The 48491-nt window shown below is 65.0% G+C and carries 38 protein-coding genes and 2 tRNA genes; 13 read left to right on the top strand and 27 right to left on the bottom strand.

The window, feature by feature from the left end; translation table 11 throughout:
- From NZN28_RS02995 to bfr, 7 genes are all read right to left on the bottom strand, one after another.
- Positions 1 to 933: alpha-ketoacid dehydrogenase subunit beta (locus NZN28_RS02995; RefSeq protein ID WP_295395290.1), on the bottom strand; the 933-nt coding region annotated here is incomplete at its 3' end.
- Entirely contained in the window at positions 930 to 1964 is a 1035-nt protein-coding gene (pdhA, locus tag NZN28_RS03000; protein WP_295395291.1) for a pyruvate dehydrogenase (acetyl-transferring) E1 component subunit alpha, read from the bottom strand. The genes NZN28_RS02995 and pdhA, both read right to left, overlap by 4 nt.
- A gap of 128 nt (positions 1965 to 2092) precedes the next feature.
- Positions 2093 to 3217: an aminotransferase class I/II-fold pyridoxal phosphate-dependent enzyme gene (locus NZN28_RS03005; RefSeq protein ID WP_295395292.1), complete on the bottom strand. Its 1125-nt coding sequence runs from the start codon at positions 3215 to 3217 to the stop codon at positions 2093 to 2095.
- A gap of 236 nt (positions 3218 to 3453) precedes the next feature.
- Positions 3454 to 3774, bottom strand: a complete 321-nt coding sequence (locus tag NZN28_RS03010) for an MliC family protein (protein ID WP_295395293.1) — start codon at positions 3772 to 3774, stop codon at positions 3454 to 3456.
- 11 nt (positions 3775 to 3785) lie between these two features.
- Positions 3786 to 4532: a triose-phosphate isomerase gene (tpiA, locus tag NZN28_RS03015; protein ID WP_295395325.1), complete on the bottom strand. Its 747-nt coding sequence runs from the start codon at positions 4530 to 4532 to the stop codon at positions 3786 to 3788.
- A gap of 105 nt (positions 4533 to 4637) precedes the next feature.
- Positions 4638 to 5096: a heme-binding domain-containing protein gene (locus NZN28_RS03020; protein WP_295395294.1), complete on the bottom strand. Its 459-nt coding sequence runs from the start codon at positions 5094 to 5096 to the stop codon at positions 4638 to 4640.
- 51 nt (positions 5097 to 5147) lie between these two features.
- On the bottom strand, positions 5148 to 5612 hold the full coding sequence (gene bfr / locus NZN28_RS03025) for a bacterioferritin (RefSeq protein WP_295395295.1): 465 nt from the start codon (positions 5610 to 5612) through the stop codon (positions 5148 to 5150).
- A 143-nt stretch (positions 5613 to 5755) separates the two neighbouring features.
- Between bfr and NZN28_RS03030 the strand changes: the two genes are divergently transcribed.
- Positions 5756 to 7417 carry an acyl-CoA carboxylase subunit beta gene (locus NZN28_RS03030; RefSeq protein WP_295395296.1) on the top strand — a complete coding sequence of 554 codons (1662 nt, stop codon included), beginning with the start codon at positions 5756 to 5758 and terminating at the stop codon, positions 7415 to 7417.
- 29 nt (positions 7418 to 7446) lie between these two features.
- Here NZN28_RS03030 and NZN28_RS03035 read toward each other — a convergent pair whose 3' ends face one another.
- The 5 genes from NZN28_RS03035 to NZN28_RS03055 form a co-directional block, all read right to left on the bottom strand.
- Positions 7447 to 8631, bottom strand: coding sequence for a VWA domain-containing protein (locus NZN28_RS03035; RefSeq protein ID WP_295395297.1), 1185 nt, complete (start codon positions 8629 to 8631; stop codon positions 7447 to 7449).
- Entirely contained in the window at positions 8628 to 9527 is a 900-nt protein-coding gene (locus NZN28_RS03040) for a MoxR family ATPase (RefSeq protein WP_295395298.1), read from the bottom strand. The genes NZN28_RS03035 and NZN28_RS03040 overlap by 4 nt, the downstream gene beginning before the upstream one ends.
- A gap of 72 nt (positions 9528 to 9599) precedes the next feature.
- A complete protein-coding gene (locus NZN28_RS03045; RefSeq protein WP_295395299.1) occupies positions 9600 to 10436 on the bottom strand; it encodes a xanthine dehydrogenase family protein subunit M in 837 nt (278 codons plus the stop codon).
- A gap of 21 nt (positions 10437 to 10457) precedes the next feature.
- Positions 10458 to 12827 carry a molybdopterin cofactor-binding domain-containing protein gene (locus NZN28_RS03050; RefSeq protein ID WP_295395300.1) on the bottom strand — a complete coding sequence of 790 codons (2370 nt, stop codon included), beginning with the start codon at positions 12825 to 12827 and terminating at the stop codon, positions 10458 to 10460.
- Positions 12828 to 12839: 12 nt separating this feature from the next.
- On the bottom strand, positions 12840 to 13340 hold the full coding sequence (locus tag NZN28_RS03055) for a (2Fe-2S)-binding protein (RefSeq protein ID WP_295395301.1): 501 nt from the start codon (positions 13338 to 13340) through the stop codon (positions 12840 to 12842).
- A 407-nt stretch (positions 13341 to 13747) separates the two neighbouring features.
- Between NZN28_RS03055 and NZN28_RS03060 the strand changes: the two genes are divergently transcribed.
- The 6 genes from NZN28_RS03060 (at position 13748) to NZN28_RS03085 (ending at position 17401) form a co-directional block, all read left to right on the top strand.
- The gene (locus NZN28_RS03060; RefSeq protein ID WP_295395302.1) at positions 13748 to 14836 is read left to right on the top strand and encodes an XdhC family protein; all 1089 of its coding nucleotides are present in this window, start codon (positions 13748 to 13750) and stop codon (positions 14834 to 14836) included.
- A gap of 80 nt (positions 14837 to 14916) precedes the next feature.
- Positions 14917 to 14993 (top strand) — tRNA-Met (locus tag NZN28_RS03065).
- Between the two features lies 1 nt (position 14994).
- Positions 14995 to 15071 (top strand) — tRNA-Met (locus NZN28_RS03070).
- A 285-nt stretch (positions 15072 to 15356) separates the two neighbouring features.
- Positions 15357 to 16178: a purine-nucleoside phosphorylase gene (locus NZN28_RS03075; protein ID WP_295395303.1), complete on the top strand. Its 822-nt coding sequence runs from the start codon at positions 15357 to 15359 to the stop codon at positions 16176 to 16178.
- Positions 16179 to 16193: 15 nt separating this feature from the next.
- Entirely contained in the window at positions 16194 to 16838 is a 645-nt protein-coding gene (locus tag NZN28_RS03080) for a YggS family pyridoxal phosphate-dependent enzyme (RefSeq protein WP_295395304.1), read from the top strand.
- A gap of 101 nt (positions 16839 to 16939) precedes the next feature.
- Entirely contained in the window at positions 16940 to 17401 is a 462-nt protein-coding gene (locus NZN28_RS03085; RefSeq protein WP_295395326.1) for a DivIVA domain-containing protein, read from the top strand.
- 507 nt (positions 17402 to 17908) lie between these two features.
- Here NZN28_RS03085 and NZN28_RS03090 read toward each other — a convergent pair.
- Together NZN28_RS03090 and NZN28_RS03095 are read right to left on the bottom strand one after the other, a co-directional pair.
- Positions 17909 to 18439: a YdcF family protein gene (locus tag NZN28_RS03090; RefSeq protein ID WP_295395305.1), complete on the bottom strand. Its 531-nt coding sequence runs from the start codon at positions 18437 to 18439 to the stop codon at positions 17909 to 17911.
- Between the two features lie 9 nt (positions 18440 to 18448).
- Positions 18449 to 19030 (bottom strand): HAD family hydrolase, encoded by a 582-nt coding sequence (locus tag NZN28_RS03095; protein WP_295395306.1) that lies wholly within the window; start codon positions 19028 to 19030, stop codon positions 18449 to 18451.
- A gap of 182 nt (positions 19031 to 19212) precedes the next feature.
- Between NZN28_RS03095 and hflX the strand changes: the two genes are divergently transcribed.
- Complete coding sequence (gene hflX, locus NZN28_RS03100) at positions 19213 to 20898, top strand: GTPase HflX (protein ID WP_295395307.1); 1686 nt, start codon at positions 19213 to 19215, stop codon at positions 20896 to 20898.
- Between the two features lie 56 nt (positions 20899 to 20954).
- Here the strand turns inward: hflX and NZN28_RS03105 are convergent, their stop codons facing one another.
- Positions 20955 to 21221, bottom strand: a complete 267-nt coding sequence (locus NZN28_RS03105; protein WP_295395308.1) for an acylphosphatase — start codon at positions 21219 to 21221, stop codon at positions 20955 to 20957.
- Between the two features lie 217 nt (positions 21222 to 21438).
- On the opposite strand from NZN28_RS03105, the gene NZN28_RS03110 reads away from it, so the two are divergent.
- On the top strand, positions 21439 to 29793 hold the full coding sequence (locus NZN28_RS03110; RefSeq protein WP_295395309.1) for a translocation/assembly module TamB domain-containing protein: 8355 nt from the start codon (positions 21439 to 21441) through the stop codon (positions 29791 to 29793).
- Between the two features lie 497 nt (positions 29794 to 30290).
- Here the strand turns inward: NZN28_RS03110 and NZN28_RS03115 are convergent, their stop codons facing one another.
- Both NZN28_RS03115 and NZN28_RS03120 read right to left on the bottom strand, forming a co-directional pair.
- On the bottom strand, positions 30291 to 31460 hold the full coding sequence (locus NZN28_RS03115; protein WP_295395310.1) for a polysaccharide deacetylase family protein: 1170 nt from the start codon (positions 31458 to 31460) through the stop codon (positions 30291 to 30293).
- On the bottom strand, positions 31442 to 32623 hold the full coding sequence (locus tag NZN28_RS03120; RefSeq protein ID WP_295395311.1) for an MFS transporter: 1182 nt from the start codon (positions 32621 to 32623) through the stop codon (positions 31442 to 31444). Before NZN28_RS03120 ends, NZN28_RS03115 begins: the two co-directional genes overlap by 19 nt.
- A 16-nt stretch (positions 32624 to 32639) precedes the next feature.
- Here NZN28_RS03120 and NZN28_RS03125 point away from each other — a divergent pair, with 16 nt between their 5' ends.
- Positions 32640 to 33323 (top strand): glycosyltransferase family 2 protein, encoded by a 684-nt coding sequence (locus NZN28_RS03125; RefSeq protein ID WP_295395312.1) that lies wholly within the window; start codon positions 32640 to 32642, stop codon positions 33321 to 33323.
- On the opposite strand, the gene NZN28_RS03130 is transcribed toward NZN28_RS03125, so the two are convergent.
- From NZN28_RS03130 to NZN28_RS03145, 4 genes are all read right to left on the bottom strand, one after another.
- Positions 33271 to 34470 (bottom strand): glycosyltransferase, encoded by a 1200-nt coding sequence (locus tag NZN28_RS03130; protein WP_295395313.1) that lies wholly within the window; start codon positions 34468 to 34470, stop codon positions 33271 to 33273. The genes NZN28_RS03125 and NZN28_RS03130 overlap by 53 nt on opposite strands.
- 79 nt (positions 34471 to 34549) lie before the next feature.
- Entirely contained in the window at positions 34550 to 35428 is an 879-nt protein-coding gene (locus NZN28_RS03135; RefSeq protein ID WP_295395314.1) for a glycosyltransferase, read from the bottom strand.
- Complete coding sequence (locus tag NZN28_RS03140) at positions 35418 to 36617, bottom strand: lipid-A-disaccharide synthase-related protein (protein ID WP_295395315.1); 1200 nt, start codon at positions 36615 to 36617, stop codon at positions 35418 to 35420. The genes NZN28_RS03135 and NZN28_RS03140 overlap by 11 nt, the downstream gene beginning before the upstream one ends.
- Complete coding sequence (locus NZN28_RS03145; protein WP_295395316.1) at positions 36614 to 37231, bottom strand: pyroglutamyl-peptidase I; 618 nt, start codon at positions 37229 to 37231, stop codon at positions 36614 to 36616. The genes NZN28_RS03140 and NZN28_RS03145 overlap by 4 nt, the downstream gene beginning before the upstream one ends.
- A 111-nt stretch (positions 37232 to 37342) precedes the next feature.
- On the opposite strand from NZN28_RS03145, the gene mfd reads away from it, so the two are divergent.
- Positions 37343 to 40333, top strand: coding sequence for a transcription-repair coupling factor (gene mfd, locus NZN28_RS03150; protein ID WP_295395317.1), 2991 nt, complete (start codon positions 37343 to 37345; stop codon positions 40331 to 40333).
- A 175-nt stretch (positions 40334 to 40508) separates the two neighbouring features.
- On the opposite strand, the gene NZN28_RS03155 is transcribed toward mfd, so the two are convergent.
- The 3 genes from NZN28_RS03155 to NZN28_RS03165 all read right to left on the bottom strand — a co-directional run bounded on the left by NZN28_RS03155 (position 40509) and on the right by NZN28_RS03165 (position 42800).
- A complete protein-coding gene (locus tag NZN28_RS03155) occupies positions 40509 to 40976 on the bottom strand; it encodes an NUDIX hydrolase (protein WP_295395327.1) in 468 nt (155 codons plus the stop codon).
- 28 nt (positions 40977 to 41004) lie between these two features.
- The gene (gene prfA, locus NZN28_RS03160; protein WP_295395318.1) at positions 41005 to 42081 is read right to left on the bottom strand and encodes a peptide chain release factor 1; all 1077 of its coding nucleotides are present in this window, start codon (positions 42079 to 42081) and stop codon (positions 41005 to 41007) included.
- Between the two features lie 107 nt (positions 42082 to 42188).
- Positions 42189 to 42800, bottom strand: coding sequence for a lysophospholipid acyltransferase family protein (locus NZN28_RS03165; protein WP_295395319.1), 612 nt, complete (start codon positions 42798 to 42800; stop codon positions 42189 to 42191).
- A gap of 40 nt (positions 42801 to 42840) precedes the next feature.
- Between NZN28_RS03165 and NZN28_RS03170 the strand changes: the two genes are divergently transcribed.
- The gene (locus tag NZN28_RS03170; RefSeq protein ID WP_295395320.1) at positions 42841 to 43338 is read left to right on the top strand and encodes a DinB family protein; all 498 of its coding nucleotides are present in this window, start codon (positions 42841 to 42843) and stop codon (positions 43336 to 43338) included.
- Here NZN28_RS03170 and NZN28_RS03175 read toward each other — a convergent pair.
- Positions 43322 to 44194, bottom strand: a complete 873-nt coding sequence (locus NZN28_RS03175) for an ion transporter (RefSeq protein WP_295395321.1) — start codon at positions 44192 to 44194, stop codon at positions 43322 to 43324. The genes NZN28_RS03170 and NZN28_RS03175 overlap by 17 nt on opposite strands.
- 470 nt (positions 44195 to 44664) lie before the next feature.
- Entirely contained in the window at positions 44665 to 45333 is a 669-nt protein-coding gene (locus NZN28_RS03180; RefSeq protein WP_295395322.1) for an SDR family NAD(P)-dependent oxidoreductase, read from the bottom strand.
- Between the two features lie 250 nt (positions 45334 to 45583).
- On the opposite strand from NZN28_RS03180, the gene der reads away from it, so the two are divergent.
- Positions 45584 to 46924: a ribosome biogenesis GTPase Der gene (gene der / locus NZN28_RS03185; protein WP_295395323.1), complete on the top strand. Its 1341-nt coding sequence runs from the start codon at positions 45584 to 45586 to the stop codon at positions 46922 to 46924.
- Between the two features lie 262 nt (positions 46925 to 47186).
- Here the strand turns inward: der and NZN28_RS03190 are convergent, their stop codons facing one another.
- Positions 47187 to 48230: a protease complex subunit PrcB family protein gene (locus tag NZN28_RS03190; RefSeq protein WP_295395324.1), complete on the bottom strand. Its 1044-nt coding sequence runs from the start codon at positions 48228 to 48230 to the stop codon at positions 47187 to 47189.
- Between the last annotated feature and the right edge of the window lie 261 nt (positions 48231 to 48491).

Consider the following 48491-nt stretch of genomic DNA (forward strand, 5'->3'; position numbering starts at 1 on the left):
CACCGCGCTGAAAGGGGGGTAAGGGGCGTCCCATCCCGCCACCCGCACGATGGGGGCCTGCAGGTAGTCCAGGGCCTCCTCGGCGATGCGGGCCGCCACCTCGGCCCCAAAGCCGCCGGTGCGCATGGCCTCGTAGACCACCACCGCCCGGCCTGTTTTCTGCACCGAAGCAAAAATGGTTTCGGTGTCGAGGGGAACCAGGGTCTCGAGGTCCACCACCTCCAGCTCCACCCCTTCCCGTGCCGCGACCTCGGCGGCCTTCAGGCAGACCTCCACCATCCCCCCGTAGCAGAAGAGGCTGGCCGCATCGCCTTCCCGCACCACTCGAGCCTTGCCCAAAGGCAGGGTGTAGTAGCCCTCGGGCACCTGGCCCTTCACGCCCCGGTAGAGCTTGATGGCCTCCAAATAGAACACCGGGTCGGGGTCTTCGATGGCCGCGAGCAACAGCCCCTTGGCCCGCTCCGGCGAGGAGGGAATCACCACCTTCACCCCCGGCACATGCGAGAGGATGGCCTCCGGGCTATCGGCATGCTGTTCGGGGGTTTTCACCCCGCCGCCGTAGGGGGCTCGGATGACCATGGGCACCGTAAAGCGCCCCCTCGTGCGGTGGCGCATCCGGCCCAGGTGCGAGAGAATCTGGTCGAGCGCGGGGTAGAGGAACCCGGCGAACTGAATCTCGGCCACCGGGCGCAGCCCGGCCATGGCCAGGCCAATTCCGAAGCCCACGATGCCCGATTCGGCCAGGGGGGTATCGAACACCCGTTGCTCGCCGTACTTCTGCTGCAAGCCATCGGAAGCCCGGAAGACCCCGCCCATGCGGCCCACATCCTCCCCGAAGAGCACCACCCGAGGGTCTTGGGCCAGGGCCAGGTCGAGGGCTTCGTTGATGGCCTGGACGTTGTTCAGCACCCGGGTCTCGCGCTCGGCAATCATGCTTCCCCCCTTAGGTAATTCCAGGCGGCTTGCTGGTCGGGCTGCATCTCCTGGTACACCTGCTCGACAATTTCCCAGGGCCTGGGCTCCCTGGCCTGGTCGGCCTCTTCCACCGCGGCCAAAAACTCGCCCTCGAGGGTCTCGGTCAGCTCGGCTTCCTGCGCCTCGCTCCAGAGCCCCAGGTGCAGCAGGCAGTTTTTCATGCGCAGGAGGGGGTCGCGCTGCTGCCAGCGCAGGGTCTCCTCTTCGGTGCGGTAGCGGCTGGGGTCATCGGAGGAGGTGTGGGGGGCCACCCGGTAGGTAAGGGCCTCAATCAGGGTCGGGCCTTCGCCCCTGCGGGCCCGGGCCACCGCCTCCTTGGCCACGCTCCAGACCGCCACCAGGTCGTTGCCGTCCACCACCACCCCCGGAATCCCGTAGCCCTGGGCCTTCAGAGCGATGCGCGGCACCTTCATCTGCTTCTGGGTGGGCACGCTGATGGCCCAGCCGTTGTTCTGCACCACCACCAGAAGGGGGGCATTGAAAACCGCGGCGAAGTTGAGCCCTTCGTGGAAGTCCCCTTCGGAGGTGCCCCCGTCGCCGATGAAGACCGCGGCCACCGCGTCCTTGCCCAAAAGCCGCTGGGCATGGGCCACGCCCGCCGCCTGCGGAATCTGGGTGGCGATGGGGATGTAAAACTGCACCATGTTCACATCGGGCGGAGCACCCCAGCCCGCCGGGTCGGCCCGCCAGCTCAGAATCAGTTTGCTGATGGGCATGCCGAAGGTGAGGGCCGCCGCGCTCTCGCGGTAGCTGGGCAAAAGCCAGTCGTGGTCGGCCTTGAGGCAGAGGGCCACCCCCACCTGGGCGGCCTCCTGGCCCCGGAAGGGGGGGTAGACCCCCAGCCGCCCCTGCCGCTGCAAAACCAAAGCCCGCTCGTCGAAATGCCGGGCCCGCCTAAGGGCCCGGTAGCCCTTGAGTAACTCTTCGTTGCTCAGGGGTATGTCCCGCAACGGTTGACCGTGGTCATTTAGGTACTGAACTGTGTCCACGCTGCACAGTTTAGCCCAACCGCGGTTAGCTGGATGGGTTCAATCTGCGTCAGGTACAGAAATGCGTCTCAAACGATTTATCCTGAAGACGGGCACATGTGAACGCACTCGAGCCTTGCCCGCCCGGCTCAGGAGTGGACTTTTTTCAAATACCGCTCGAGCCGCTCCAAAGCCTGTTCAATCTCCGCTTCGGTCTTGCAGAAAGCAAAGCGGAAAAGGCCCTTGGGGGCGGGGTTCTGGATGTAAAACGCCGAGCCGGGGATGATGGCAACGCCGGCCTCGCGCACCAGGGTTTCGGCGTCTAGCTCGGGCAGCAAAGCGGTCAGAAAGTAGGTGCCGGCGGGGGCGAAGGTTTGCAGGCCCAGCGCGCGCAGGCCCTGCTCGAGCAAATCCTTGCGCCGGCCATAGCTTTCGCGGAGCTGGGCGTAAAGCCCCTCTTTGCGGGCCATGGGCAGCGCTTCGGCCACCGCGGCCTGCAAGGGGGCCGCCGAGCAGAAGCTGCTCCACTGGCGCATGCCCGCCACCTGCGGGGCCAGGCCCGGCGGGGTGACAATCCAGCCAATGCGCCAGCCGGTGGCCTCGAGGCGCTTCCCTGCCGAACCCACGGTAAAAACCCGTTCGGGTGCGAGTTCGCGCAGGCGAATGGGGGGCGGCCCGAAGTAAAGCTCGTCGTACACTTCATCGCTCACAATCCAGAGGTCGTGCTGGCGGGCCAGGGCCACAATCTGCTCGGCTTCGGCGCGGGAAAAAACCGAGCCGGTGGGGTTGTAGGGGTTGGTGAGCAGTAGGGCCTGGGTGCGTACCGTGATGGCCCGCTCCAGCGCCGGTAAATCCACCTCCCAGCGGTCGGTCAGGCGCATGGGCACCATCACCGGCTCCGCTCCGGCAATGCGGGCCTGGGGGATGTAGACGTCGAAGTAGGGCTCCATCATCACCACTTCGTCCCCCGGGCCATAAAGCGACAGGGCCAGCGCGTGCAGGGCTTCGGTGCCCCCCGCCGTGATGACCACATCCTCGGGGGCGGCCCCCAGGTCTTCGGCCACCGCCTCGCGCAGGCGCGGCAGGCCAATGGGCGGGGTGTACTGGTCTACCGTGCCAATGGCCCGGCGGGCCGCCTCCTGCAAGAAGGCCGGTGGGGGATTGGAAGGGAACCCCTGCCCCAGGTTGATGGCCCCATGCTGGACGGCCAGGCGGCTCATATGCGAGAAGATGCTCTCCCTGGAAAGCTGGGTTCGGGGGTGGAGGTTGGGCATGCCAGAAGAGTTTACCGTAAGGAACGGGGCATAGATAAGGGGCCGTGGCGTGTACTCGAGGCCACCCGAGCAACCAGAGGATTCCGGCCTCTTCGTCCTCCAGCGCCCCCCCAGGCGAAGCCTGGCCTCGGGGAATCCGGCATCTGGGGCAGGGGGCGCAGGTGTACCGGATGCCTGCTCCAGTTCGGAATGCAGCCGGGGTTTGCTGACCAGACCGCCGGGATTCTTGCAGAGCTTCAGCGCACGAGCTTGCAGCCCTGGGCCAGAATCCTGCCGGTGCGCTCGCTCATCAGGAAGGCCTCTTCGGAAGCCCCACTGCCTCTGGTCCACCACGAAGCCCGGCCATCGGAATACTTGACCCCCGAGGCTGCCGCGACCTGGAACAAGGGCCCGTAGGTCTGGTTGTTGAAGACCACCCCTACCCGGTCGAACTGGTTTTGGTAGGTGGCCCGGATCTGCACACCCCCGGCACAGCGGTAGGTTCGTTGCACCGAATCGGCGGCCTGGGCCAGGGCCACAGGGGAAGCAAGCAGCATGAGCACCATCCAAACACGCATAGTCTCTCCTGTCAGGCGGTCAGCAGTTTGAGGTAATCGTCGAGCTTCAGGCTGGCCCCCCCGACCAGGCCGCCGTCTATGTTGGGCTGGGCGAAGAGGGCGGCGGCGTTGTCGGGCTTAACCGAGCCCCCATAAAGGATTCGCATGGCCTCCGCAAAGCCTGCGCCATAGCGTTCGACCAGCCAGCCGCGAATGGCGCGGTGCATGGCCTCGGCATCCTCGGGGGTGGCGGTTTTGCCGGTGCCGATGGCCCAGACCGGCTCGTAGGCAATCACCAGATGTGCGGCTGAGGGGGGGTTGACCCCCTCGAGGCTGCCTTCCAACTGCCGCAGGGTGTATTCAACATGGTTTCCGGCCTCCCGCACTGCTAAGGGCTCCCCTACACAAAGGATGGGGGCAATGCCTTGCTCCAGCAGGCGCCTGGCTTTTGCCGCTACCAAAGCATCGGACTCGGCATGATAGCTGCGCCGCTCGGAGTGCCCCACAATGGTGTACTTGCAGGCCAGGTCGGCCAGCATTCGGGCCGAAACCTCGCCCGTGTAAGCCCCCTCCGGGTGGGCCGAGACATCCTGGGCGCCCCAGGACACCCCGTGGCCCTCGAGCACTTCCGAGGCATAGGGCAGGTGGGTAAAAGGCACCAGCAGGGCCGGCTCGGCCAGGGTGGAGGGCAGTTGGTCAATCAGCTCCCGGAACCAATGGCGGGCCTCAGAGGGCGTTTTGTACATCTTCCAGTTTCCGGCTACCAGTCGTCGGCGCATAGCTGGGTCAATCATACGCCACCGAGGAACCCTCAAGCCTTGCCAGCATTGACGCGGAAGCCCAGCCTTGGCGAAATACCCCGCCCAAATGCCTTGAAGCCTGCATCAATCGGGTTTTTCCTGCCCTCCCTCTTCGGTGATGCCCAGGCTAAGAACCAACCCCCGGATCAACCCCTCCTGTTCAGCATCGGAGAGCCGGGCCTCAGGATGGGTGGGCAGGTAAATCCGTGGGGGCATGCTGCCCTCTCGAATGACTTCGGGAATATCGTCCAGCTCCTGTTTCGCACGGCCCCATAGGGAGAGGTTGAGCTTGCTGCGGCCCTCCTCCACATCGCGCTGAACCTGCCAGGAGATGGGAGCAAGGTGGCTGTACCAGGGCCAGCGGGTTTGGTTGCTGTGACAGTCGGCGCAGGCCCTGACGAAGAGCGCACGGGTCTGAGGGCTGTCCCAGGGAGGCTCGGCCACGACCGGCGGATTCTGGTGATTGCGGCCATAGGGAACCAGTTGCATTGCCAGCAGCACCAGGGCCAGGGCCCCAAATGACCACAGAATTAGGCGTTTCACAGGCAAAACCTCCATGCGGCTCGAGCAAACCCATCAGGCCCCCTGACAGCCTCAAACCTTGGTGGCCAGGTAATTCTCCAGACCCATCTGCTTGATCTGGTCCGACTGCTGCTCGCCCCAGTCCACATGGCCCTCTTCATCTTTGAGGATGCCCTCAATCAGCTCGCGGGTTCCGTTGTCCCCGGCTTCGGTGGCCAGCCGGATGACTTCGTTGTAGGCCCGCACCGCCTGGGCCTCACCGGCATGGTCGTTGATGACGATTTCCTGTACGGTTTTGCCCACCTTAATGGGGGCCAGCTTGCTCACCTCGGGGTGGCCCTCCAGGAAAATAATTCGACCAATCAGAGCCTCGGCATGACGCATCTCGGTGCGGGCGATTTTTTCCAGCTCCTCGTGCAGCTTGCTGTAGCCCCAGTTCTCGGCCATTTCGGTATGAACCATGTACTGATTGATGGCTGCCAGTTCTTCGGAGAGGCGCTCATTCAAAGCTTCCAGGACTTTAGGGTTCCCTTTCATGGCTTACCTCCAACCACAGCTTGGATGGGGCGGATTACCCAGGCATTACCGACTTTAGCGCCCGACCCATCTTTCCCAGGTAGCTGATGTTTCATATCTAACGGAATCACAACCTACCGGCAAAAAAACGGTAGACTTTTGGCATGATTCAAAGCCACATCAGCTCGAAGGAGCGCGAATCCTCTCCCTTCAAGCAGAACAAGGACGCCTGGGTGCGCCTGATGGCCGATTTTCGCACCACCCTCGAGCAGGTGCGCCAGGGCGGGGGTGCCAAGGCCGTGGAGCGCCAGCACGCCCGGGGGCGCCTGACCGCCCGCGAGCGCATTCGGGCGCTGGTGGACCCCGGCAGCGAACCCGAGGAAATCCTGGGCTATGCCGGCTGGCAGATGTACGCCGACTGGGGCGGTGCGCCCGGCGGGGGGGTGGTCACGGCGATTGGCCGAATCGCCGGGCGGGACTGGATGATCATCGCCAACGACGCCACCGTGAAGGCCGGGGCCTTTTTTCCCATCACCGCCAAAAAGGTGATTCGGGCCCAGACCATCGCCCTGGAGAACCACCTGCCCACGGTCTACCTGGTGGACTCGGCGGGGGTCTTTTTGCCCTTGCAGGACGAAGTGTTCCCCGACCAGGACGACTTTGGCCGCATCTTTTACCTGAATGCCCGCATGAGCGGGCTGGGCATTCCGCAAATCTCGGCCATTATGGGCAACTGCGTGGCGGGGGGGGCTTACCTGCCCCTGATGACCGATGCCCTGATCATGACCGAGGGCTCGGGGCTGTATCTGGCCGGCCCGGCCCTGGTCAAGGCGGCCATCGGGCAGGAAGTGGACTCGGAAGAGCTGGGTGGGGCGCGGATGCACGCGGAGGTCTCGGGAACCGTGGACTTCTACGAGCCCGACGATGCTTCGGCCATCGCGCGAATCCGCACCCTGGCGGGGCTGTATGCCCGGCCCGACCTGGCGCCCTGGGCGGCGGAGCGCAAAGAAGAGCTGGAGCCGGTTCACCCGCCCGAAGACCTCTACGGGCTGGTCTCGCCCGATGGCGCCCGGCCCTACGACGTGAACGAAGTGATTGCCCGGCTGGTGGACGGCTCGGCGTTTCACGAGTACAAAGCCAACTACGGCCAGACCATCGTTTGCGGCTATGCCCGCCTGGGAGGGTTTCCGGTGGGGATTGTGGCCAACCAGCGCCTGATTATCAAGAAGGCCGGCAAAATCGAGGTGGGGGGGGTGATTTACGCCGAGGCCGCCGACAAGGCCGCCCGGTTCATCCTCGAGGTCAACCAGCGCTTCATACCCCTCTTGTTCCTGATGGATGTGACCGGCTTCATGGTGGGCAAGGAGTCGGAGCAGCAGGGCATCATCCGGCGGGGGGCCAAGCTCGTCAATGCGGTCTCCAACTCGGTGGTGCCCAAAATCACCCTGATTACCGGCGGCTCGTTTGGCGCGGGCAACTACGCCATGGCCGGCAAGGCCTACGCCCCGCGCTTCATCTACGCCTGGCCCTCGGCCAAGTATGCCGTCATGAGCGGCAACGCCGCAGCCAAGACCCTGATGGAAATCGAGCTGGCCAAGCTCGAGCGCGAGGGGCGCAAACCCACCGAAGAAGACCTGGTGGAGCTTTACGAGCGCATCAAGGGCCGCTACGAGGAAACCCTCGACCCGCGCTACGCGGCGGCCCGCCTCTGGGTGGACGAGGTCATCTTCCCCCACGAGACCCGCGAGCGGCTCATCCGGAGCCTCGAGGTGTGCGCCCTGAACCCGCTGCGGGAGCCGATGCGGGTGGGGGTGTTTCAGGTGTAGCGCAAAACCCCAACGCCTGCAAAACGCGCTCAATGCACAATGCCAGACCGCCGCTCGAGGCGGCCCAGGGCCTCCACCAGCATCTCCAGGCTGGAAAGGTTGTGGATGGGCAAAAAGTCGTCCATAAAGGGCATGGCGGCCACCAGGCCCCGGGTCAGGGGCTGGTAGCCGGGGGTACCGACCAGCGGGTTGAGCCAGATCAGGCGGTGGCAGGATTTTTGCAACCGCTCCATCTCGAAGGCCAGCAGTTCGGGTTCACCCTGGTCCCAGCCGTCGGAGATGACCAGCACGATGGCGCCCCGGCCCAAGACCCGCTTGGCCCAGGTATGGTTGAAGGTATGCAGACAGGCCCCGATGCGGGTGCCGCCCGACCAGTCCTTGACCTGCTGGCCGACCTCGGCCAGGGCCGCATCCACGCTGCGCTTTTTAAGGGTGCGGGTAATGCGGGTCAGGCGGGTGCCAAAGGTAAAGGTCTCCACCTGCCGCACGCCCTGGCGGGACTGTTGCAGGCTGAAAGCGTGCAAAAAGTGCAGCAGCATGCGGGCGTAGCGCTCCATAGAGCCTGAGACGTCGGCCAGGGCCACGATGGGCCGGGGCTTGGGCTTGCGGGCGCGCTCCTCGAGCTTCAGGAACTCCCCCTGATGCTTGAGCGAGCGCCGGAAGCTGCGGCGCAGGTCGAGCTCTTCCTTGCCGCCGGGCTTCATGCGCCGGGTGCGGCGTTCGGGTGGGTTCCAAACAAACTCGTAGAGGAGTTTGCGGGCGGCCTCGAGTTCCTTCTCGCTCATCTGGTCGAAGCGCTTTTGCCTGAGCACCTCGGTCTCGGAGAAGGTCAGGGCACGATCCACCACCGGCAGGGGCGGGGCGCCGGACTCCCCGGCAGAGCGCGGTTCGCGCCCCACCTCGCCGGGCCGGGCCTTTTGCTCTTTTCTGGGGGGGAGGGGGGTCTGTTGCAACAGCTCGCCGGGGAAGCGCTCCAAGCCCAGGTTTTGCCAGAACTGGCGGAACACCTCGGCAAACCGGGCCTGATCTTCCCGGCGGGTCACCAGCGAGCACAGGGCGGCATGGTAAAAAGCCACCGGATCGAAGATGGAAATCTCCCCCAAGGCCTGGGCGAAGGTGGCGGTTTGCCCGGGTGTGACCACAATCCCTTCCCGCCGCAGGCTCCGCACGAAACCGACCACCTGGCTCAGCAACTGTGCGGTGGGTGCGGTCATAGGGCGGTGGGCATCTGGGCTTTTGCCAGCAGATCGCGGGCCTGGTTTTTGGCCTTGACCACATCGTCCTGGTACTTGAGCAGCACCCCCAGGGTCTCCTCGACAACGTCCGAGGAAAGCTCGGTCTGGCCCAGGGCCAGGAGGGAGGAGGCCCAGTCCAGGGTCTCGGCCACGCCGGGGGCCTTGTACAGGTCTTGCTTACGCAGCTCCTGCACAAAGGCCACCGCCTGCTGGGCCAGTTTTTCCGGCACGCCGGGCACCTTCTCCTGCACGATGCGCAGCTCTTTGGCGAAGCTGGGGTAGTCAATCCAGTAGTACATGCAGCGGCGCTTCAGCGCGTCGTGAATCTCGCGGGTGCGGTTGGAGGTGATCACCACCACCGGGGGCTTTTCGGCCCGAAAGGTGCCGATTTCCGGCACCGTAATCTGCCAGTCGGACAAGAACTCGAGCAAGAATGCCTCAAACTCCTCGTCGGCCCGGTCTAGCTCGTCAATCAGAAGCACCGGGGCTTTGCCGTTGGCGCTTTCCAGGGCTTGCAGCAAGGGGCGCTTGAGCAGGAATTCGGTGCCGAAGACCTCGTGCCGCACCTTCTCCTGGTCGCGCTCCCCGCTGGCCTCCAAAAGCCTAATCTGCATCATCTGGCGGGCGTAGTCCCATTCATACACCGCGCTGTTTAGGTCGAGCCCCTCGTAGCATTGGAGCCGGATCAGCCGGGTGGAAAGCATCTGGGCCAGCACCTTCACGATTTCGGTCTTGCCCACCCCAGGCTCGCCTTCCAGAAGCAGCGGGCGGCCCAGCCGGAGGGCCAGGAAAACCGCCACCGAAAGGCCCTTGTCGGCGATGTAATGGTGGGCCTCGAGGGCTTTTTGAGTCTCCTCGACGGATGCGGGAAACATGTTCATATCATTTCACGAAAGTGAGGGGCTTAATTGCCTCAGCCCCTCACAATTAACCTTATTGAACGACAACTACAATCCAGCCGCCTGCATCAAGGCCCGCTTGGCCATCACGTCCACCAGGTGGGCGCGGTATTCCCTCGAGGCCACCAGGTCGTGGTTCAGGTGGTCGGGGGCGAGCAGCCCCTGGCAGGCCGCGCTGATGTTCTCGGTGGTCAGGGGTTTGCCGGCAAGGGCCTGCTCGAGCTTCGTCAGGCGCATGGCGTGTTCGCCAGCCCCGGTCACGGCAGCCCTGACCTCGGTGCCGTCCACCACCACCGCCACCCCCACCACCGCGGAGCGGCTGGCCGGGTGGGGGAACTTGGCGTAGGCCATCCTGGCGCCGGGGCGGATGGGCAGGTGGATCTCGGTCAGGATTTCCCCTTCCTGCAGGGCCGTGCTGAACATACCGGTGAAGAACTGGTCGGCCTCCACCACGCGGGCCCCGCTGGGGCCCTGGATTTTCATCTTGGCCCCCAAAGCCAGCATGGAGGCGGGCAGGTCGGCGGCGGGGTCGGCATGGGCCAGCGAACCCCCAATGGTGCCCTTGGCCCGCACCATGGGGTCGCCGATGTGATAGACGGCCTGGGGAATCAGGGGGCAGTGGGCCTTGAGCAGGTCGGAGGTCTCCAGCTCGCGGTAGGTGGTCATGGCCCCCACAACCAGGGTATCGCCCTCCCGGCGCACCCCGCGCAGCTCGGCAACCTTGGAGATGTCAATCAGGGCCGGCGGGGCGGCCAGGCGCAGCTTCATGGCCGGAATCAGGCTGTGGCCGCCGGCCAGCAGCTTGGCCTCGGGGTGCTGCTGCAACAGTTGGATGGCCTCGGCCACGCTGGTGGCTTTTTTGTAGGCAAATTCCGCTGTGTACATGGTTCCTCCCAGGAAGCCCGGCTAGTCTGCGGCCTGGGCCACCGGCTTCGACCCGTGGATGGCCCGCCAGACCTTCTCCGGGGTGTAGGGCATGTCGAGGTGCACGATGCCAAAAGGCCGCAGGGCGTCCATCACGGCGTTGGCCACCGCCGCAGTGGAGGCGATGGTGCCGGCCTCGCCGATGCCCTTGATGCCCAGGGGGTTGTGCGGGCAGGGGGTGACGGTGTGGTCGTGCTCGATCTGCACCATGTCGTCGGCGCGGGGCAGGGTGTACTCCAGGAAGTTGCCCGAGAGTATCTGGCCTTCCTTGTCGTAGACAGCCTCTTCCAGCAGGGCCTGCCCCAGGCCCTGGGCGATGCCCCCGTGCACCTGGCCGTCGGCAATCAGCGGGTTGATGACCGGGCCGCAGTCGTCCACCGAGAGGTAGCGCAGAAGCTTGACCTTGCCGGTGTCGGGGTCCACCTCCACCACCGCGATGTGGGTGCCGAAGGGGAAGACGAAGTTTTTGGGGTCGTAGAAGTGGGTGGCCTCGAGGCCGGGCTCGAGGTCGGCGGGGTAGTTGTGGGCCAGGTGGGCCATCAGGGCGATGTCGAAGAAGCTCTTGGCCTTGTCGGGCACCCCCTTGACCATGAACTTGCCGTCCTCGTGCACGATGTCGTCCGGGCTGGCCTCGAGCAGGTGCGCGGCAATCTTCTTGGCCTTGTCCACAATCTTGCGGGTCGCCAGCACAATGGCCGAGAGGCCTGTAGGCGCCGAGCGCGAACCATAAGAACCCCAGCCATAGGGCATCCGCCCGGTGTCGCCGTGGACGATGACCACGTCCTCCACCGGAATCTGCAACTCATCCGCCACCACCTGGGCAAAGGCCGTCTCGTGGCCCTGGCCGTGGCTGTGGGTGCCGGTGAAGACCTCCACCTTGCCGGTTGGCATGACCCGCACCAGAGCGCTCTCCCACTGCCCGGCCTGTGCACCCAGGCTGCCCACCAGGGCAGAGGGAGCCAGCCCGCAGGCCTCGATGAACGTAATCACTCCAATCCCCAGGTAGCGGCCCTGCTTGCGCAGCTCGGCCTGCTGCCGGCGCAGCTCCTGGTAGCCCACCATCTGCAAAGCTTTGTCCAGGTTGGCCTCGTAGTTGCCGGAGTCGTACTGCAGGGCCACCGGGGTCTGGTAGGGGAAGGCGTCGGGGGGAATCAGGTTCTTGCGGCGAAACTCCACCGGGTCCATGCCCAGTTCGTGAGCCATCACGTCCACCAGCCGCTCCAGGAGGTAGGTGGCCTCGGGCCGCCCGGCCCCCCGGTAGGCGTCCACAGGGGTGGTGTGGGTGAAGGGCGCGGTCACGTGGCAGTAGATGTGCGGGGTGGTGTAGGTGCCGGCCAGCAAGCAGCCGTACAGGTAGGTGGGCACCGCCGGAGCAAAGGTGGTCAGGTAGGCACCCATGTTGGCGATGGTGTCCACCCGCACGGCGGTAATTTTGCCGTTCTGGTCTACGGCCATCTCGGCCACGGTCTCGTGGTCGCGCCCGTGGGAGTCGGTCACAAAGCTCTCCGAGCGCCGGGCCGTCCACTTGACCGGGCGGCCCAGCTTCTTGGCCGCGTACAGAACGATAATCTCCTCGGGGTACTGGTAAATCTTGGAGCCAAAGCCCCCGCCCACATCCGGCGCAATAACCCGCAGCTTGTGCTCGGGAATGCCCATGATGAAGGCCGCAATCAGGAGGCGATGGATGTGGGGGTTCTGGCTGGTGGTCCAGAGGGTGTACTCGTCCGAGGCTTTCAGGTACTGGGCCAGGCTGGCCCGGGGCTCCATGGCGTTGGGAACCAGCCGGTTGTTGCGCAGGGTGAGCTTCACAGTCTTGTGGGCGCTGGCAAAAGCCGCGTCCACAGCCGCCTTGTCGCCGATGCTCCAGGTGAAGCAGACGTTGTCGGGCACGTCGTCGTGCACGGCGGGGGCGCCGGGTTTGAGGGCATCGCTGCCCAGGGCCACTGCCGGGAGCGGCTCGTAGTCTACCTCCACCAGTTGCGCGGCATCCTCGGCAATCTGGCGGTTCTCGGCGATGACCGCAGCCACGATGTCGCCCACATGCCGGGCCTTGTCAAAGGTGATGGCGTAGTGGGGCGGGGTTTTGATGCCGGGGTGCAGCCAGCCGGTGGGGATGCTGTTGATGCCGGCATCCTTCATCTCCTGGCCGGTAATCACGGCCAGAACGCCGGGGTGGGTCAGGGCTTTGGAAGCGTCAATCTTCTTGATGCGGGCGTGGGCATAGGGCGAGCGCACCATGGCGGCTTCCACCATGCCGGGGAGGGTCATATCGTCGGTGTAGTGACCGGTTCCGGTGATGAAACGAGGGTCCTCGACCCGCTTCATCGCCTTGCCAAAAAGTTTGTTGGCCATCGTTTTACCCCCTTAATCGTCGGCGGCCATTGCGACCTTTCCGGCCATCTTATCGGCGGCGTACTGTACGGCCCGCACGATATTGTGATAGCCGGTGCAGCGGCAGTAGTTGCCTTCCAGGGCGTGGCGAATTTCGGCCTCGGAAGGGTTGGGGTTTTTATTGAGAAGGTCTACTGCTGCCATAATCATGCCGGGCGTGCAGAAGCCGCATTGAAGCCCGTGCATCTCCCAGAAACCCTCCTGCACGGGGTGGAGGCTGCCGGGGCTGCCCAGGCCCTCGATGGTGGTGATGCTGCAACCATCGGCCTGCACAGCGAACATGGTGCAGGATTTGACCGCCTGGCCGTCCAGATGCACGGTACAGGCCCCGCACTGGCTGGTGTCGCAGCCGACGTGGGTGCCGGTGAGGCCCAGGGTTTCGCGCAGGTAGTGAACCAGCAACAGCCGGGGTTCGACCTCGTGATGGTGCTCGACCCCGTTGACAACCACCGTGATGTGTACTTTATCTGCCATGCTTCCTCCTTGTTGCAGGGTATGGATTGTCCAACAAGACGCAGAGCGATTCGACGATCAGGGTGGGCCCTGGTCGCTTCCTAGGTACCCTGGCAGGTCAAGTGCGATGCGATGGCCGGCCTTTTGCGGCACGAAGTGAACCATAGTTTGGGGATGCGGGCCGTTTGTGTGTGAGAAATGAAACAAAGCCTCACCTCGAGCTTTCTACCCAAAACGATTCCAGCCTGGCCAAACCAACCGCGTGGGTGCGAGTAACTTAGAATCTTTTAGACCCTACTATATTACCGGGACGATGAGAGTAGCAAGATTCCAGTTCTTTTGCCGATGGCAGGAAAACCTCTAAATGTGTGCTGCTGTCAAGGTTGGGAGCGGCTCGAGGGTGTATCTTAGAACAAGAGGAAAAGCCAATGGCAAACGAGACCCCCCTCTTGCTAGTTGCCCTCGAGGCTGCCTGGGCCGAGGGCAAAGAGACCGCTCTGGCCACAGTAGTGCGTGTGATTGGCTCGGCCTACCGCCGCGAGGGCGCCAAGATGCTGGTGCGCGAAGATGGCGGCTCGGCCTGCATGATTTCCGGGGGTTGCCTGGAGCAGGAGATGATTGAGATTGCCATGCAAATCCTGGCGCGGGGCCGCCCCGAGCGCACCATCTTCGACTACAACGAGGACAAAACCTGGTGGCCCGGCTGTGGGGGTACGGTGGAGGTCTGGGTAGAGCCCGTTCAGCCCCAGGGGATGCTCCACCGCTGGCTACTGGAGAGCACCGAGTCCGAACCCTCGGTGCTGGCGACGGTACTGGCTGGTGGGGAAGGGCGTGTTTGGCTAAGGCCCGACGGAACCCTCGAGGGCCAGATCTCGCCCCCGGAGCTTCACGAGCAGGTGGTACGCATGGCCCGGCAGATGCAAAGCGGCACCTCCCGCCCCACCACCCGCTACGTGCAGGAGGCCGAGGTTTTTTTCGATGTGAGCAGCCCCATTCCCGAGCTGGTTTTGTTTGGCGCAGGTCACGACGCCAAGCCCATGGCCAACCAGGCCCTGGTGCTGGGGTTCAAGGTCACGGTGGTGGATGCCCGCCCCGAGCTTTTGCACGCCTTCGAGGGCTGCCAGACCATTCAGGCCGCCCACGATGAATACGCTCAAAAGATTGCCCTGACCCCCCGGCAGCACGTGATTGTGATGAACCACCACCTGGACATAGACCGTCAGGCCCTGCGTTTTGCGCTGGAGTCGCCTGCTCGCTACGTGGGCATGCTCGGGCCGCGCAACCGCCTGGAAAAAATCCTCGAGGCCCTGCGGGTCGAAGGCTTTGTGCCGAGCCCCGAGCAGATGGCCCGGCTGCGCAACCCCATTGGCCTGGACATTGGTGCGGAAAGCCCCGAGGAGATTGCGGTGGCCGCCCTGGCCGAGATTGTGGCCCTCCAGCGAGGCTTTGGCGGTGGATTCTTGAACGATAAGAAAACCGGAATTCACGAGGCCGCCCTTGCTGGAGTGCTGGGCTGAGGAAGCCAGGCTCAACCTTGACGTGCTGGGGTTTCCCGCCTAAGATTGAGTTTGCGCTGGGGCCGACCCCCACCGAACGACGCAGGGTGGAGCAGTCTGGTAGCTCGTCGGGCTCATAACCCGAAGGTCACAGGTTCAAATCCTGTCCCTGCAACCAGGGCTATGTAGCTCAGCTGGTTAGAGCACACGACTCATAATCGTGGTGTCGGCGGTTCAAGTCCGCCCATAGCCACCAAAGGGCCTCCTGGCCTGTGCCAGGGGGCTTGGTTTTTTCGCTGGCCGGCTTCACCCAAGGGGGCTTGCGGGCGCAAGCGCGATGAGTTTGGCCGGGACCGTCAATGCTCTGAGGCTCGTGCCAACTTTATTCATGGAAACGCAGCATGGGCGTGGGTGGTCGGCCTCCAGCAGCTGTCCACTATTCCCAAAGCCCTCTGCCCTGCCTCACCGCTTGCACCTTTTGCCTGGTCTTCAACTCGAGCGCCCTACTCCGGCAGGCCCCTTATGCGGTAGATTTGGGGCTATGAGTTCGACCTACGACCAGATTCAGCAGACGGTAAGCCATATTCGTTCGCAGACCGATTTCGTGCCCGAGGTGGGCCTCGTGCTGGGTTCGGGCCTGGGGCCTCTGGGCGACGAGATAGAGGTGGTGGCCAGTTTTCCCTACAGCTCGCTGCCCAACTTTCCCCAGTCCACAGCGCCGGGCCACGAGGGAAAACTGATTCTGGGCCGGCTCGAGGGCAAAAATGTGCTGGCCTACAAGGGCCGGGTGCACTGCTACGAAGGGTATTCCGCAGCGCAGGTCGCATTCCCGCAGCGGGTTGGGTTTTTCCTGGGGGCCAAAACCTTTCTCATCACCTCGGCGGCGGGGGGGCTCAACCCGGGCTGGAGTGCCGGGGAGCTGATGCTGCACAGCGACTACATTAACTTTGCCCCCTTATCGCCGCTGACCGGCCCCAACGATGAACGGCTGGGGCCGCGGTTTCCCGTGACCTTTGATGCCTACGACCCACAGCTTCGCAGCCTGGCCCTTCAGGTGGCCCGAGCGCAGGATTTTCACCTGCGCGAAGGGGTGTATGCCTGGTGGCCGGGGCCGCAGTTTGCCAGTCGGGCCGAACTCAGGCTGCTGCGCACCCTGGGGGCCGATGCCATCGGGATGTCCACCGTGCCGGAAGTGATTGCCCTGCGGCACCTGGGGGCGCGGGTGCTGGGCCTTTCGACCATCACCGACATGGCCGTGCCCGAGCGCGACCACCACGCCACCGAGCAGGAAGTGCTGGCCACGGCGGCCAGGAGTGGGGCCTTGTTCCGCAGGTTTGTGCGGGGCATTTTGGCGGCTTTATAGCCCGGATAGCGAAGCATGAGCCTACCCAAAGTCGTGGAGCGCATTGAAAAGGCCTGTCGCCGGGCAGGGCGAGACCCCGGTGCGGTGCGACTGGTTGCCGTAACCAAAGAGCACACGGTGGCTGAAATCCAAGAACAGGTCTTGCGGTATGGCCCTTTTCCTTTGGGCGAGTCGCGCATTCAGGAAGCCCTGCCCAAGATGGAGGCGCTGAAGGCCGAGTGGCACTTCATTGGCCCGCTCCAGCGGAACAAGGCCAAGTTTGCGGTGCGCTTCGACCTGATTCACTCCATTGACTCGGTTCGCCTGGCCGAGGCGGTGGCCCGCAAGGCCCGCGAAAACGGGCGGGTGCAACGGGTGCTGCTCGAGCTCAACCTGGGCCGGGAGCCCCAGAAGCACGGTTTTCTGGAGGAGGAGCTGCCTGCCGCTTTGGAATTGATTCGGGGCCTGGAAGGGCTGCGGGTTGAGGGCCTGATGACCGTGGCCCCCTACACCCAAGACCCCGAGACGGTGCGGCCCATCTTTGCCAGGCTCTCGAGGCTGGCCGACCTGTACGGGCTGCCAGAGCGAAGCATGGGCATGTCGGGCGATTTTGAAGTGGCGGTGGAGGAGGGGGCCACTTTGGTGCGGGTGGGGCGGGCGGTTTTTGAACCCGACGCCTGAGCCCCCGACCCTGCAACCCGCCTCGGCGTGCTGTGCTCAATGTTTCTGGGCGGGTGTAGTAGTCTAGGGCCGTGGACGAGCGCATGACGGGTGAGTTTCGGATGAGCAGCGAGCGAGGCGATCTCACACCTCTGGACATTCGCTACCAGGAATTTCGACTGGGGCTCAGGGGCTACTCGGTGGCCGAGGTGCGCGAGTACCTGGGCCGGGTGGCCGATGTGCAGACCGCTTTGATTGAAGAGAATGAGCGCCTGCGCAGCCACATCCGCGACCTCGAGGCCGAGCTGGCCAGGTCCAGGGAGGGGGAGGCCGAACTCAAACGGGCGGTGGTGGCCGCCGAGCGCATCGCCCGCGAGATCAAGGCCCAGGCCGAGCGCGAGGCTGAGCTCATCAAGCGCGAGACCGAGTCGGAGCGACAGGCGGCCTTACAGGAATTAATCGAACAGATGAAGCGCATCAAGGCCGATATTGAGCAGGTTCGCAACGAACGCGACCTGTTTGTGGGTCAGTTCAGGGCCCTTCTGGAGGGATACCTGACCTCGCTGGACCGATTCAAACGCTGAAGTTTGGCCCACTGTGCACGCCCCGCAGGGTGCGATGCAGCGGCGCCGCCAAAAAGCGACACCGCTTACTGCGATATCTTCTGCGCATGAGTGCTATGCCAACTGCGGGAACCAAGGGACAGAAAGCGGGGGTTTGGAGATATCGCGCTCTTCACAGACAGGGCCGCCCACCAAAACGAGAAGGGACAAAGAGACGTGCCCCACCGAGGTGAGGCACGCTTGTCTGCGTTCTGTCTGGGCCGAGACGCATGGGCGGCCACTGTTCTGTTCAGAACTAGGCTTTCTCGAACTCGAGTGGCTCGCAATATGTGAAGAGCGCTCCAAGGTACCTCTGGGCGCAATGACTCGACTTTCGCAGGAACTCGTGTGAATTGAGGGCCATGCCTAATACCTTCCCCAACCCTCCCTGCGCGGTAGGGAGGGGCTTGTGGGCTATCGCACTCTGGCATCTGTGGGCATGTATGGGCATCTTTACACCGGTGTGCTAAATGCCTTCGGCCCTCTTGACTATCGCACACCCAGGCGGGCCAAGACGGCCAGCCAGCTTTCGCGTTGCCAGTAGCTTTCCTTGAACTGACCCCGCACGGCAAATCCGGCGGCTTTCAGCCCCAGGTGTTCGGCCAGTATAAGCGCCCTCGGCAGGTGGGGTTCGTCGGTGACGATGATGGTTTTGGACTTGCCAATGACGGGCGCGATGTAGCTCAGGTTTTCCCAGGTGCGCCGGCTTTGCTGTTCACAGTACAGAACCGAACGGGGGACGCCCCGGGCCTGAAGGTAGCGGCAGCCCACCTCGCCCTCGCTGAAGCGGTCGCCGGGGCGGCGGCCCCCGGTCACGGCAATGCGAGGAGCGTAACCCTGGCGGTACAGCCGCAGGGCCGCCTCGAGGCGGTTTCTGAATATTACTGAAGGTTCGCCGTTGTACTGGGCGGCCCCCAGCACCACAATCCAGTCGGCTTTTTGCAACGCGCTGGAGGCGGCTTTGGGGCTGAAATAAAGCAGCCCCAAAGCGAGCAACACCAGCGCCCAGATCCACCGCATAAGTAAATTTTACCCCCAAGCTTGCTGAAGCGCCTGCAACAGCTCCATAGGGTACTCGAAACGGGGGTGCAAAGTCGAGTTGTGCGGGGTGGCCAGAAACCACACCGGCAGGCCAATGGCCTGCGCCGCCTGTAAGTCCCCCTCCGAATCGCCGATGTAGAGGGCCTCGAGGGGGCTCAGGTCAAAATGGGCCAGGGCTCGCTGCAGCAGGGCCGGGCTGGGTTTGGGGGGGGCCTCCTCGCGGGTGAGCACCAGGGCAAAAGCCAACCCGTGCTTGCGCAGAGCGGCTTCGGTGGCCGCTCGGTGGTTGTTGGTGAGGAGCGCCGTACGGAGTCCCATGGCAACCAGTTCGCCCAGCAACTCCCGCATGCCTTCGCGCAGTTCAGAACTGGCCGATAACGCCTGCTCGTACTGCAACAGCCGGCGGTGCAGGATGGCCTGTTCGTCTGGTGGGCGCCTGGCAATGCCATCCACAATGAGAAGGTTGGGCTCGAGGCCCTGACTTTTCTTGAACTCGGCCCAGGGGTTGAAGGCTCTGGGCTTCAATACGGTGTCATCGAGATCAAAAAACACGGCCTTGAGGGTGCCCACGCTCAAAATCGTACCTGATGGGCCCGGGCTGGTCGGGGGGGGGCTTGTGACGTTTATTATCTTTCCCTGACCCTGCGTGTGCTATACTTGGGGCAAGTTGAGACCGCGAACCGCGCTCCTGAAGCCCACAACGGTGAAGGGAGCGGGTTTGTCTTTTTGGGCTCAACCTGGGTGATTGATTAGTGGAAAAAATCTTCGGACGCACCAACGGTCTCAAGCCTAGCGAGAAGAAACGCCTTGCCAACCTGTACAACCGCCGCGTGGGGGCCAACCGGCTTCTGACCGCCGAGCTTGGCCGCACCCTGGCAGCCCTGTCGGCAGAGCTGGAAAAGCCCATCAGCCTGCTCTTCGACAGGGGAGGGCGGGTAATCCGCGTGGCCGTAGGGGACGCCCGGGAACTGCCCGTACCTGAGTCGGCCCTGGTGGAGACCCGTCTGTCCGGGTATCGCGTGGTGCACACCCACTTAGGCCCGGGGGGGCTTTCGCGGCCCGACCTTTCGATGCTCTTTTTGCATCGGTTGGACGCTATGGCGGCCCTCGAGGTGGCCCAGGGCCACCCCGGGCGGCTGCACCTGGCCCTGCTCTCGCCGCCCAGGGCCGACGAGGAAGACTGGCAGATTCTACCCTCCAGGCCTTACCACGAGTACCTTGAATGGGACGTGACGGCTGCGGTGGCGGCCCTCGAGGAGGAGCTTTCGCGCCAGGCGAGGGGCCTTGACCTGCGGGATGGCTCCGGTGAACGCGCAGTGCTGGTGGGGCTCGACCAGGGCGAGGGGGTGCAGGCTGAGGTAGACCTGGCCGAGCTGGCCGAGCTGGCCCGCACGGCGGGGGCCATCGTCGCCCACAAGGAGCTGGTGTTCCGCCCGAGCCTCGACCCCCGCTACGCGGTGGGGCGCGGCAAGGTGGAGGAGCTTTTATCCCAGGCCTATCACCAGAACGCGGGCACCCTTATTTTTGGCATCGAACTCAGCGCGGCGCAGGCCCGCGAGCTGGAGAGCATGACCGGCCTCAAGGTGCTCGACCGCACCCAGCTAATCCTGGACATCTTCGCCCAGCACGCCCGTACCCCCGAGGCCAAGGTGCAGGTGGAGCTGGCCCAGCTCAAGTACCTGCTGCCGCGGCTGGTCGGCAAAGGCAAGGACCTCTCCCGCCTGGGGGGCGGCATCGGCACCCGGGGGCCGGGCGAGACCAAGCTCGAGGTGGATCGCCGCCGATTGCAGGACCGCATCGCCGAGCTCTCGCGCAAGCTGCACGAAATCGCGGGCCGTCGGCAGGAAACCAGACGCCAACGGGACAGATCGGGCCTGCCCCTGGTGGGGGTGGTGGGCTATACCAACGCGGGCAAGACCACCCTGATGCACGCCCTGGCCAAAAAGGGCGAGGAGGGCGAGAACAAGCTATTTGCCACCCTGCGCCCGCTGACCCGCCGGGGCTTTCTGCCCGGCCTGGGTGAGGTGCTGTACACCGATACGGTGGGGTTCATTCGCCACATGCCCGCCGACTTGCTGGAGGCCTTCCGCTCGACCCTGGAAGAACTTCGCGATGCCGATGTGCTGCTGCACGTTCTGGATGCTTCGCAGGAGGGGGCCCTGGAGCGCTACCAGGTGGTCGAGGCTCTGCTGGCCGACCTGGGGGTGGAAGCCCGGCGGCTTCTGGTGCTGTCCAAGGCCGATCGGGCCGGCGGCTACGACCTCGAGTTCCTCAAGGAGCGCCTGGGCGGCTGGCCGGTCTCGGCGCTCAGAGGGGAGGGCCTGCCGGAACTCAAGCAGGCTCTGGCCAGCACCCTTTTAGCCCAGGGCGTGCGCCCGGCGGCCTGGGCCTATGTGCCGGTGGAAGCCCCCACCGCAGCACCGGCCTCGGCAGACTGAGCGAATTTGGGGTCGGTTATCCGCTGCACGGGGCAGGCAAGGCTCAGGCGGGGCCATCAGTAGGTCTGAAAACCCTTCAGGCCGGTGGCCTCGCTCCACTGCACGTCCAGGTGCTCGACCCTGGCCCCCCGGGGCCCCTGCCGCAGAAGATAGATAAGGTGCTCGAGGTCGGTCTTTTCGCCCTCGGCGACCACCTCGACCCGCCCGTCGGACAGGTTTTCGGCGTAGCCACAGAGGCCCAGCTCGAAGGCCTTCCTGCGGGTGAACTGGCGGTAGCCCACCCCCTGCACCTGTCCACTGACCAGCACGGTAATTCGTAGCACGCCCTCAATCTACAACAAGGCATCGTTGAAGCCTGGCATGGCCGCCGGTAGGAAAGCGGGCAGGAGGGTTTCCTGAAGAGATCGCGGAGGGCATTGGTTGGGTGTGGCCGGTCGTTTTGGACTTGGCCCAAAATTAGGTGCCGCATACGGGGTTGGATTGGCTTGTGATGGGCATTTTCCTAGATTCCACTCAGACTCTTGGGCTAGACTGGGGTTCGTGCGGTTTTGGCGCTGGCTCCCGGCCATCTTGCTCCTCCTGCTGGTGGGGTTGCCGGCCTTTCCGCCGCTCATTGATTACGCCCTCCGCGAGGGCCTTAAGGCCACGGGCTTTTCGGGCCGGTGGCAGGCGGTGGGGGGGTATTTGCTGGGGGGCCTCGAGCTGCGGGGGGCCCGGCTCGAGGGCCATGGGCTACGGCTCGAGGCCCAGCGCCTGCGGATTGGTTACAACCTGCTGAGTTTGCAGCGGCGGGAGCTCCCTTTGCGGATTTTCGCCGAAGAGGGCGATGTTTTTTTGCGCTGGGACGCGATTATTCCCGAACAGCGCCAGCCGGGGGCCCCTTCGCCCATCCGCCTGCGGGTGGACGAGCTGGTGCTGAACCGCGTCAGCGTGCAGATTGAACAAAGCCAGAAGTTTTTCCTGCCCACCCTGCGGGCGACGGTGCGGGGCAGCGGCCCCTACCAGGTCTCGGTGGCGCTGCCGGACGGCAAGCTGAGCGGCACGGTGTGGCGCACCGGGCGTGAGTTTGAGGCCTGGAAGATTCAGGCCCGAGGCGACTTGCGGGCGGCCCGCTACTGGTTTGAGGGCTTCGAGGCGGGGGAACTCGAGGGCACCTGGACGATAGGCCCCAGGGTCAAGAACGGCATCCTGGGCAAGAACCAGATCAGGAACGCGCGGGTCAAAATCGTGGGCTTTAGCCTCAGCGATATTTTTGGCAGCGTGGATTTCGATGGACAGATGGTCACGGCCAACCTGGTGGGGCGGGGGCTGGAGGGCCCCCTCAGGGGTTCGGCCACGGTGGACCTGCCCAACCAGGAGTACCGCTTTCGCGTGGACGGCAACCCCACCCTGCCGGCCCTGGCCCAGACCTTTGGTCTGCGGCTGCCGGTGAGCGGGGGCGGGCCGCTGGTGCTCGAGGGCCGGGGCTGGCAGAACCTGGTGCTGAGCGGGCGCTACCGCGGCGAGGGCCGTCTGCTGAATGAGCCCCTGACCTACGAAGGCACCCTGGCCTTCGACCGGAAATTCCGCCTGGATACCGTTATAGATGGGGCTTTTTTCGACCGCACGTTTCAGGCCACGGTGGCGCTGCGCAACACCGACGAGTACGCTGTAACGCTGCGCGACTCCTTTCGCAGCAACCTGCGCCTGAAGGGAAAGGGTTCCAAGACCCAGGCCGAGGGCGTCCTGGTCTGGCCCCGGCCCCTGCTGGGGGAAGCGGCGGTGCGTTTTTCCAGCACCGGGCCGCGCTGGGGTCTGGCGGTGCAGTCGGAAAACGTCAACCTGCCCACCGCCAGGCCCTTCAGCCTGTCGGGCAGCCTTCAGGGGGAGGGCGCAAAGGTGCAGGGCCGGCTGGGCGCGCTAAACCTGGCTGGCACCTGGGACGACCTAAAGATGCAGCTTTCGGGGCTGGAGCTTGTGGTCGGCCAGCTCAGCGGGCAGGCCGGCCTGAAGGCGGGGCGTTTCAGCGGCGACCTCAACTACGACTCGCCCTACACCCGCTTTCCCATTGCAGTCCGCCAGGAGGGCAATGCCTGGCGGCTTTCCAACCGCTACGCCGAGGGGCTCTATCGCAACGGGGTGTTTTCGCTGGCTGTACGCGATTTGCCCTTGCAAATCCTGGAAGCCTTCAAACTCTCGGGGGAGGTGCGCTACGCCGAAGGGAAGCTCTCGGGCGGCTGGAACCTGCAAAGCGAGCGGGTGGCGGTTGACGGGGAGCTCTACGACCTGGCCACCCGCTACCGGGGCGAGATACGAACCCCCTTGCGGGTTCTGCCCCTCAGCGGGACTGCCGACAGCAGCGGACTCAAGGCCCGGCTCGAGACCCTCGAGATCACCGCCGACGGAACCAACGGGCTGTCGCTGCGGGGGCCGCTTTCGCTGGGGCCGCAGATTCGCCTGGAGGCCAACCTGGGCTTGCAGGGTTCCCGCTACCGGGGCCAGGTGAGCTTTGCCTCACCCTGGCTGAAGGGAGTTGTGGAGGGGCGGGGGGCTACGCTCTGGGCCTCGGCGGATGGCTACGCCGAGCTGTCCGGCCCGGTCTGGCCCACCACCGCGCTGAAGGGTCGCCTGACCCTGCCGCTCTCGGGCGCGGTTGAAGTCCCCTCGGTGCCCCTCGAAGTGAGCCGAACCGAGGTGCGCTGGCCCGGGGGACGGGTCGAGCTGAAGGCCGGTCTTCCCTTTGAAGGTTCGTTGCCGCTGTTGTTGAACCGCGAACCCGGCCGGTTGCAGGCCCGGGGCAACCTCGAGCAAGGCAGTATGGAACTGCGAACCCCCTATGGGGTGTTGAACGGGCAGGGGGCCTGGCGCAGCCTGGCGGTGCGGGGGCGCTTGAGTTACGCCGGCTACGCGGGCGAACTGCAAGGGCAGGCCGATCTGTTTGGGCTGGCCTACCAGGGGCGCCTGCGCCTGCCGCAACTGGAAGGCGGGCTGGAGTTCAGGGGCCGCAGCACCAGCCTGAGCTACTCGGGGCTCTTTCAAAAGGGCCGCCTGACGCTGGCGGGGGATTATCGCCTGGTGGCGGGCAGACCCCTGGAAGGGTTGCGCCTGCGGGCGATTGCCACCGGTTACGACCTGCGCCGCTGGGGGCTGCCGGGAACCCTGACGGGCAACTGGTCGGAGCGGGGTGGTCGCTTGAGCCTGGAAACCCCCTACGGACAGGCCCAGGTTGCGGGGCGGGCCCTGCTGGGGCCGGTGAACCTGGAGGGCCAGAGCCCTTATGGTACGGTGCGCGGCGTGGTTGGTCTCGAGACCGTTGCCCTGCAGGGCAGGGTGCGGCTGCCCTATCTGAGCGGTACGGTAGAGGTGGCAGGGCCGTGGAACAACCTGGAAGCCAGCGGCCAGGGGCGCTACAACCTGCCCTATCTGGAATCCCAGCCCTGGCGGCTCAGTGCGGACGTCCTGGGGCAAACCTGGAAGCTGGAAGGGCCGCTGGAACTGGAAGGAAAGGGGCTTTCCTACGCGGGCCGGGTGAACTGGCCCTACCGGTTGCTCGAGCGGCGCGGGGTTTTGCAGGGTAGCCTGGAGGGGGAGTGGCTGGCCGCGCAAGGGCGTTTTCGCACCACCTTTGACAACCTGCCCCTGACCGCTACCGTGGAGGCCGATGGCGCCAGCCTCGAGCGGCTTCGAGTGGAGTTGAACCTACCGGAAGGCCGGGCCCGGCTGGAGCAGCTGCAACTGGGGTTTGACCTCGAGACCGCCCCGCTGGCCCGAATTTTTAACGCCGATGCGCAGGGGCGTTTGAGCGGGAGCCTGAACCTGGCAGGGCTGGTTCGGTCGGGCGGAGCCTCGCTTCTGGCGCCGGAGGGCGAGGCGGCGGGGCAGCTTTTGGTGTACGGGCAGCGGGTGGAGGTGGATTACAAAGACCGCTCCCTGGCGGCTTTTTTGCCGCAGTACCAGGCCGGAGTGGTGCTGGAGCTCGAGCCCGGCAGCGACCCCCGCCTCCTGGGGGTGGGCGACCTCGAGGGCCTGCTCAGCCTGGGCGAGCAGCTTCAGGGCCGGCTGTCGTACCGCCTGCAGGATGTGAGGGTGGAGGCCCAGATTCGAGGCCCGCGCGGGCGGCCCGAGTTTGCCCTGACGGCCCAGACCCCAGTCGCCACGGTGGAGGCCCAGGGGAGCTATGCCTTGCAGCAGGGCCGGGGGCAGGCCCAGGTTCAGCTGGAGAGCCCCTATGCCCAGGCCAGCCTGGAACTATCCAGCACGGCTAGCAAGTACCAGGCCAGCGGGCGGCTGGCCAGTCTGCAATACCTGCGGCAAAACGGGCCGGTGCGCCTGAGCGGCGAAGGGGCCCGCTGGACCCTGGCCTGGGCTGCGCCCATGCGGGTAGAGGCTCAGGGCCAGGCGGCCCGTCTGGAGGAGGTGCGGCTTGCGGGGCAGGGGAGCCTCGAGGTGGCCGAACGCCGCTTTGCCCTTTCGGGCAACCTGGCCCTGAGCGGGGAAACCTTTACCGGGCGCATGCAGGCCCGAGGGGAGCAGGTGGCCCTGGAAATGCGGGGCGAGGGCTCGAGCCTGCTGGCGCAGGGAACCGCCTACGAAGCGCTGGTGGAGGCCCGCACCAACCGCCGGGGCGACCTGAGCGGCCAGGTGGCCTATAGCCGCACCCTGGCCGCCAGCACCCTAAGCGCACGGGGCACCCTGAGCGGAACCCTGTTCAAGCCCGTGCTGTTGGGCGAGGGCACCCTGGCGGGGCGCGGGGCCGAGGTGGCCCTCCGGTTTGGCTACCGGGAGCAGCTCTGGGCCGAAGCCGAGGGCGCCGGGTTGTCGGCCCGCCTGGCCGGGGCTCTGGTCAGGCTCCAGATGGACAGCGACCTCGAGCCTTTCGTGGGCCTGCCCCTGCGCCTTCAGGCTCAGGCCGAAGGCCCCTGGGAGACCCTGCGCCTGCCGCTGAGGCTGAGCGGCCCCAACCTCGAGGCCACCGGTACGGCCTTCCCGGCCCGGTTGCAGGCCCAGATTGGGGGCCGCTACGAGCAGCAACGTTTTGACCTGGGCTACGACGGCCAGCTGCAACTGCGGCTGGATGGCCCGTATGCCAGCGGCACCGCCCGCTGGGCGGGCGATGCGCCCAGGGGGTTGCTGCAACTGGATCTGCCGCTGCCGGGTGGGCGTCTGGTGGGCCAGGCCAGCCTGGAGGCGGGCCGGGTGGAACTCGAGGGCCGGGAGGGCTGGCAGGGCAGCCTGCGGGGGCAGTTGCGTGAGGGCTGGAGCCAGCCCGCCCGCTGGCAGCTCGAGGCCAACCTGCAAGGCCCCCTGCCGGGCCTGAGCCCCGCCGAAGCCAGTCGGCTTCGCTTGCAGGGCCGCCTCGACCTCGACGCCGCGCCGCTGGCCCTGCGGGGCAGCGCCGAGGTGCAGGTGCCGGAGTGGGGCGCAGTGCAGCTCAGGGCCCAGGGCAGCGAGATTGACCTGCGCGGCCTGGCCGAGCTGGCCCCGCTCACCGGAAGCCTGCGTTTGAGCCCCCTGGAGGTCAACTGGTCGTATGTGGGGCCCCTGCCCCGGGGCCTGGGGAACCTCGAGGCCCGCGGCACCTATCCGGGCCGGTGGATGGTGGGCAAGTACCAGATAGCCGGCCAGAGCGCCCAGGTCGAAGGCCAGGAGGCCCGGTTGCGTTTGCAGGCCCCGGGCTTGGAGGCCACCCTGACCCCAGGCGGGCTCGAGGCCCGCCTTCAAAACTACAACCTGAGCGGCCTCCGACTGAACGGGCAGGTCGGCGGCCCCTGGAATGGCCTGGAGGGCAGGCTCGAGTGGGATGCCCTGGGCCGCCGGGGTACCCTCCAGGCCACCTGGCAGCAAAACCGCTTGCAGGCCAGCCTCGAGGGAGACTTGCAGGGCACGCTGGGCTACGCCCAGACCTGGTCGGGGGGGCTGCGTTTCCGTGAGGGCAGGCTCGAGCTTTCCGGGGCCGGCATTCCCACCGTGGAGGGCGAGGTGCTGGGCCTGGCCCTGCGCCTGCGCTATCCCATGCTCCAGGTTGCCCCCAACCGCGAGAGCCTGGAGAGCCCAACCCCGGCCAGCACCCGCCGGGCCAGCAGCCTGATGATCAACCTCTCCGAGCGCAGCGCCTCCGGCGAACTCGACGTGCGGAATGTGGAAGTGCGGGGCCAGGGGCCGGAGCTCGAGGCCGTGTATCCCTTTGCGGGGGGGCGCCTGGTCGCGGGCCTGGACTTGCAGACCTTTGCCGTGCGCCTGTCCGCCCCCGAGCTGGGATCGGGAGAGCTTCAGTTCAGGCAGGGCCAGCTCAGCGGAGAGCTGGAACTTTCGGCCTACGGAATGGGCCTGGCTTTGCAGGGCAACGGCGCCAGGGCCAATGTGCGCGCGTCCCACCCCGACTCTCCCTGGCTTCCCTGGAAAAACGGTGCATTGACCGGCCAGCTTGGTCTGGATGGGGGCTGGAAACTGACCTACCGCGATGGAGAAGAAAAGCAGCAGATTGAAGCCGAGGGACGCCTGCTGGATGCCGTCCTGAGCGCCAGGGGGCCCTGGCTTCAGGGCCAGATCCGATACTCCGGGCAGGGAGACTGGCAGGGCAACCTCAACATCAACCTGCCCCTGGAGCTGCTGGCCAGCCGGCTCCAGCTCGAAATTGAGGGGAAGGAAACCCTCACGGCCAGAGGCAGCCTCACCGGTGACCTGGGGGGCCTGGCCGTGGAAGCCAGCCTGGCCCGCGATGGACTGCGGGCCCGTGCGGGCTTCAAGGAACTCGCACTGGAGGAAGTCCCGCTGGTCAGCAGCCGACTGCCCTTCCTGACCGGACGGGCGACCGGGTCGCTGGATTACAGCCAGGGCCAGCTCGAGTTCAACCTGAGCAGCCCCGGCCTGCGGGTTAGGGGCGACGACCTGGCCCTGGCCACCCGCGCCCAGGGCTCCTTCAGCAACGGCTCGCTGCGGGCCGACCTTAGCTTCGAGCGCCCCATAGGCCTGGGCTCGCTGGGCGAAAACGGGGTGCTGGGCTCCAACCGCACCACCGCCCGGGTTCGGCTGGAAAATGGCATCCTGAGCGGGGAAGTTGCCGCTGCATCCTTCCCACTGCACTGGCTCTTTTCGACCTGGGCGGGCGACCTGGCGGGACAGGCTTTTTGGACGGGCCAGACCACCTTCAGCCTCAACACCCGCAACCCCTGGGCCTCCCGGGGCATCTGGGTAGGGGAGTACCTGCGCTTCCAGGGGGGCGGCGACACCCTGGTCGGCAGGGCTGCCCTGCGCTTTGAGCAGGAGCGGCTCTACATTGACCAGCTGGCCCTCTCGGGCAAGGGCACCTGGAGCGGCTCGGGTTACTATGGGCGGCAGGGCAGCAACCTTCGCCTAAACCTGGAAAACACCAGTTTCACCCCCGTTTTGCAGGTCATTCCCAACCTCAAACCCCTCACCCCCGAGGGCAGCGGAACCCTGCGCCTGGCCTCCAGCGGCCAGGTTTTCGACCTGACACTGGAAAACTTCAACTTCAAACTGGGGCCCATGCGGGCCGAAACCCCAAGGGCGGTGTTGCGGGTAGGCGAGACGGCCAGCGCGGAAGGGCGCATCCGGCTCACAGCGCCCTATCCTGCCGAAGCTCAGCTCTCCGGCGAGGGCAACCTCAGCAACTTTACCGTGCGGGCGCGGGGCGCCGCCAACCTGCCGCTTCTGAGCCCCGATGAGCCGTTTGTCCTGAGCTTCAACTACCCGGCCTATACCGTGGACGCCAACCTGGAAAAGCAGGAAGCCCGCCTGTACGGAACCCTGTTTCCTCAGCTGATCCTGACCCTGCAAGGGGCGGTGCCGGTTCGGTACCCACAGTATTTTTTGCTCGAGGGTCTGCTCGAGACCAACCTGATCCTGCGCTACTTGCGGGGGGCCTACATTGTTCAGGGTTCTGCCGATGTGGTTCGGGCCCGGCTGGGGTTCCCCGAGGGGCAGCGCGAGGTGACCATTGCGGCCCCCCCGGAGCCGGGGGCCACCCGCGCAGCCAACACGGTTCCTGTGGAGTTCAACAACGTTCGCCTGCGGGCCGAGCGGGGCATCCTCATCCAGGAAACCCTGGCCCAGGGCGAGCTGGCCGGTGAGCTATTTCTCAACGGCGACTTTACCAATCCCTTCCTCTCCGGGGAGGTGGTGCCCCTCCGGGGCAACTTCAAGCTCTGGGACCGGGACTTCACCATTCGGGACCGTTCGCCGGAGGAACGCAGCTACGCCCGCTTCAGTCCGGCAGACGGCATCCTGCCCGATTTACAGATTGTGGCCGATACCCTGGTGCAAGACCGGGGCCAGGACAACCGGCGCATCCAGATCAACCTGACCCTCAAAGGTGAGTTTGTGCGGCAGAACGGGCGCATCAAGGTCAACCTGACCCCCACCTTTGTGGCCCGTTTCAACAACGATACAGCCCGCAAAAACGACGGTCAGCCCTATACCGATGCCGAAATCTATGCCCTGTTGTTGCTGGGCCGCTCCGACCTCTCGGCGTTGCCGGCGGACATCGCCCAGACCGGACTGCAAGCGGCGGTTCAGAACTTTATCGTGGGACAGCTCGAGCGCGAGCTGGCCAAAGCCCTGGGGCTCGACCAGGTCAGGGTCGAGATTCCGGCCCTGAACGGCGGCACCATCGAGGAGACCCGCTTTACCATCGGACGCTATTTGTCGCCCGAACTCTTCTTTGCCTACACGGTTGATCTGCGGGGCTACCAGACCATCTTTGCCGAATACCAGCAGGGCGATTACCGGCTTCGCTTCAGCAGCGAGATCTTCCCCCAACCCCGGCCCGAGCTCTCCTTCGGCTATACCATTCGCCCCATCGGGGCCGACCTGACCTTCGACATTGCGACCGGCATAGGGGATGGTTCCCGCACCGATGGGGTCAAGTTCGGCATTGGTTTTACCTTCCGCTTTTAGCGCCTGTCCCGGCGTTGGCTCCTGCAAAGGGCGGACTCTGTGCCAGGGTTGCGCAAACCCCAACTGCGGGGAACCCCTACAGCAACTTCGGGCGCACAAGCCATCGTGCTCTTCACAGACGTGGTGGCCCACGAAAAGGAGAAGGGACAAGTGTCTGCGTTGCGTCTGGGCCGAGACGCATGTTTTCGAGTTTCCAGGCCGCCTCTGTTCTGTCCAGGACAAAGCTTTCTTATAGTCGAATGACTCTAAATATGTGAAGACGGCTCTAAAACCCTTGTTGCTACCACAGTTTTCAAGTTCAAGCAAACCGCGTTGGCGTTCCAAACACCTTGTTTGACCGAACCGTTCATGCAGGCTCCAGCCGTCCGGGCTAAAGAATCGGGCCTGGCCGAAGATGGCTGGGCTGCTCCTGGTGGCCGGGGTCTAGCCGAAACAAGGGCGGCTGGCCGGGGGGAAACAACCAGAGCGCTCTGAAAGTGGGCCGGCTTGGGGCAGGGCTATCCCGGCTGATTCGCAGGCTTTGAACCGTACCGGCTCAGGATGGTCTCGCGGGTAATATAGACCACCTGCGCAGGCGCACTGAACAAATGGCGAGCAATTTCGCCCCGGTACAACCAGGCAAACCAGGCGGTGGTTATTTTGGACTGAAGCTCCATGGCCTTGGGCACCGGATGGGTTTGGAAACCCAGGGTCAGCGCACCCTGCCCCAGATAGCTGTAGCCGAACAGAAACTGCACCTCGGGGTGCTCCTCCAAAAACTTTGCGACCTCCTTGAAGGTTTCCCGGAAGGCTCGCAAGACCTGCATGGTGGACATGTCGGCCATGCGGGCCGACTCGAAGTGGATGTGGGCGCAGGGCGTTCCCCTGGGGTACTCGGGCAGGTCGGGGCCCGGATAGGCCTGGATTTCCAGGCGCAGGATGTGGTTGTACCGATGCCCTACCTTGATATTCCCCACCCTGCGGTCGTAGCGTTCCTCGTGGCCCTGGTTGATCCGGATCAGCCCCTGGCGCGGCCCCAGCGGCTTGAGGGCCAGCTCATTCATCGTGACGGCTTGATACCCGTTTTCGACCAGTTGAGGCAGGAGCAGCTCCAGCACCTTCAGCGAGCGGGCCGGGCCATCGTGCAGGAGCACCACAGAACCCCCCTTGAGGTAGAACATCATGCGATTGACCAGCTGTTCTGCGGGTTTCTCCAGCCAGTCCTGTGACTCCAGATCCCACAGCGCGACCTGCTTGCCCAGCATCCGGGCAAACAGGCGGGTAAAGGGGGAGTGGATGCCCCAGGGCGGGCGGTAAAGCCGACCCGGGCTTTTTTGAATGTGCACCCACTCGGTCCAGGGGGCCATCAGCACGGCGGGGCGGTGCCAGTAGCCGTGGGCTTCAATCTGGTGGCCTGCGGCGGCGATTTTCTGAACCAGATCGGGTCGCTCTTCGGCCCGCTGTCCGGTCAGGAAGAAGGTGGCCTTGCAGTCATACCGCTGTAGCAGCTCCAAAATGGCCTCGGTTTGGTCGGAAGGGCCGTCGTCAAAGGTCAGGGCTACCCGAGGTTCGGCCCGGCTGCCCCAGGCGAGCGCACCTAGGCCCATCCATCGCCCCAGCACATCGGCCAGAGCATAGACCAGCAGAACTGCGACCAGCAGCGTGCTGATTAGGGTTGCGGTGTCCACCAGGGCCTCCAGAGCGCAAAAACGTAGAAAATGCTAAGCAGCAGCATGATAGTTCCCCCTGCAAAGAAGGGCGCATTGTTGGCGATGGCGGCGGCCAGCACCCCGCCCACCGCAGGGCCAATGGCGTGCCCCAGCCCTTCCACCGTCATCAGGGTGCCCCAGGCGGCGGCCCGATTGTTTTCGGGCAGCAGGCGCACCACCAGCGCATTCCAGGCCGGGCCAAAGCAACCGAAGCCCACCCCGCCTACCACCGCCAGCAGCAGCAAGGCCGGCAGCTCTGGTTTCAGGCCCAGCCCCATCATGGCCAGCCCGATGAGCAACAACCCCACAATCAGCAGCTCGCGGGGGCTTTTGCGGTCGGCGTAGCGGCCTGTCCAGATTAAAAGCACCATGGAGAGGCCCCCACCGAGGACAATCAGAACGGTGATCCAGAAAATACTCAGGCCCAGGCTCTGGGCATACTTGAGTATGTAGAAGCTGAACAGGGCCGGGGCGAAGGTCTGCCCGAAGGCGGCGGGGATAAACAGCAAAAGCCGCCGCCAGGGGTAAAGCTCCTGCCGCGGTGGCCGCACGCGCTCGGGGCGGAAGATGAGCGAGAGGCCAATCAGGATAACTGTTACCTGAATCCACTCGAGCACGCTCAGGGCCAGATTGGGGTTCACTTTGGTCAAAAAACCAATTCCGAGTACCCCAATCCCCGTCCAGGGGGCGGTCAGCATGTTGGTCAGGGTGACCGCCCGGCCCTCCCGGCCCTGCACCGCGACCTGGCTGCTCAGGGTCAGCAGGCCCGGAAATATCGCCGAGAGCGACACACCCCAGACCAGGCTCAGGGCAAACAGCAGCAGCGGAGATGAGGCCTGCGGGACAATGAGCAGTGCAACCAGCCCCACCGACCCCGCCGCCAGGGTGACGATGCCCATCCCCAGCTTTTGTGAGAGAAACCCCCCCAGGCTTTTGCTAAAGCTATCGGACAGCAGGTGAATGCTCCAGGCGGTACCGATGACCGCCAGGGTGAAGCCCAGGTTTCCCCCGTGAATCGCCAGATAACCGGCATAGAAACCGTTGCGCACCCCTTCCAAAAGACCCCAGGCCAGGATGAGACGCCCAACCGCCGATAATCCTTTGAGGCGCCAGGGAGAAAGACGTTGTAACTTGAGGCGCACGGCTTAGAGTATACCTGTGCGAATCTCGGTGGTGGTTCCTGCCCGCAATGAAGAGGCCTTTATCGAAGGGTGTTTGCAAGCCTTGCAGGGCCAGACCCTTCGGCCCGACGAGATTATCGTGGTGGACAACGGTTCCACCGACGGAACGGCAGAGCTGGCGGTACGTATGGGGGCCAGGCTGGTCAGCTGCCCCACCCCTGGGGTGGCGGTGGCGCGACAGGCCGGCCTCGAGGCCGCCACGGGCGACTGGGTCGCCACCACCGACGCCGACAGTCGGCCCGTTGCGGGCTGGCTCGAGGCCCTGTACCCCCACATGGAACGAAGCGTGGCCCTGTACGGCCCCCTGCGCATGTTTGGCCTGCCGGCCTGGCAGGAAGAACTGACCGAGCTGGGCTACGGGGTCTTCCTCAAGCTGATGGGCTTACTGGGCCGGCCCAACCTGGCCGCGGCCAACATGGCCTTTCACCGCCAGACCGCTCTGGAATTGGGCGGTTATCCCCTGGTCGAGGCCCGGGAGGATGTGCTGCTGGGTTGGAAACTGATGGCCCGGGGCCCGGTGCGCTACGTGCGCGATGCGCTGGTGCTCACCTCGGCCCGGCGGGTTCGGGGGGGGTGGCTCAAATTCCTCTGGCAACAGGCCAGAAACCTTAGCGGGAATTCGACAGGCTACTTTGCGGCAGGCGAGGGAAGGGAATCTTGAGGCGCCGGGGCTCAAACTCGACCAGCCGGGTGGCCTCGTCGTAGATGGTTACAATCTGTTCTGCAACCCGGCGGGCGGTGCGCCGGTCGGCAAACTTGCGGGCTCCTTCGCTAAAGCGCAGCCGCAAGCCTTCATCGCGCAGCAGTTCCAGGGCTCGCTCGGCCATGCTGCGGTAATCGCCCGGTTGCACCAGGTAGCCGCTGCTGCCCACCTCAACCCCCTGCAAGGTGCCCTCGGCCCCCACCGCCACCACCGGCACCCCCACCGCCTGGGCCTCCCAGATGACGAGCCCCTGGGTCTCGGTCTCGCTGGCAAACAAAAATAGCTCGGCCATGCGGTAATAGCCCCCGATTTTCTCGTAGGGCACTGGCCCCACAAAGGTCAGGTGCTCATGCACCCCCAGCGCATGGGCCAGCTGGGTCAGCTCTTCCTGGTCGGGCCCCATGCCCACCAGGGCCAGGTGGGCGTCCGATTCCTTGCGAATCTCGGCTAGGGCCCGGATCACCACATCCACGCTTTTTTCCTTGCCCAGCCGCCCCACGTGCAGCAGGCGGCGCTTGCCGGCGGGCCAGGGCGAAACCGGGTCGGGGGCGGCTTGCAGGATGTCGGTATCAATGCCGGTGGGGATTACTTTTATCTCTCGCTCAATTTCGTAGCTCTCGGCCAGCTTCTTGACCGGGTCGGTGGGGGCGATGACCACGTCGGCGCGGTTGTAAAAAGCCTGACAGACCTTTTGCATGATGCCCACGTACTTGTCCAGCATGGCCACGCCAGGGATGTAGTGGGCGTATTTTTCCAGGTGGGTGTGAAAGGTCGAGACGTGAGGCAGGCGGTTGCGGTAGGCCAGCCGGGCCCCCCAGATGCCAATAAACAGGGGGGTGTGGGTATGGAAAATCTCGAACTCGGTGGGCAGCAGGCGGCTGCTGGGCATGGCCAGCCGCTGGTTTTCGAAGAAGGGGTAGGGCACGCTGGGCACCCGCACCACCCAATCCTCCCTGGGGTCGGCGTCGGGCATCTCGGGGGCCAGCACCCAGGCCTCGTGGCCCATGCGGCGCAGCTCGCGCTTGAGTAGATAGACGCTGGTGGCGACCCCGTTTGGCCCTGGCAGGTAGGTGTCGGTAAACAGGCCAATGCGGTATAGGCGCACGGGTCTATGTTAGCACAGCCTTCAATTGTGGCTTTTCGAGGGGGTTTCGCACCTCACAAGGGCTGGCAGGGGCGCATTTTCAGTATTTTGGAGGGGGATTGCGAAGTCCCTCGAGCCACCCCTTCAGGATTATTCTCGCGCCCCCCAAGCCCCGCCCACGCAGTCGGGCCAGAAAAACCCCCAGGCTGTTGAGCGCCCAGAAGGCTTTTCCCAGCGGTCCGAAAGCATCGGAGCGAACCAGCCAGGCCCGGTTGCGGGCCTCGAGGTAAAACTGCTCGTCGGTAGCAGTGACCGCCGAGCTAAAGGGGTTCCGGGTCTTGTGCACCACCACGCTGTCCGGAACCAGGAAGCCCAGGCCCCGTCGCAGAAGCCTTCCCGAGAACTCGAGGTCGTCGTTCCAGAGAAAGTAGTCCTTGGTCGGCAGCGGGTGTTGTAGGGCCGCAGTACGGCTGACCAGCATGGAAGCGTAGGTGCCAAAGCGAACCGGCATCAACTTGTGCTCCCTGGACTTCATCAGCAAGGCCGGACGACGAAGGTCGGGCCAGGGAATGCCCATGGGGTGTACACGTCCGTCGGTCCAGAGCAGCCGGCTCAGAAGCAGGTTGGGCTCAAGGCCCATCCTCCGCACTCGAGCGAGGCCCTCGAGCAACCGTAAAAGACTGTCTGGCTCGGGGTGCGCGTCGTCGTCGAGCAGCCAGATCCAGTCGTATTCCAGGCCCCTGGCCAGGGCCAGGCCGTGATGAAAACCGCCAGCAGCGCCGGTGTTTTCCGGCAGGCGGACGTACCGGAAGGCCGGAAACTGCTCGAGCACCATCTCCTGGGTGCCATCGGTGGAGGCATTGTCCAGCACCAGCACCCCAGCTGGTGGGTGGGACTGTTGTGCCACGCGGTGTAGACATTCCTCGAGAAGGGTCTTGCGGTTGTGGGTGACCACCAGAACCAGCACGCTATCCGGCATGGACACCCCGTAAAGCCAGCACCTGGCGAATCTCCTGGGCAATGTGGGGCAAGGCCCCCCTGGGCCCGTTGCGCTCGAGGCCCTCTTTTCGCGCTGCCTCGCGGGCTTGCTCGTCCGTCAAAAAAGCCCGCACGGTTTCTGCCACCACCTCGGTCTTCGGTTGCACCAGGCGCAAAGCCTTGCCCAGCAACCGGCTTTGCCGCAGGGCGTTGGGGTAGATGTACTGCGGGCCGGGGGTGGGGAAGGCCACCACCGGAATCCCCATCCCGGCGGCCTGTTCGTTGGCGGTGCCGGCGGTGCCGATGGCCACCTGCCCCACGTGCAATATGGCTGAGAAAGCACCCCGCAACAACCAGACCCGGTGCGGGCCTTGCTGGGCAAGGGCGGTGTGGTCGTCGAGTACGCTGAGCGACCAGCCCTCTGCCAGGGGCACCTGGGAAAAATCGCCCGCCCAGGCCACCAGCCCCTGCATCTCGGGCAGCAGGGCGGCGCTTTGGAGCATCAGCGGCAGGCTAAAGCGCACGTCGCCGCGGGTGCCGGGCAGCAAGACCAGCACCGGCCTGCCGTCCAGCAAGCCGCTTAAGTCGCGTTCGGGTGGGGGCAGGGTGTCCATGGCCATGCTGCCCACAAAGCGGGCTTTGTGCAGGCCCAGCCGGTGCGCCCGTTGCTCGCTTAGCGGGTCGCGCACGTACACCGCCCGCACGAAGCGGTGCATCCAGCGCTCGTAGAACATGTAGTCCTCGGCGGCGAACTGGTTGGGCTGCCTGAGCCGCTCCCACACACTCCGGCCCCCCCAGTAGTAGTGCGAGATTTGGGGCTGGAGGTGAAAGAGCGGTAGCCGCCCCCAGTTGGAGGCCAGCACCCCGATGGCCAGGGCGTAGGCATCGCCGACCACGGCCACCGCCCGCACCTCGCGGCGGGCCAGCTGGGCGGCTTGAATCTGGCGGAGGATTTCCAGGTGAAACCCCGCCCTCAGGTCGGCCAGCAGGTTGTCCAGGCTGTTGAAGGGGAAGCCCCCCGAGGGCATCTGGGTGCGGGGGCCCAGGATGCGCTCCACCCGGCCCTCGTAGCGCCGCCCGGCCCCCACCAGCGGGAGGGCCGCCAAGGACAGGCCCTCCAGGTGCTGGCAGAGGGTGGCGCCAATCAGGTCTTCGGCGTTGCCGCCCGAGATGATGAGCAGGTCGGTCATGCCAGTGTTGCCGGGGCCTGCATCTGCTCCAGGGTCGCCTGCAAGGCCAGCTCAATGGCCTGGGCCTGGGTGCGAAGCGGAACGAAGGGCTGGGGCTTGTGCAGGGCCAGGGTCTCGTCCGGGGGCAGGTGGATGAACCCGGCGGGCACCTCAGATGGCAGGGAGGAAAGGGCCAGGTACATCACCTGGTTGCACAGGTACAGCCCCGCGCTGTTGCTGATCACACCGGGAATGCCGGCCTCGGCCCAGCGGGCCAGGATGACCCGGAGGGGCAGGCGGGTGTGCAGGGCCAGGGGCCCCCCAGGCAGAATGGGGGTGTCTTGCAGGCGGTGCCCGCCGTTGTCGGGGATTTCAAAGTCGAGCAGGTTGACCGCCAGACGCTCGAGCGAGAGTAGCGCCCGGCCCGCGGCCAGCCCCAGGTGCAGCACCAAGCTCGGTCGGTGTTGCCGATAAAGCTCATCCAGAGCCGCTGGAACCCGGCGGGCATCCACCGGGAGGGTGGCCCGCACCAGGGGGGCGGTACCCAGGCGCTCGGGGAGGTGCTCGAGCAAAGCCTGGCTGGGGTTGTGCGGCCACCCCGCAAAAGGCTCAAAGCCAGTCACCAGAATCTTCACGCTGATAGTGTAACAAGTCCCGCTTTGGGGGCCGGTGAGTGGCGGTAGACTACGGTGCTTCCCCAGGGTCGGCCCTGGGGAAGGAATTGGTTTTGTGAAAAAAGACCCTTTATGCAGACCGCTGCTTTGTCCATCCTGAACCACTATCTGCCCGGCCTGCCCCAGGTGGCCCGGGCTCTGCTCTTTGCCCAGGGCCAGGGCCCCCGGGTGTTGCTTTGCCCCCCGGAGCGGCTCAAGCTCTACGCCAACCTGGGGGCGCTGGGGGTTTCGGCTTATGTGAACCCTGGCCTGGAAGCCATCGGCGAGGCGCAGGTGGTGGTGATGAGCTACCCCGAGGCCCTTGCCCCTTTTCCCGCCCAGCCCGAAGCCTGGCGGCTGGTGCTGGAGGTGGGCCGGCGCTACCTGCGCGAAGACCTGCTCGAGCGCCTTTTCCGCATGGGCTACCTGCGCGAGGAGGACTACCGCGTGCAGGGGGATGTGCTGGAGCTCGAGGCCCCCGGCCCTGGCGCACCGCCGGTTCGCCTGGAGTTCTTTGGCGACGAGATCGATGGCCTCAAGGTGGCGGGCGAGTCCAGGTCGCGCTATGTCCTGACGGCCCGCGAGGGCAAGGCCGAGACCTGGGACTCCCACAAAATTCTGCACTTCCCCGGCACGCTCTTCCTAGATACCCCGGCCCTGGCCCCCGAGGCGCTCTGGCCCCTCATTTCGGGTCGGGAGCGGGTCGCTTTCGGCCTGGGCGGGCCCGAGCTGCCGCCTCTAAGCCTCTCCCTCCAGCCGCTTCCCCCCTACCGGGCCCGCCTCTCGAAGTTTGTGGAGGACGCACGGGCCTGGATGCAGGCCGGTTTTGCGGTGGTGTTTTTCTACCGGCATCCCAAAAGCCGCAGCTATCTCTTGAAGAAACTGCAAGAACCCGGGAACGCCCTGCCCCAGGACGCCCTTCGCTCCACCCCCCTCCTGAAGCCCCAGCCCGCGACCCTCAACCTGGTGCCCGCGCCCTTCGAGGGGGCCTTCTTAGACCCCGAGCAACGCACGGTATATCTGAGCGAAGCCCACCTGTACGCCTTTGGGGGGGCGGAGGTGCTTCGGCGGCGGGTGGTGGGGGGCGAGGTGGCCGACCCGGGGGGGCTCTCGGCGGGCGACTACCTGATTCACCCCGAGCACGGAATCGGGCAGTACCTGGGCCTGGAGACCCGCGAGGTGCTGGGGGCCAAGCGCGACTACCTGGTGCTGCGCTACGCCGGGGAGGGCCGGATGTACCTTCCGGTGGAGCAGCTCCCTTTGCTTAGGCGGCACCCCGGCACCACCGACGACCCCCCGGCCCTCTCGTCGCTGGGCAAGGGCGAGTGGAAGCGCACCCGGGAAAAAGCCCAGAAGGACGCCGAGGAGCTGGCCCAGCGGATGCTGGTGCTGCACGCCAAGCGCGAGGCCACGCCGGGCCGGGCTTTTGGCCCCCTGCCGGACTGGGACGCGCTGGTGGCGCAAAACTTCCCCTACGAGCTGACCCCCGACCAGCACAAGGCCCTGGAAGAAACCCTGCGCGACCTCGAGGCCCCCCGCCCCATGGAGCGCCTGATCTCGGGGGATGTGGGCTTCGGCAAGACCGAGGTGGCCCTCCGGGCTGCCTTCCGGGTGGTGGGGCACGGGGCGCAGGTGGCGGTGCTGGTGCCGACTACGCTTCTGGCCGAGCAGCACACCCAGACCTTCCGGGCCCGCCTGGAGGGCCTGCCGGTGCGGGTGGCGGGCCTCTCGCGCTTCACCTCCGAGAAAGAGGCGGGCGAGATTCTCGCTGCTCTGGCCTCGGGCCAGGTGGACATCGTCATCGGAACCCACCGCCTGCTCTCGCCCGACGTGCGCTTCAAAGACCTGGGCCTATTGGTGGTGGACGAGGAGCACCGCTTTGGGGTGGGCCAGAAGGAGCGCATCCGCGAGCTAAAAGAAGCCGTGGACACGCTCTTTCTGTCGGCCACCCCCATCCCCCGCACGCTTTACAGCGCCCTGGTGGGCCTGCGCGACCTAAGCAGCATCCAGACCCCCCCTCCGGGCCGCAAACCCATCCAGACCGTGCTCTCGCCCTACGACCCCGCCCTGGTGCGGCAGGGCATCATGGACGAGCTCGAGCGCGGCGGCAAGGCCTTTTACGTGCACGACCGGGTGGCCACCATTTTGGCCCGGCGCAAATACCTGGAAGCCCTGGTGCCCGAGGCCCGCATCGGGGTGGTGCACGGGCAGATGAACGAGACCGCGGTGGAGGAGACCATGCTGGCCTTTGCCGAGGGGGCCTTCGACGTGCTGCTGGCCACCACCATCATCGAGAGCGGGCTGGACATCCCCGAGGCCAACACCATCCTGGTGGAGCGGGCCGACAAGCTGGGCCTGGCGGCCCTCTACCAGCTGCGCGGGCGGGTAGGGCGCAGAAAAGAGGAAGCCTACGCTTACCTGTTTCACCCCCTGCGCCTGACGGAAGGGGCCGAACGCCGCCTGGCCGCCATCGCCGACCTCTCCGACTTAGGCTCGGGCCACCTGCTGGCCGAAAAAGACATGGAAATCCGCGGGGTGGGCAACCTTCTGGGGCCCGAGCAGCACGGCCATATTCGCGCAGTGAGCCTGGAAATCTACACCGAGCTTTTGTCGGAGGCCGTCCGCAAGCTCAAGGGGGAGAAGGTAGAGCCCCCGCGCCACGTCACCCTCGACCTACAGCTCTCGGCCCGCCTGACCCCCGAGTACATCCCCAGCCCCGCCGCCCGCAGCCGCTATTATGGCCGCCTGGCCGAGACCCGCAACCTGGCCCAGCTTTCGCGCATCGCCAGGGAACTCAAGGAGCGCTACGGCCCCGCGCCCGAGGAGGTGGAAAACTTCCTGGCCCTCAGCAAACTTCGGCTTCTGGCCGAGTCCAGAGGGGTGGTCTCCATCACCGAGGACATGCTCCACCTGCAAATGGCCTTCCAGACCCCCCGCCTCGACTACGACGCCAAAGCCCTGCGGGCCCTGCCCTTCCGGGTCGAGCCCACCCAGTACCCGCCGGGGTTTCGCATTCCCAAAAAGGGGCTGGCCCCTGGGGAATACGTTCAGGCCATCAGCGAGGTGCTGTATCTGGTGGATTAGCCGAGTCCGGCGCCCTCCAGAGCCGCAGGATTAGGGCCTGGATTCCTGGCCCGGATGTGCTTTGCCTGGGGCGGCAGATAGCCTTGCGCGGCCATCGGCTCGACTGGGGAGACTCGATTGGGCCTGCGAAGGGCCGGGTGTCAAGAAGGCTTTCGGCCTCGACGGCTGGCATAAGTCAAACCCTGGTTCCTTCGCTGCCCCAGCTCGAGTACGCATAAAAGCGGCCCCGCTCCCCCCGCAGGTAGTCCATCAGGGGCTCCAGGAGGGGGCGGTGCTCATCCAGCTTGACGGCGACCTCCTCGGCGTTGAAGAAGCGGGCCTCCACAATGTGCCCGTCGGGGTCTTTGGGGTTGAGCAGGCCTTCGTAATCGGCGCGGAAGGCCATGGCGATGGTGCGCTCGCCCTTGCGCGCGTCCTCGACCTGAATCACATAGGCCAGGTGTTGAATGCCCTTGACCCGGAGGCCCGTTTCTTCCTGTACTTCTCGCACGATGGCGGCCAGAATGGTCTCTCCGGCCTCGACGACGCCCCCCGGCAGCGTATAGCGCACCTTGCCCCGCCGGCTCCAGTCGTTGGCAACCAGCAAGACCCGCCCCTGCCGGTCCATCAGGATGGCCGCCGCTACCAATAGGTCACGCCGCAACCCATGCATATGGCCCGCCTTTCGCGTCCTAGGCGGACTTGGGTGCGCTGGAGAGGGCCTCGAGCTGGCGTTCCTGGTCGGCTTTGCGCAGGGCTTCGTGCAGCTTGGACAAATCGCCCGAGAGCACCCCTTCCAGGTCGTGGGTGGTAAAGCCAATGCGGTGGTCGGTCACGCGTGACTGGGGGAAGTTGTAGGTGCGGATTTTCTCCGAACGCTCCCCCGCGCCAATCTGGGCCAGGCGATCCTCGCGGCGGCGGGCGGCCTCCTCGGCCCGTTTAATTTCGAGCAGCCTCGAGCGCAGGATGGCCAGGGCTTTTTCCTTGTTCTTGATCTGGCTGCGCGACTCCATGCAGGAGACAATCATGCCGGTGGGCTTGTGCAAGACCTGCACCGCCGAGTCGGTGGTATTGACCCCCTGGCCCCCCGGCCCGGAGGCCCTGGAGACGGTAATTTCCAGGTCGGCAGGGTCGAGCTGCACGTCCACCTCCTCGGCCTCGGGCATCACCGCCACGGTGGCGGTGGAGGTGTGAATGCGGCCCTGGGTCTCGGTGGCGGGCACCCGCTGCACCCGGTGCACCCCGGCTTCGTACTTCAGGTAGCCATAGGCCCCCGGCCCGGTCACCTCAAAGGAGACCTTGGAGACCCCCCCCAGGTCGGTGAGCGAGGTGTCCAGCAGCTCCACCCGGTAGCCCCCTCGCCGGGCGTACTCCATAATCATGTCGCGCAGCTCGGCGGCAAAGAGGGCGGCCTCCTCCCCCCCGGTGCCGGCGCGAATCTCCACAATCACGTTCTTCTCGTCAATGGGGTCGCGGGGCAGGAGCAACAGCTCGAGCTCGGCCTCGAGGGCCTTCACCCTGGGTTCCAGGGTGGCGATGTCGGCCTGGGCCATCTCGCCCAACTCGGGGTCGAACTGCAACTCACGGGCCTCCTCGAGGTGGGCTAGGGTCTCTTTGTAGGCGCGGATGGTCTCCACCAGATGCCCCATCTCGGCATAGCGCTTGCTGATGCGCTGATACTCGGAGGGGTTGCCGAGCACTGCCGGGTCGGCGAGTTGGTGCTCGAGCATCTGGTACTCGGCTTCTAGGGCTTGGAGTTTCTCTAGCATACACGGTCACTGTTAACCAGAATAACCCGGATGCCGCGCGACTGATAGGTGATGCCCTACCAAGCGAAGGCTCGGCCCTTGCGAAAACCATGCTGGGCTTTCGACATTCAGCTTTTGGCTTCGTCTTTCGGCTTCAACCGGATGGGGCTTTGCTTGCTGGGGTCGCGGCCTGTTTTGTCGGCGTAAAAATGCCGGATTTGCTCAAAGTCGGCCTCAATCTGGCCGGTAGGGGTGAAATAGCCGCCAATGCCCACCTCTTTGCGGGGGTAGTCAATGTAGGCCAGCGCAATGGGTACTTTAGCTTCCAGGGCCATGTAGTAAAACCCAGTCTTCCAGTACGGGGCCCGGCTGCGGGTGCCTTCAGCCGCCACCACCACCCAGAGGTTGTCGTGCCGGTCAAAAATGCGGGCCACCTGCTTAACGAAATCGCCACCGGCTTTGGAGCGGTCGACCGGGATGCCCCCCAGCCAGCGCATCACCGCCCCCAGCACCGGGGGAAAAAGCTCCTTCTTGCCCACCCAGCGAAAGCGCGTGCCCGAGGCCATGCCCCACAAGAGCGCATAGAGAAAGTCCCAGTTGGAGGTGTGGGGGTAGCCCACCAGCACGAACTTGTTCCCTGGGGGTGGGGCCATCACCGCCGTCCAGCCCAGCCTTTGCAAGGCCCAAACCCCAAAACGCTGCCAGGGCGTCTGAGGGTGTATCGCATACGGATGTGCCATTGACTACTGGTATACCACACCGGGCGGAGTATCCTCTGGTATGAACCATGACCTGCGGGTTTTCTACGGCTGGGTGCGGCGCTCCCGAGAAATTCTTTTTGGCTACTGCGCTTCGCTGCCCCCGGAAATTTACCTCCGGGAGCACCCCGATTTTGCCTTTGGCAGCATCCGCAACCTGCACGCCCACGTGGCCGACTGCTACCTGTGGTGGGTGGGTACGGTGGGCCTGGGCCAACCCCCGACTGGCATCCGGGGGTCGGAGGTGCCCGATGTAGCTACCATGCGGGCGGTTTTTGCCCAAGCCGATGCGGTGGTAGAAGAGGCCCTGCAAACATTCAACCAACTTGACCGGGTATACGAGTGGACGCACCCGGTTCGGGGCTGGAAGGCTCGGGTGAGCCAGCGCTGGCTGCTGCTGCACCCCATCACCCACGAATTCCACCACAAGGGCCAGATTACGGCCCTGGGGCGGGTGCTGGGATACCCGGCGGTGCTGGGGCCAGGGGTGGACACCGACCTGGTCAATCCCGAGTTTTGACCAAGGCCTCGAGCATCCCCTGTGCCTCGCGCAGCCTGGCCTGTACCTCCTGTAGCTGCTGCTCGAGGCTTTCGGGCGGGGGGAGCCGGGTTTCTTGCAGATTTTTTCGCATCTCGTCCATGCTGTTGACCACGATGCCCACCAGCAGGTTCAGAAAAATTAGCGTGCCCAGCAGCACGAACGAGACCATGTACCCCACCGCCAGCAGGGGCTGAGCTGTTGGTTGGGTACACAGGGCGGGGTCCGGCAGCTCGAAGCGATTGCAGCCAAAATACTGGATGCGAAAAATTTCTACCCAACCCTCCAGGGTCAGGATGCTGAACAAAGTCAGCAGGGCGGTGTGCAGGTTGCCGAAGTGGAAGGGGTCGCCCTGGCCAAACAAAAACACCCCGGCCACGGCGTAGACATAAAGCAGCAGCACCATCAAGACCAGCACCCAGCCGATGGAGGGGATGCTCCGCAGCAAGGCGCCCAGAATAACCTGAAGGTCGGGCAGGGTGCGGATAAGCCGCAGCACGCGCAAGAGCCGCAGCAGGCGGGCCGCCACCGCATACGTTCCCAGCCCTGGCAGCAGGCTAAAGGCCACAATGGCGAAATCGAACACGTTCCAGCCGCTCTGAAAATAGCGCAGGGGCCGGGGCCAGAGGGCCGCCATGCGGAGCAGTACCTCGAGGGCAAAAACAGCCAGCACCAGTTGGTTGAGCAGGTGCAGGGTGGGGCCGTAGCGCTCCATCAGGGCCGGGTAGGTCTCGAGGCCCACCAGCACCGCCGCAAACAGGATGACGGCGGTCACGAAGCGATTGAACGGTTCCGATTCCACCAGACGGGCGAGGGTATTGGGTACAGAACGGCTCACACCTGAAGAGTATAGGCGGTTCGGTCTGGGGACGGTATTCAATACAGCGTCGCAAAGATGCTTGTACAGTTGCTTAGGGGCATCATTCAAGGGCTATATCAAGCCCCCTACTGTTCATCAACGAAAGCCCCTGTTGTTCCTCCCCTACAGCGTAGGGGAGGTCAGGTGGGGTTGCCGACCTGCACCTTTACGCTGCCTGCCATTTCAGGGCCCGACCAAACACCCTCCCCCACCCTCTCTACGTGGTAGGGAGGGGGCCCAGGAGCCATCGCACACGGAAAGCTGGAGGTGGATAAGCTTTTATACGACTGTGTATTCAACCTGGTCAGCCAACGCTTTTTTACTGTTTGACAACCTGTCGGATTCCGCAAAGCCTGGAGCCGAAATCCGGGAGCGCGGTCAGTGGCGGCTCGAGACCTGCGCCACCCGCAGGGGATGTTGTCAGTGCTGGTTTGGCTCTGGAAGGCCCTTCACCCCTGTCCCTGGTAGACCACCTCGGTCTTCCACCTGCCGGGCGGCTGGTCGTGCAGCTCCCAGAACTTTTCGGCGATCAGGTCGGGGTCGAAGGGGGTGTTGCGCCTGACCTGGCCCGCAATGGTCACGGTGGCCACATGGATGCCTTCGTGATAGAGCTCCTTGCTGAGCGCACCCACCAGGGCGCGCAGCGAGGCTTTGCCAATCGAGAGCGCGGCCAGCTCGGGCGCGGGGTTCAGGGCCAGGCCGCCTCCGGTAAAGAGGAGGGTGCCCTTGCGGCGCGAGAGCATGCCGGGGATCACCAGCTGGGCCGCCACCAGCGCTCCATAGAGGTTGACCTTGAGGGTGTCCTCGAGGGTCTCCGGGCTGAGTTCCGAAGCCCGGCCCCCTGCCGAGGCATAGGCGTTGTAGACCAGCACCTCGATGGGGCCGAGCTGCTTTTCGGTTTCCCTCACCGCTGAAATCAGCTGGGGGGTGCGGGTGATGTCGGCGGGGAAGCTTCTGACCATGCAGCCATCGAGCTCGAGGGCGCTGGCGTAGTTTTCCAGGCTGGCTACGCTGCGGGCAACCAGGCCCAGCCGATACCCTCCCCGCCCAAAGCGCCGGGCCACGCTGAGCCCGATGCCCCGCCCCATGCCCACCACCAGACACGCCTTCGGTTTCATACAACAAGCGCATGGTAACATCAAGGATGCTGTTTGTGGATTTGGGTAACGTTCTCCAGCCGACCCCGACCCTGCGCCCGAAGCCCCCTCACCCGGCAACCCCTGGTTGCTCTTTTGTGGGCTGTGCGGCAAGCTCGAGTCCAGAAAATACGGTATCGCCCCGCCCTCAAGCGACGGGCAGAGGGTAAATGGCCACGAACGAGGGCTTGGGCGGGCCGAGTCTGTGCCTGAAGCGAATGCGAGAGGAACTATGTACCGAGTGGTGATTGTGGGTCGCCCCAATGTGGGCAAGTCGAGCCTGTTCAACAAACTACTGGGATTGCGGACTGCACCCGAGAAATCTGCCAGGGCCGGGAGCCAGTTTGCGGTGGTGGCCGACGTACCGGGGGTCACCCGCGACCTCAAAGAAGGGGTGGTCGAGAGCGAGCAGGGCCGCTTCAAGCTGGTGGACACCGGGGGCCTGTGGTCGGGGGACGTGTGGGAAAAGAAAATCAAGCAAAAGGTGGAGCGGGCCATTCAGGACGCCGACCTGGTGCTGTTTGCAGTGGATGGCCGCAGCGATATTGCGACGGCAGACCTCGAGGTCGCCGACTTTCTGCGCCGCCAGGGCAAACCGGTGCTTTTGGTCGCCACCAAGATAGACGACCCCAAGCACCAGGCCTACCTGGGTGACTTTTACGCCCTGGGCTTTGGCGAGCCCGTCCCCACCAGTGCGGCCCACAGCCGGGGTTTCGACGAGCTTTTAGAGCGCATCTGGGCTTTGCTGCCGGTGCGCCAGGGCGAGAGCGAGCCGGAGGTGGTACCCATCCGCCTGGCCATTGTGGGCCGCCCCAACGCGGGCAAGTCCAGCCTGCTCAACGCCATTCTGGGCGAGGAGCGGGTGATTGTCTCGGAAATCCCCGGCACCACCCGCGACACCATTGACGTGGAGTTCGACTACGGGGGCAGCAAGTTCTTGCTGGTGGACACCGCCGGCATCCGCAAGCGCCCCGAAACGGGGGTCGAAGAGCAGGCCATTGGACGCGCCCACCAGGCCATTCTGGATGCCGACGTGGTGTTGCTGGTGGTAGACCCCAAGGAACTCGGCGACCACGAGCTCAAGCTGGCCAACGAGGCCCTGGACGCTGGCAAGCCGGTGATCGTGACCATCACCAAGTGGGACCTGATTCAAAGCAAGGAAGAAGCCAGGCGGGTGCGGGCCGACCTGGCCCTCAAACTGTCGCACATCCAGCACCTGCCCATCCTCTATGTTTCGTCCGTCACCAAGCAGAACCTGCACAAGCTCTTGTCGGAGGCAGCGCGGCTCTACGAGCTGGCTCGAGTGCGCTTCGAAACCGCCGAACTCAACCGATGGCTCTCGGTCTGGAGCACCCAGACCATGCTGCCCAACTTCAAGGGCAAGCCCCTCAAGCTCTTTTTCCTGACCCAGCCCGAGGTGGCCCCGCCCACCTTTGTCTTTTTTTGCAACTACCCCCAGTTCGTGACCCGGGCCTTCGAGGGCTTCTTAAGGAACCGCATCGGCGAGGACCTGGGCCTGCGCGAAATTCCCTTTCGGATGGTCTTTCGGGGCCGCCGGGGCGAGGCGGTCTAGCCGATTAGTACACAGTCTCAAAGAGACCCATGCACACCCAGAAATTCCAAAGAGTGATAGCCCTCGAGCCCCTCTCTACCGCGTAGGGAGGGTTGGGGAGGGCATCGGACAAGACCCCCAACCTGATGGTTGCGTCAAGGGCCAGGTCAGCGGCCCCACCTGGCCTCCCCTACGGCGTAGGGGAGAGCGAGTCCAGGCAAGGATTGACTTGATTCGCTCAGCGTGCGGCTGTGGTTGCACGGGCTTTTATGCGACACAGTACTTAGTTGCCCGCCGCCAGCAACTGCCCCGCAGTGTCCACAAACTCGACCCGCCCAAAGCGCCCCGGCACCTCCAGCATCACAAAAGGGCTGGTGAGGGCCTGGGTCAGAATGGCTCCTGGCGCCGGGCTGTTCAGGCGCAGCGTGACCCTGAGGGTACTGCCCGAAAGCTGGCTGCTCACATACTGCACGCTGTAGCCGCCGGTGGGTTTCTGGCCCCAGAAGAAGGCCACCACCCGGCTCAGGTTGAAGTCCACGGCTGGCGTGGCCGGCTGGGGAATCTGGTTGCCCGTAGCCAGGCGCCAGAGGGTCACCAGCTGGCTGGTGTTGCTGGCGAGGAAGGCCGCCGGGTTCGGGGCGGTGTAGGCGGACTGGCCGCCTTGTTGCAGGACGCGCGGGGTGGGGTTGGGGGTGGGGGGCATAAGGGTTAGCTCCGTCTCGAGGCCATACTGCACTGCTACAGCCGCCACCCGGCTTTGGCTGGGGGCTGGCTCAAAGCGGTTGGGTTCCAGGGGAGGCTCAATTTCGTACACCACCACCGGACGCCCCCCTCGGCGGCCCAGGATTTCCCGCAGCAAGGCCTCGTTTTCGGCTTCCGAGAGGGAGGCCAGCCGGGGGCTGCCAGGGCGGTTTTCAACCACCTGGGCCGCGTTGCCGGCAATGGCCCCGCCCAGCCGCGACCAGCCCCCATCGAACAGCCAAGCACTCTGCACGCTGCGGCTGGTTCGCACCACGAACTGCAAACCGGGGAAGGTGCGGGTGGTCTGGGCCACGCGGGGCAGGGCCGGGCTAATCTCCCGGTAGAGGGCCTCTCCCCCCACCAGCAGGGCGTCGGCCACGGCCAGGGGACTTGCCGAGACGCCCCGGGTCAGGGCCAGACTGCGTTCCCCCAGCCGCACGGCCTGGGGTTCTCCGTAAAAATACGTCCAGCGCTCGGTATTCTCGGCGAAGAGCACCTGAATCTCGCTTAGTTGATAAGGTTGCTGCCCCGGTTGGGGTACACAACCGGCCAGGATCAACATCGCTAGGCCCACCCATGGTTTCATGTCTCCATCTTAGCGGCTTTGGGTGAGCGAAGGGCCTTGGGTGAATCTTTGCTCAAAAGGTGGGGGGTGGGGTTGGGTTGGGATGAGAAGCGGGTAAAGGTACAGCGTGGAATCAGGGAGTGCAAACAGGTGCTTGCTGTGAAAGCTATTTTTTAGCGGAACGGCGTTTTTGAAGCACTACAAGTCAAGAGATTGAACTGTAGTGAAAAGTAGTGAAAAAAGGGCATAAACTTAGGCTGAAAGGATAGAATGCTCGGTCAA

It is taken from the genome of Meiothermus sp., from assembly GCF_025056915.1.
GTDB lineage: Bacteria > Deinococcota > Deinococci > Deinococcales > Thermaceae > Meiothermus.

Excerpts from the sequence above, each read along its gene's own strand:
- NZN28_RS03045 (WP_295395299.1), bottom strand. The coding sequence starts at position 10,436 with ATGTACACAGCGGAATTTGCCTACAAAAAAGCCACCAGCGTGGCCGAG.
- NZN28_RS03140 (WP_295395315.1), bottom strand. The coding sequence starts at position 36,617 with ATGACCGACCTGCTCATCATCTCGGGCGGCAACGCCGAAGACCTGATT.
- NZN28_RS03075 (WP_295395303.1), top strand. The coding sequence starts at position 15,357 with ATGAGTTCGACCTACGACCAGATTCAGCAGACGGTAAGCCATATTCGT.
- NZN28_RS03180 (WP_295395322.1), bottom strand. The coding sequence starts at position 45,333 with ATGAAACCGAAGGCGTGTCTGGTGGTGGGCATGGGGCGGGGCATCGGG.
- NZN28_RS03190 (WP_295395324.1), bottom strand. The coding sequence starts at position 48,230 with ATGAAACCATGGGTGGGCCTAGCGATGTTGATCCTGGCCGGTTGTGTA.
- NZN28_RS03090 (WP_295395305.1), bottom strand. The coding sequence starts at position 18,439 with ATGCGGTGGATCTGGGCGCTGGTGTTGCTCGCTTTGGGGCTGCTTTAT.
- tpiA (WP_295395325.1), bottom strand. The coding sequence starts at position 4,532 with ATGCGCCGACGACTGGTAGCCGGAAACTGGAAGATGTACAAAACGCCC.
- bfr (WP_295395295.1), bottom strand. The coding sequence starts at position 5,612 with ATGAAAGGGAACCCTAAAGTCCTGGAAGCTTTGAATGAGCGCCTCTCC.
- NZN28_RS03030 (WP_295395296.1), top strand. The coding sequence starts at position 5,756 with ATGATTCAAAGCCACATCAGCTCGAAGGAGCGCGAATCCTCTCCCTTC.
- NZN28_RS03085 (WP_295395326.1), top strand. The coding sequence starts at position 16,940 with ATGAGCAGCGAGCGAGGCGATCTCACACCTCTGGACATTCGCTACCAG.
- NZN28_RS03055 (WP_295395301.1), bottom strand. The coding sequence starts at position 13,340 with ATGGCAGATAAAGTACACATCACGGTGGTTGTCAACGGGGTCGAGCAC.
- der (WP_295395323.1), top strand. The coding sequence starts at position 45,584 with ATGTACCGAGTGGTGATTGTGGGTCGCCCCAATGTGGGCAAGTCGAGC.
- NZN28_RS03165 (WP_295395319.1), bottom strand. The coding sequence starts at position 42,800 with ATGGCACATCCGTATGCGATACACCCTCAGACGCCCTGGCAGCGTTTT.
- NZN28_RS03080 (WP_295395304.1), top strand. The coding sequence starts at position 16,194 with ATGAGCCTACCCAAAGTCGTGGAGCGCATTGAAAAGGCCTGTCGCCGG.
- NZN28_RS03060 (WP_295395302.1), top strand. The coding sequence starts at position 13,748 with ATGGCAAACGAGACCCCCCTCTTGCTAGTTGCCCTCGAGGCTGCCTGG.
- NZN28_RS03040 (WP_295395298.1), bottom strand. The coding sequence starts at position 9,527 with ATGTTTCCCGCATCCGTCGAGGAGACTCAAAAAGCCCTCGAGGCCCAC.
- NZN28_RS03135 (WP_295395314.1), bottom strand. The coding sequence starts at position 35,428 with ATGCCGGATAGCGTGCTGGTTCTGGTGGTCACCCACAACCGCAAGACC.
- NZN28_RS03010 (WP_295395293.1), bottom strand. The coding sequence starts at position 3,774 with ATGCGTGTTTGGATGGTGCTCATGCTGCTTGCTTCCCCTGTGGCCCTG.
- NZN28_RS03005 (WP_295395292.1), bottom strand. The coding sequence starts at position 3,217 with ATGCCCAACCTCCACCCCCGAACCCAGCTTTCCAGGGAGAGCATCTTC.
- NZN28_RS03170 (WP_295395320.1), top strand. The coding sequence starts at position 42,841 with ATGAACCATGACCTGCGGGTTTTCTACGGCTGGGTGCGGCGCTCCCGA.
- NZN28_RS03035 (WP_295395297.1), bottom strand. The coding sequence starts at position 8,631 with ATGACCGCACCCACCGCACAGTTGCTGAGCCAGGTGGTCGGTTTCGTG.
- mfd (WP_295395317.1), top strand. The coding sequence starts at position 37,343 with ATGCAGACCGCTGCTTTGTCCATCCTGAACCACTATCTGCCCGGCCTG.
- prfA (WP_295395318.1), bottom strand. The coding sequence starts at position 42,081 with ATGCTAGAGAAACTCCAAGCCCTAGAAGCCGAGTACCAGATGCTCGAG.
- NZN28_RS03050 (WP_295395300.1), bottom strand. The coding sequence starts at position 12,827 with ATGGCCAACAAACTTTTTGGCAAGGCGATGAAGCGGGTCGAGGACCCT.